Origin of the sequence: Sphingomonas olei, from assembly GCF_045369765.1 — a bacterium.
GTDB lineage: Bacteria > Pseudomonadota > Alphaproteobacteria > Sphingomonadales > Sphingomonadaceae > Sphingomonas > Sphingomonas panaciterrae.
In genome coordinates this window covers 56,615-111,274 of sequence record NZ_JBIQEU010000003.1, presented here as the reverse complement: position 1 = coordinate 111,274, position 54,660 = coordinate 56,615, and the positions used below count along the sequence as shown (strand labels likewise).

Genomic DNA, 54,660 nt, shown 5'->3' with positions numbered 1-54,660 from the left:
GCATCAGCTTGCGGCCCGTGGCCCAGGTGGTCAGCAGCACGAAGACGATGATCGCCACCAGCAGCGGGAACCAGCCGCCGTCGGGCACCTTCGTGAGGTTGGATGAGAAATACAGCCCGTCGATGCACAGGAACACCGCGACGAACGGCACCACCGCCCACAAGGGCCAATGCCAGACGCGCTGGATCAGCACCGCGACCATGCAGGTGGAAATGAACATCGTCCCCGTCACCGCGATGCCATAGGCCGCCGCAAGGTTGGACGATTCGCGAAAGCCCAGGATCAGCAGCAGCACCATCGTCAGCAGCGCCCAGTTGATCGACGGGATGTAGATCTGCCCCGCGGCCGACGCGCTGGTATGTTCGATCCGGATGCGCGGCATCAGGCCCAGCTGCACCGCCTGCTGCACCACCGAATAGGCGCCGGTGATCACTGCCTGGCTGGCGATGACGGTCGCCATGGTGGCCAGGATCACCAGCGGCAGGCGCCATTGCTCGGGCGCCATCAGGAAGAACGGGTTTTTCGCCGCCGTTGGGTCGCTCAGCATCAGCGCGCCCTGCCCCAGGTAATTGAGCATCAGCGCCGGGAACACGAACCACAGCCAGGCATAAGCGATCGGCTTGCGCCCGAAATGCCCCATGTCGGCGTATAGCGCCTCGGCGCCGGTCACCGCCAGCACGACCGAGCCGAGCGCCAGGAACGCCAGCATCCCGTCGGCCGCGGCGAAACGGAACGCCCAGCGCGGATCAAGCGCCAGCAGGATCTCCGGCTGCGCCACCACATGGTACAGGCCAAGTGCGCTAAGCGTGACGAAGTAGATCGTCATGATCGGCCCGAACAGCCGCCCCACCCGCGCGGTGCCGACCGATTGCAGGTAGAACAGCCCGATCAGGATCGTGACCGAAATCGGGATGACGAAGCTGTCGAACCGCTGCTCGACCGTCGCCAGTCCCTCCACCGCCGATAGCACCGAGATCGCCGGCGTGATCATGCAGTCGCCAAAGAACAGTGCGGTGGCGAGCACGCCCAGCACGACCAGCCCCGGCTCCCACCGTTTGCCCGCCCCGCTGCGCCGCTGGATCAGCGCCAGCAGCGCCAGGCTTCCGCCCTCGCCATTGTTGTCGGCGCGCAGGATGATCATCACATATTTGCACGTGACGATCAGCACCAGCGACCAGAAGACGAGGCTGACGACGCCAAAGATATGCAGTTGGTCGACGGCGAGGGGATGGTGCCCGACGAACACCTCCTTCATCGCATACAGCGGGCTCGTCCCGATATCGCCATAGACGACACCGATCGCGCCCAGCGCCAGCTTGCGCAGCGAATCGCTGTGATGGTGGCCATGCGCTTGGGGCACAGCTGCGCCGGAGGCCGGGCTCATCAAAGCGCCGCCGACGCCAGGTTCAAGGGGAAGAAAGCCACCGTCATCCTGTCAAAGCCTCGGCGCGCCTAGCACTTGCCCGCAGCAGCGCAAGCGGGAACGTTACAAGAACATAGGAGTTGCTGCTCCTGAAAGGAAGAGTTTCATGAGCGACTCCAACCCAAAGAGCGAACCCTTCTCCAACGCGGAAAAGGATCCGGACGACTGGACCACTGGCGACGAGCCGATGACTGGCGCGCAGGCAAGTTACCTGAAGACGTTGAGCGAGGAAGCCGGCGAGCCGTTCGAGGAAGAACTTACCAAGGCCGACGCGTCAAAGCGGATCGACTCGCTTCAGGAGAAAACCGGGCGCGGTAAATAAGGGTCATTGCGCAGCCGCAACCCGCACCGCGCCGCACGGGTCAGCGCCCGCCACGCTCCATCGCCGCGATATATTGATCCAGCACCTTGAGCTGGTTGGCGATGGTGGTGCGGTAATCCATGCCTTCGGGCGACAGGATCACCGCGCGCGCCAGCATCCGCCGCGCGGCGGGCAGGTCGCCGGCGCGGACGTAGGCGATGCCGGCAAGATAAGGCGGCGCCGGATGCTCGGGCGCCAGTTGAAACGCCCGCCCGAACGCCAGCTTCGCTGCCGGCGACATCTGGTCGCCATCCAGCATCACCAGGTTGCTGCCCAGCTGAGTCCACAGGATGAAGCTGCGCGGCAACGCCCGCACCCCGCCGAGCACGACCTGCGCGGCGGCGCGCTTGTCGCCCGCGCGCAGCATCGCGTCCGACGCGACGATATAGGCGGTGTCGGCGGTGTAGCGGCCCATCAGCCGCTCGCGCAGCATGATCGCCTCGGGCTCGATCGGCACCGCGTCGACTCGCGGCTTGGCCGGGGCCGCCGCCTGCCCCGGCCGCCCCTGCCAGGCATAGCCCGCCGCGCCCAGGAACAGCGCCGCCCCCGCGAACGACCACAGCAGCCGCGGCAGCCGAAGCAGCACCAGCGCGCCAAAGACCAGCGCACCGACCAGCGCCAGGCCGATGAAGCCGCTCACGGCTCCAGGCTCTTCGTCTCGTGCATCTTCCCGGCCAGCTCAGGCGGCATGTACTTTTCGTCATGCTTGGCGAGTAGGTTGGATGCGACAAACGATCCATCCGGGCGGAAACGCCCCTCCGCCACCACGCCCGATCCCTCGCGGAACAGGTTGGGGACAATTCCGGCGAACTGCACCGGGGTCGTCGCGCGACCATCGCTGACCGTGAACAGGATCGTCACGCCATCGGCGGCGCGCGCCACCGATCCCGCCGCCACCATGCCGCCCAGCCGCACCGCGCGGTCGGAGGCGAGCACCTCCTGCGTCACGTCGGACGGCGCATAAAAGAACGCCGCCTGGTCACGCAGCCCCGACAGCGCGAGCAGCGCCGCCAGCGTGATCGCCAGCAGCGCGGCGCCCGCCAGCCACAATCGCTGATGCTTCGCCTTCACTTGCCGCCCTTCTCCGCCTCGCGCATCGCGCGCCAGCTGACGAGCACGATCACCGCCGTCGCGGACAGCGCGACCGCATAAGCGGCAATGACATAGGGCCAGGCGATCATGCGCGTGCCTTCCGGCGCATCCGCGCCTCTGCCTTGGCGACCGCCAGCAACGTGCGCATCCGCATCAGCACCACCGCGCCGAACAGGAAGGAGAACCCGAACAGCATGATCGGCAGCGGCCACAGGATCGACAGGTCGATCGTCGAATGGGTGAGACCGATGCTCGGCCCCTGGTGCAGCGTGTTCCACCACACCACCGAATAACGGATGATCGGCAGCAGGATGGTGCCCGCCACGCCGAACAGCGCCGCGATCCGCCCGTCCCCGCCACGCTCGCGATCCGCGCGCGCCAGCGCGATATAGCCGAGATAGACGAAGAACAGCAGCAGCATCGACGTCAGCCGCCCGTCCCACTGCCAGTACGTGCCCCAGGTCGGCCGGCCCCAGATCGCGCCGGTCAGCAGGCAGATGGCGGCAAAGGCAGCACCCGGCAGGGCGATCGCGCGCGCCGCCACGTCAGCCAGCGGGTGGCGCCAGACGAGATAGGCGATGCTGGAAATCGCGATGCCGCTCCATCCGCCCATGCCCAGCCAGGCCGACGGCACATGGACGTACATGATGCGGACGGTCTCGCCCTGCAGGTAATCGGGCGGCGTCTGCGTCAGCCCCGCCCAACTGCCGACCGCGATCAGCACGAGACCCAGCCACCCCAGGACGGGGGTCAGCGGGCGGGCGATCTTCAGAAAGCGCGCAGGATTGGCGAGGGCGTGAAGGGCAGGCACGATGGGCTTCCCATATGGGGAAATTGGCGGCGCGTCATCTGCTTGAACGCATCGGCCCGGCGCGCTGATCGCCCCGGGGCCGGCCTGGCGGGCGCCGCGATACACGCCGGCGCCCGGAAAGCGGCGGAGGCAGCCAGGACCGCCTCCACCCGTTACCTCAGGCGCGGCCGATCAGGCGGCGCGCAATACGGTCGGCAACGTCGGCGGCGGGATCGCCGCTGCTGTCGCTCTCGTCCCACACCTCGACCAGGCGGTCCGGGATGCGGGCGATGCGCGCCTTCACCTCGGCCTCGTCACCCTGCCCGAGATATTCCAGGCCGACGTTGATGATGCCGCCAGCGTTGATGACGTAATCGGGCGCAAACAGCACGCCGCGCTCATGCAGGCGGCGGCCGTCCTCGCGCGTGGCGAGCTGGTTGTTCGCACCACCGGCCACCACCTTCACCTTCAGCGCCGCGATCGACTGCTCGGTCAGCACCGCGCCCAGCGCATTGGGGCTGACGAGATCGACGTCGCACGCCAGGATCGATTCGGCCGGCGCGGTCGTCGCACCCAGCTCCGCCGCCAGCGCCGCGGCGCGATCGGCGTTCACGTCAGCCAGCGTCAGCACCGCGCCATCGGCCGCCAGCAGGCGAGCGAGGCCGCCGCCGACCGAACCGACACCCTGGATGGCAACGCGCACGCCCTTCATGTCGGTCGCGCCCAGCCCGCGCTTCGCCGCGGCCTTCACGCCGAGATACACGCCAAGCGCAGTGTACGGCCCGGGGTCGCCGCCCGCCGCCCCGCTCGCCACCGGCAGGCCGGACACGTAGCGCGTTTCTTCGGAAATCACCTTCATCCGCGCTTCGGACATGCCTACGTCCTCGGCGGTCACATAGCGGCCACCCAGCGATTCGGTCGCGCGGCCGAACGCGCGCAGCTGCTCCTCGGTGATCGTCGCACCCGGCTTGTCGGCCAGCACCACGCCCTTGCCGCCACCCAGCGCAAGGCCGGCCATGGCGTTCTTGAAGCTCATGCCGCGCGACAGGCGCAGCGCGTCGGTGATCGCGGCAGCGTCGGTCGCATAATGCCAGAAGCGCACGCCGCCCGCGGCCGGGCCAAGCGCCGTCGAATGCACGGCAATGACCGCGCGCAGACCCGATGCCGGGTCAGTGAACAGATGGACGCCCTCATGGTCGTCGAAATCGGGGAAGCCCCACGCGGTCATTTCAGCCCTCCGGTGGTCGTACGAAAATTGTCGACCGGCGCAATAATGTTGCCACCGCCAAAAGGCGAGGAGGAAATTGCGAGGGGGAAAATGGGGCGATCGACGGGACTTGAACCCGCGACCCTCGGTACCACAAACCGATGCTCTAACCAACTGAGCTACGATCGCCGTCAGAATGGGCGCCCCTACGGCCGGGCGCTGGCGGCGTCAAGGGACTTGGCTCGCCCCGACCTCAAAACTCTCGCTCGGCGGCGTCGGGATGGATCGTTCAGAACCTGCCCTCGATCGCCAGTTCCATGCCCGTGTCGGTCTGGACGAAGCCGGCCGCCTGCAAACGCAGCGCCGCCGCCGGATCGCTCGGTTGCAGCGTCAGTTCGGCACGGTACCGCCCGTCCGGCCACAGCCTGATGGTGCTTCCCTCATTCCCGGCGGCACTGACCAGCGGCAGCATCAACGCCCCGCCGTCGCAGCGCGCATTGCCCGTCAGCGTCGCCGGCACCGGCAATCCGCCGATGTCGCCGGCAAGGGTGGCGCGAACCCGTCCCTCGGCCGATTCGCACTGGTCGCCGCTGAACCGCACACTGACCTGCTCCAGATCCAGCACCGTCACCGGAACCGGGCGAAATGCCGTTCCCACCGGCAGCGTTGCCGTGATGTCGTCCAGGGCAAAGCTGTGCCGGCTGACCGCGATCGACCCGCTGAGCCGCGGCGCCGGCGGCACGGCGACACCATCCAGCACGACCTGCGCACGCCCCAGCAGCAACGGCAGCGGCGACACCCCGGCCGACAGGTCACCCAGCGCGATCTGCCCGAACCGTGCCTCGCGCAAATGGCCGGACCAGATGCTGCCGCTCACCGACCGCGCGGTCAGCCCCTGCTCCGCCAGCCCGAACCAGCCAAGCGCCAGCCGCAGCGGCAGGAACACGATCAACGCCACCACGAACATGGCGAGGAACAGCGCGTTGGGTCCTGTCTTCAGCCGGATACGCCTCATGCCTCGCGCCCCCTCAGCGTCATCGTCGCCGATACCGTGCCGTCGCCATTGCCGGTGATCGTGGTCGCATCGACCAGCAGCCCGTCCGCTTCCAGCGTGGCGATCCAGCCTAGCAGCGCGCCGGGCTTCGCGGTGGCGGTGGCGATGCGAACGGCATTGCCGTCCGGCTCCAGCGTGGTCAGCGTAAAGCCTGCCTCGTCGGCGCGCGTGCGGATCGCATCGGGCAGCGGGCCTTGGATCGGGCTGGGCCGCGCGCGCTGAATCGCCTTCACCTGCGCCACCTCGCGCTGAACCTCGCCCAGCCGAACGACGGCAGTCGCATATCGCTCGCGGCTGAATGCCAGGCCGTCGCGCACCGGGCGGATCACGCCGGCCCACAGGATCGTCACCACCAGCAGCGCCAGCATGACCAGGATCAACCGCCGCTCGCGCAGCGACCGCCCCTGATACCAGCTCATCAGATTGCTCATCGCAGGGCCCTCATGGCAGCGCCACCGTCACATCGCCGCGCAGGCGCTGGCCGTTCGACTCGAACGTGCTCGCGGTCACGACGAACCCGGCCTCGCGCAGCCGGGCAACGATCTGGTTGGCCTGCGCCTCCCCTTCCGCCGCGACGGTCGCGCGCAAGGTACCGTTGGGCTCGAAGGTTAGCGCCACCAATTCGGTGCCCGCGACGCCGCGCACCGCGCTCGACAGCGCCGCCGCGGTCGCGGTGAAGCCGGCGCCGGGTCCGCGCAGCCGCGCCAGCCGTTCCGCCAGCAATCGATCCGCATCGCCCTGATCCGCGCCGCGCGGCAATCCGTCACGCGCGATCGCCTCGGCCCGCGCGTCGGCGGCGTCGGCAGCGGCGGAATATTTGGCGATCCGAACCACGTCGATCGCCAGCGTGGCCAGCAGGATCAGCCCGCCCAGCACCGCCAACCGACGCAGCAGCCGCCAGTCGATCGCCCGCCGCCGACGCTTCGCGAACGGCCCCTGCCGCAGGTCCAGCTCGGGCCGGCCGACCGCCGACACGATGGCGGCATCCAGTGCATCGCGTCCCAACGATTCGGGCGAATCGTCGCCAGTGATCAGCGCGGTCAGCCGCGCTTCATCGGCAAAGCCGCTCGACGGGCCACGCACCACAGATTGGGGGCCGAATTGTGCCCGAACATATCCGCTATCGGGCCGCGGCAGCAGCATCGGTGCCGGAATAACGGCCGACGGATCGATGCCGATTCCGGCCAGCGCGTCGAGCCACGCGCGCATCCGCTCGGCCGCCACCACGCCGATCGGGCGCTCGCGCGGGTCGGTCTCGCCGCCCCCCGCTTCGGCCGCCCCCACCGCCACATGAAGCCGCTCGATCGGCGACGCACTCGCATCGCTGACCAGAATGCGCGCCGCGGCGGCGGCCTGCGCGGCGGAGCGCGCCGGGATATCCGCCCAGTGAAGCGTCACCGCATCGGCCGGCGCCACCGCGATCACCGCCCCCGCGTCTCCCTCGGGCAGCCCCTCACCGCGATCGACGATCGCATCCCGGTCGATCCGAAGCCACTGCCACGGATCATCGGCGCCGGGCGGCAGGAAAAGCAGCGTGGCCGTCATGACAATTCCCCCCATTGCCGCGAAACAAGCCGTGCCGGCAGCCGCGTCGCGTCGATCAACGCCCGCTCCTGCAATTCGCTGTTCGCGACCGTCACGTCGACCCGCAGGTCGAACCATTTCGTCTTCACATCGGCCTGCTGCTGCGCCGCCGGATCGGGCGTAATCCCCTGTTCGGACAAGGGCTTCCAGAAATCGGCTATCTCGCCATAGCCAGCCGCCGGACGGCGCAGCAGCAACGCGCGCGCCTGATCGACGCCCAGCGTGTCCGGCAACAGCATGGCGATCAAGGGCGCCTGCTCCGGCGTCAGCGTGTTCACGTTCAGCCGCGATCGTTCGGCGGTGGGCAGCGTGCACAGCCACGGGCGCAGCTTGGCATAGGCCTCCGCCGTCACGCCGGCCACCGCACGCAACTCGCTGGGGTCGACCATCAGCGTGCCGCCGGTCCGGTACGGCGTCGCCAGCCCACCATAAGCGCTATCCTCCGCCCCCGCGCCGAGCGGCTGGTCATCGCTGTCGATCCAGTCCGCTGCGGCGGCGGCAATTCCGTCGCCGCCCGGCACGTTGAGCAGCCGGGCAAGCCGCGCGAACTGAGTCACCGCGGTCGGATCGGCGACATAAACGCCATCAAGATCGGTCACCAGGCTGTTGAGGTTGAAGCAGTTTCCCCCGTCGGTCACGCGCGCGGTGGCAACCCCGCCCGGCAGCGGGATCGTATAGGGTCGGTCGCTCCAGCCGCCTGCCAACGTGATCCGGCCGGGCTCGCGTTGCAGCATGTCGGTGATCCGCCCCGTGGCCAGCGCCTCTGCGGCAAAGGCCAGCGCGCGCGCCTGATCCAGTGCGACCGCGTTGGCGGTCAGCCGTGTCGACAGCCGCAATCGCTCCAGCGCGGTCGCCGCCATCACCGCGATGATCGCCACCAGCAGCAGGACGGTAAGCAGCGCGGCACCGCGCTCCCCCTCACGTTTGCGGCGCATCGGGTTGCTCACGCGGCCGCGGCGGCGCACCGCTCCCAACTAGGAACATCTGGCGAAACACCGTGCCGTCATCACGCTGGATCGCCAGCTCGAACGCCTGGGGCAGCGGCGCACCCGGCACGCCATCCCAGCGGTCGTTCCAGGCGCCAGCGACCCGATAACGCATCCGTACGCCCCGGACGCCGGTGATCGTCGTCGCTGCCGGCAGCACCGGCGCGCCGTCCACCATCGGCCATGCGATCCGCTCCAGCGCGTCGCCTGCCAGCCGATAGCTGACCTTCTGCAGCGTCGATCGTGGTTGCGCGTCGATATTGCTCCAGCCGGCACGCACCAGGGTCACGCTATTCTCGTTGCCAACAAAGGCGGGAAAGCGCGTGCCCCGCTCGTCACGTGCCGGCCGGTCGATCGCCTGCGCCAGATCGGCCCCCATCAATGACGACAGGCGCGCCAGCGCCCCGACATCGTCCAGCCGCTCGACCGTCGCACCCTGCGCGCGCACGCTGAACGCCAGCAGCCCGACCCCGGCGGAGGCGATCATGCCAAAGATCATCAGCGCCACCATCACCTCGACCAGGGTGAAGCCGTTGGCGCGGCGCCGGGCGGGCCGGGCGGTCACGATATCTGAACCTCGAGCTGCGGCGGCCGGATCATGGTCAATCGACCCAGCGGCCGCCCCTGCGCATCCGCCACCGCGACGTCGATCCTCAGGATACGCGCGTCGCCGGTCGGGCGAACATCGCGCACCCAGCGCCATGCCCGCCCGCCATTTTGCTCCACCCCCGCCGCCCGGCCGAGCGCCGGCGCGCGCGCCGACGTCACCGCATCGATTGCGACATTACGCGCCACCATCTGGGCGACCACCGTATCGCCGAGCAGTGCGGTGGAGCGGATCGTCGCGCCTTCCAGCCGGATCAGTGCCAGCGCAGCCAGGCTGAACACCGCCAGCGCGACCATCACCTCGATCAGCGTGAATCCGGCGCTGCCGCCGCGTCGCGGAGCAGGTTCAGCCATCGACCCGCGCGCCTCCGTCCGACCCCAGCGTCACCGTCACGCGGGTCCGCTCACGCCGCAACGGCACCACCAGTGCGCGGTCGGCCATGCCGGTCGGATCAAATGTCACCCGCGTCCGCTCGGCCACCAGCGCCTCGGTCCCCTCCCCCCATTGCGATACGCGCAGCGGCTTGTCCGCCAATGCCATCCATTGGCCACCGCGCCGCTCGTCAAAGCCGTAGCCGCTGCGATCCACCCAGACGCTGACCGGCCGCCCGCCAATGACGGCGGCATCATGCGCGGCACGCACGCGCGTCGCAAAGCGCGCGCCCTCATCGATCAGGCGGCCGCGCGGGTCGGGCATCGCCAGCACGGCAATGGCGGAGGCAAGGCCGATGATGGTGATGACGATCATCAGTTCGACCAGCGTGAACCCGCGCGACCCCGCATCGCGCCGCCACGCCGGACCGGGGCGCTCGCGGGTCCAGTATCGGGACCGGGCTGATCGCATCATCGGGCCTCGCCGCTCTGGCCAGCCTCTATCGGCCGCTTACTGCCAGGATCCGATATCGGCATTGATCCCCTCGCCGCCTTCCTTCCCGTCGGCGCCGTTGGTCCAGACGTCGAACGCGCCATGCTTGCCCGGCGAGGCGTAGAGATAGGCATTGCCCCACGGGTCATCCGGCAGCTTCTTGATATAGCCGCCCGCCTGATAGGCCGCCGGATTGGCAAGCCCGGCGGGCGCGGACGTCAGCGCCGCCAGCCCCTGCGCCGTGGTCGGGTAATTGCTCTGCTGCAGCCGGTACATTTCCAGCGCCTGCTCGATCGTGGCGATATCGGCCTTCGCCTTCTGCACCCGCGCCGTATCGCCCGAAGGGATCACGTTCAGCGCGACGATCGTCGCCAGCAGGCCGATGATGACGATCACCACCATCAGCTCGACGAGGGTAAAGCCGTTCTTCTTCCGACGCTTGTTGGTCTGTGTTCGCATAATGTCTCTCATTGCCCGGCCAGCGTGTTGAGCTGGAGGATGGGAAGCAGGATCGCTAGCACGATCGTCGCCACCACGCCGCCCATGACGACGATGATGGCCGGTTCCAGCAGCGACATCGCCGTCGCGGTGAAGCGATCGAACTCGCGCTCCAGATAGTCGGCGGCGCGCTCCAGCATTTCGTCGAGCTGCCCCGCCGCCTCGCCCGACGCCGCAAGATAGGTGAGCAGCGGGGGGAATACGCCGGCGCGCCGCATCGCCGCGGACAGGCTGCCGCCGCCACGGATCGCGTCGGTGATCTCATCCGACGCCAGCTTCAGCCGCCGGTTGTGGATCGTGCCGGCGGTGAGCGTGAGCCCCTCGAGCAGCGGCAGACGGCTCGCCACCATCGTCGCCAGAGTACGCGCCATGCGCGCGGCATGAAGATCGCGCAGCAGCCGTCCCAGCAAGGGGATCCGCAGCAACCAGCTGTCGAACGCCAGCCGGATCGGTGGCTGACGCAGCGCGACGACGAATCCGGCGACCGCGGCGCCAAGCACCAGCAGCATCAGCCACCACCAGCGGACCAGCAAGTCCGAGATGCCGATCACGATGCGGGTCAGCAGCGGCAGTTGCTGCCCCACCGTGTCGAACTGCTCCACCACCTGCGGGACGACGAAGATCATCAGCGCAGCCACCACGCCAGTCGCGACAAGCGCGAGAATGACGGGATAGGCGAGCGCGGTCAGCAACTTGCCGCGTATTTCTGCCTGCCGCTCGAGCAGCGTCGACAGCCGTTCCAATATCGCCGGCAACGTGCCGGAGCTTTCGCCCGCCGCGATCATCGCGCGGTACAATGGCGGAAAGCTTCGTGGCTCGCGCGCCATCGCATCGGCCAGCCGCCGCCCCTCGACGACGCCGGCATGGACATTCTCCACGACGGCGCGAACCTTGTCCTGTTCGGTCTGGCGCGTGATCGTCCGCAGCGATTCTTCCAGCGGCGAGACTCGCGACAGCGTCGCCAGCTGCCGCGTGAACAGCGTCAGCTGCTTGGCCGACATCTTCGGCGCGCCAAGTTGCAGGCCGAACAGCGGGCGACCGCGCGCTGCCGGCGCACTGCCCGGCGCGATCCTCACCACGTACAGCCGCCGGCGATCCAGCGTCGCGCGCGCCGCCTCCATGCTCGCTGCGGCAATATGCCCGCGCATTTCCTGGCCGCGCGTGTCGATCGCCAGATAGTCGAAATCAGCCATCCGAACGCGCCATGGATCGGACGCCGGCCAGGGGTCGCTCAGCCATCGGTATCGCGGCGAGATACGCGCACCGCTTCCTCAGCGGTGGTGACGCCCTGCTCCACCATCCGTCGCGCCGCGCTGCTCAGCGTGTCGCTGCGGGCAAAGGCATGCGCCGCAATCGCGCTTTCGTCCGCGCCGTCATTGATCATGCGCCGTACGGTATCGTCGATGCGGATCGCCTCATACACGCCCACTCGGCCCTTGTAGCCGGTCCCGTTGCACTCGGCGCAGCCCTGTGCGGCATAAACCACGGCGTCGCGCGCGATGCCGAGCAGCGGGGCGACCGTTTCCTCCGCCGGCACCGGCCGCCGGCACGCCGGGCACAGCCGCCGCACCAGCCGCTGCGCAATCACCGCGCGCAAGGTGGAGGCGAGCAGGAACGGCTCCACCTTCATGTCGCGCATCCTGGTGATCGCGCCCACCGAATCGTTGGTGTGTACCGTGGACAGCACGAGATGCCCGGTCAGGGAGGCCTGAACCGCGATCTCCGCCGTTTCGCGGTCGCGGATCTCGCCGACCATCACCACGTCCGGGTCCTGCCGCAGGATCGCGCGCAGGCCCGCCGCAAACGTCAGCCCGACCTTCGCGTTGACCTGAGTCTGCCCGACGCCGTCGACCGCATATTCGACCGGGTCCTCGACGGTCAGGATATTGCGGCTGCCATCGTTCAGCAGCCGAAGCGCGGCGTACAGCGTCGTCGTCTTGCCGCTGCCGGTCGGCCCCGTGACCAGCACGATGCCATTGGGCTCGTTGATCGCCCCTTCCAGCAGGTCGTGCATGGCCGGCGACATACCCAGCGCGTCGAGGTCGATCCCGGCATTATCCTTGTCGAGGATACGCAGCACGACCCGCTCGCCCGCGCGGCTCGGCAAGGTGGAAACCCGCACGTCGAGCAGCTTGCCCCCCAGCGTCAGGCCCATTCGCCCGTCCTGCGGCACGCGCCGCTCGGCAATGTCGAGCCGCGCCATCACCTTGATCCGGCTCACCACCACCGGGGCAACATGCGGCGGCATGCGCAGCGTCTCGCGCAGCACGCCGTCGATCCGCATCCGCACGACCAGCCCGGTCTCGTACGGCTCGATATGGATGTCCGACACGCCGTTGCGCGCCGCATCGGCGATCACGCCGTTGATCAGGCGGATCGCCGGCGCATCGTCCGCCGTGTCGAGCAGATCCTCGGCGGTGGGGATGCCGTCGGCCAGCAGGTCGAGCTCGTCGCCCATGCCAACGGCGGCGAGGGCGGTCGCCTGGCCATCCATCGCGTAATTGTCGCCGAGTAGCCGGTCGAAGGCCGCCGGTTCCAGGATCACCACGTCGAACGGCCGCCCCAGCACGCGCCGCACCTCGATCAGCGCGCGCGGGTCCGCGCCTTCGCGCAATGCCACCGCCTCTCCCGACAGCGTCACGCCGAACTTGCGGGCAAAGGCATAGGGCAAGGTGACGAGATCGAGGTCCAGCACCGGCACCCCGCTGGCCTCAAGTGCGATGACGCCGGCCGGCGCACCGGACGCCGGCACCGTCGCCGCCGGGATGGCAGCGGCCGGAGCAGCTCCCTCTCCCTCGGCCGACAGGTCGCGCCCGGTCCTGATCATTTGTCGCGCCGCTTGATGGTGACGGCGGAATTGCGTTGCACCGGCACCTGGATCCTCGGATCCTCGATATTGCCCGGCACCGGCGCGGAGGGGATCGGCGCCGCCGCCCCCATGTAATCGCGCACCAGTTCGTCGATCGACGGCTCGCGCGCGGGATCATGCAGCCCCTGCTGCAACCGCAGATAGCCGTAGCGCTGCTCGGTCACCCGGCGGTTGTCCTCCGGCGTGCGCAGGATCGTGGGGCGGATGAAGACCATCAGGTTCGTCTTCGTGCGCTGCTTGCCCTTTGATCGGAACAGATTTCCCAGCACCGGAATGTCACCCAGCAGCGGCAGCTTTTCCAATGTGCGCCGCTCGTCGTCGCTCAGCAAGCCGCCGATGATCGCGATCTGTCCGTCGTCGACGGTCAGCGTGGTCTCCACCTCGCGCTTGTTGAGGATCAGGTCCGAATTGTCGTTGCTGACCGGGCCGGCGATCGAACTGACCTGCTGGTGCAGAAACAGCTTGATCGAGCCGCTGGAGTTCACCTGCGGCCGCACCTCCAGCTGGATGCCGACATTCTCGCGCTGCACCGTGCGGAACGCATTGTCGAAATTCTGGCTCAGCGCCTCACCCGTTGTGATCGGGATTTCCTGACCGACCAGGATGCGCGCTTCCTGATTGTCCAGCGTGATGAGGCTCGGCGCTTGCAGCAGGTTCGATGTCGTGTCGGATTTCACCGCATTGATGATCGCGCCGAACACCGTGTCGCCGCCCAGCGTACCGCCATAACCGCCAAAGGCGCCGCTCGCCCCCAGCACTGAATTCAGCGCCTGTTGCGCCAGCGCGTCGGCGGCGGGATTGGGCGTGCTCGTCGTGGTGCGCGACCCATCGGCACCGACGACGGTGGTGGTGGTCCCGCCGATCTCGCGCGCAGCGACCGCGCCAGCGATGGTCAACAGGCTGGGCGCGGTGTTGGAGAAGCTCGTCGCCCCGAACGCCCCGCCCGACAGGCTGCCCAGCAGGAACTGGAAGCCGAGCCGGCTGGCCGTCTGATCGGACACTTCCGCCACGATCGCCTCAACCAGCACCTGTTCGCGGCGCGTATCCAGTTGGCGGACCACCTCGCTCAACTGGCGCTGGATATCGGCCGGCGCCGCGATGACGATCGCATTGGCGCCGACGAAGCGTGTCACCACCGCCGGCGCGCGGCCGCCCTGCGCCTGCACCGCCGGCGTGCCGCTGGCCCCGCCCCCCGGCGCCGCCTGGCTCTGCGTTTGCCCGCCGGTGTTCACCGTGGGTTGCCCGCCGGCGTTTCCGCCATTGGTAGAGGCGCCGAAATTCGACTGGCTCAGCTGATTCTGCGGGATCGTATCGGGCGTTTGCCCGACAAGTTGCTGCAGGACGGGCAGCAATTGCCCGGCATCGGCATGTTCGAGGAACACGACCCGGATCTCGGTCCCGCTCTTTGCCTTCTGGTCGAGATCCGCGGCGACCTGCGCCAGCCGGGCGACGGTGGTCGGGTCACCGCGCAGCGCGACCGAGTTGGCGCCCTCAACCGCGACCACACTCGCCGTCGCCGTCTGCCCCTGCGCGGGCGTCCCGATCAGGCCCTGCAGCGCCGTCGCGATATCGCGCGCGCCGGCATTGCGCAGCGCGATCACCCGCGTCGAATTGTTGTCGGTATCGATCCGCCGCAGCACTTCACGCACGCGGCGCACATTGTCGGCGAAATCGGCAATGACGATCGAACTGCCGGCGCGATTGGCGCTGACCGATCCCTGCGCCGACACCAGTGGCCGCACCGTGTCCACCGCGGATTGCGCATCGACCGAACGAAGCCGCACGATCTCCGTCACGAACTGGTTGCGCGCCGCGCCCGCGCTGCCGATCCGCCCCGGATTGGCGGCGGCATTCTCGATCGGCTGGACGCGCAGCGCGCCATTGGCGGTCGGCACCGTCACCAGCCCGTTGGCGCGCAGCGTGGACAGGAACACCTCGAAATATTCCGATCGGCTGAGCGGTCGGTCAGTGACGACGGTCACCTTGCCCTGCACCCGGCTGTCAATGATGAAGGTACGCCCCGTGACCTTGGCGGCATCGGCGATGAACGCGCGAATGTCGGCGTCGCGCACGTTGAGCGTGGTCTGCGCCTGCACCGGCGCGGCAAGCACGGCTGCGGCGAGCACCGGCGCGAGCGCCGATGCCAGGATCCAGTGCTTCATTGTCCGGTCACCTGAACGCTCAACGCCACCGTCTGCCCCCCTCGTTCCACCGTCAGGCCAATCGTGCCCCCACCGGCAAATTGCGCGGACAGCCGCTCGATGTCACCCGGTCCCTGCACCGCCCGCCCGCCAATCTCGGTCACGATATCGCCGTCGCGAAGGCCGGCCGCCCGAAATGCCGCGCCCGATCCCGCCGGCCGGACTACCAGTCCGTTCATCCGGCCGCCTTCGACGCGTGGCACGAAGCCGATCTCGTTCTGGAACTGCTGGACCGTGATCCCTGCCGTCGTCGGTGCGGCGGCCGGCTGCGGCACGCCGGGCACCGGCGCCGGGACAGCGGCAGCCGCTGCGCCGTCAGACTGATCGAGGAACAGATCCTCGCGCGCGCCGCCGCGTTCCAGCGTGACATGGTCGAATGCCACCGCGCGCAGCACCACGCCGGGGATGATCTCCTCGCCGACCGCGACGCTTTGCTGCACCCCGTCGGGGCCCGCCAGAATGGCCGAGCCGCGTCCGGTCGCTTCGTCGATGCGGGTGCCGAACAGCTTCAGCTGCAACGATGTCACCACGGCAGGACCGCTGCTCGCCGCCCCGCTGATGCGGTAGAACGGATCGAAACCGCGCAGCACCTCGCCGGGCGCGATCGGCAATGTCGGCCCCGCCGGCCGCCATTCACCCAGCGGGGTCACCGGCGTCACCACCGTCCACACCAGCCGCGCGCCCTGCACCGCCAGCGCCGCCAGCAGCGCCAGCTCCGCCAGCGAATACACGTTCACCACGGGGATCCGCCGCAGAAGCGCTCGCGCACGAGCGTCGAAACTCAATCGCATGTGCTTGCCAATCCCCGCCCCGGCCGCCGCCCGGCCGCCGCTATGTCCGTGATGTTACAGCGCGATTGCAGCCAAGTGTAATAATTCCGCACTGGCCCCTCTCGCGATCGGCTGGCACACCCTGCGGCGATGCGGAATATTGCTCCCGCCCCCCGGCTCGTCGGCGACCATGATGGCAGCGTCGTCGCACGGCTCACCGCCGTCTCGGGGGTGCAGCGTGTACCTACCCCGCGCGCCAGCCTGTTCCTGCTACGCCACTTTCTGGATGCCGGGACCTGCGCGGCGCTGATTGCGCTGATCGAGGCCGATCGCCGCCCCTCCACCGTCTCCGATGCCAATGGCGATTCGGCTTATCGCACCAGCGAGACCTGCGATCTTGCCGCGGCCCATCCGGTGGTTCACCGCGTGGAGCAGGCGATTGCCGAACTGACCGGGATCGACCCCGCCTATGGCGAACCGCTGCAGGGCCAGCGCTATGCGATCGGGCAGGAGTTCAAGGCGCACACCGACTATTTCGAGCCCGGCGGGATCGACTTTCATCGTTACTGCGCGGTCGCCGGAAACCGCACCTGGACGTGATGGCCTATCTGAACGCGCCCGAGGCCGGCGGCGCGACCCGCTTCAAGGCGCTCGACAAGACGATCCAGCCCGAACCGGGCAAGCTCGTCGCCTGGAACAACCGCCGCGACGACGGCACGCCCAATCCCGCCACCATTCACCACGGGATGAAGGTGCGCGCCGGCGTCAAATACGTCATCACCAAATGGTTTCGTGAGCGCCCGTGGGGCTGACCCTGCGCGCCGCACCGGGCGCGCAGAGCCGTATCATCCGGCCGATCAGAAGGTGACGCTGGCGCCCAGCGTGAACAGCCGGCCCTGCTCGAACCGGTTGATATACACCCGGCGCCCGCCCTCGAACGTCTGATATTCCTGATATTTCGTACCCGACAGGTTGCGCGCCTCGCCCTTGATCTCGACACGCGTGCCAAGGAAGTCGACCGTCTGGCGCGCCACGAAATCGACCCGGATGCCAGGCCGCTCGATGATGTCGGGCTGGAACCCGACGCCGCCCAGCAGCGACGGCCCGCGGTTGGTCACGCGGTCGCTGGCGTAGTTGAACAGCAGCGTCAGCTGCGTTTCATTGTCCTTGTCCTCATAGCCCAGCTGCAGGTTGACGAGATGGTCGGACTGCCCCGTCAGCGGCGCGCCGTCACGGAACTGGAGGTTCGCCGGCGCGAAGCCACCCGGGCATCCGCCAAGCGACACACCCAGCACGCTCGGCACGCATTCGGAATTCGCCGTGATCTTGGACTGGGTGTAGGTGTAGTTGGCAATGAGGACCGCGCGCTTGCCGCCCAGGCTCTCCGAGATGAAATCGAGCGGGAAATACTTCTGCGCCTCGATCTCGCCGCCCCACAATGTCGCCTTGGGCAGATAGGTGAAGCCGGTCTGCAACCGTGCATCCGGCGTCGGATAGAAGCCGACCTGCTCGATCGGATTGTCGATCCTCTTGTAGAAGCCCGCTGCGGTCAGACGCTGGTCACGGTCGAAGAACCATTCGTAGCGCGCTTCCAGATTGTAGAGCTCCGAGTCGCGCAGCAACGGGTTGCCGAAGAACAGGCGGTCCGATTCGAAATCGCGGAACGCCTGCGGCGCCAGCTCACGGAACTGCGGACGCGCGATTGTCTTTGCCGCCGCAAGCCGCAGCTGCATGTCGGCGGCGAAATTCCACGTCAGCGTCGCCGCCGGCAGGAAATAATCGTTGTTGAGCCGCGTGGACGGCGCCGCCAGCGGAGTCACCGTCTGCTTGGCGGTTTCGTAGCGCACGCCGATAATCGCGCGCACTCCGTCGATCGCTTCCGCCTCGGCCTGCACATAGCCGGCATGGATCAGCAGGCTCGCATCATAGCGGGTCGATCCGTTGAGGCCCGCATCGAACCGCAGTTGCACCGCATTGCTCGCCGGTGTTCCCGTGGTCGCCACCGGGCAGCCGTTCAGCACCTCGGGCGACAGCAGATAATCGGGGCGGTACAGGTTGCACGGGAACGGAATCGCCCCGCCAGCGACCGTCTGGTAGGTGTAGGGCAGGCGCGTCGAGGTTCGCTCGTTCTGCGAGTAATAATAGCCCGCCGACAGCGTGAACGGCCGGTCGCCCGGCAGCTTGTAGGCGACGTCCGCCTGCCCCGAATACAGATCCTCGTTCAGCTCGCTGAACACGACTGTGGCAAAGCGGCCGAACGAGTTGCTCGCCTCCCACACGCCGGGGCATTGCAGCTCCGACCCGCCGACCGAATTAGCGCCGGTCACATTGTAGCTGGTGTTGCAATTATAGACGAACTGCCGCTCGTACGGCGAATTGCGCTTCGAATTGGCATAAGCGCCGCGCACGTCGAGCGACAGATCCTCGACCGGCTTGAACTCACCCACCAGCTGGGTCTCGATCAACTGGCGCTCGAACCAGTTGGTGTTCTGCTGGAACAGCGGGTTGCCCGACGAATTGTTGTACACTGTCGCCGCCGAGGCACGCCCCTGCTTCAGCGTGTCGTGGATATAGACATTAGTCCAGCGGATGCGGTTCTCGTCAAACTCATAGCCGAGGCCGAGCATCCCGTTCACCACCGCGCGCATGTCGGTGATGACGGTGTTGAAATCGTTGCGCAGCGTGCCGTCTTCGCTGATCGTGTCCTGCTGCAGCGTGGCGCGGGTGCGCCAGGTGTTGGAGACGCTGCCGGTCGCGATCATGCCGACGCGCCCCGCTCCCAGATCGCCCGTCAGGCCGACGTTGATGTCGGCCGACCAGTTCGCCGGAATGTCGCCGTTGCGCTGGAGCAGCGTGGTGCGCGCATTGGACAGTTGCGCCACCTGCTCGGTCGGGATGATGCCGCTGCCCTGCGCCCCGTTGCGGATGAAATCCGGTACCTTGCGCTCGCCATTGTCATAGCCCAGCCAGTCGGTCTTGGACCCGTAATAGGTATAGCCGAGCTTGCCGGTGGTCTGGGTATCGATCCCGCCCGACGCGCCGATGGTGACGAAATTCTCGTCCGGGATCGCCTTGGTCGTCAGGTTGATGACGCCGCCGCCGAACTCACCCGGATAGTTCACCGAATAGGTCTTCTGGACCAGCGCCGACCCGACGATGGTCGTCGGGAAGATGTCCAGCGGCACGGTGCGGCGCAGCGGCTCGGGGCTGGGCAGCGGCGATCCGTTGAGCAGCGCCGAGGAATAGCGATCGCCCAGGCCGCGTACGAAGACATAGCCGTTGCCGACCACCGATAGGCCGGTGACCCGCGTCAGCGCGCCGGCAATGTCGCCCTCACCCGTCCGCGCGATGTCGGCGCTCGACAGGACGCTGATGACCTGCGCCGTCGAGCGCACCGTATTGGGGATGTTGCGCCCCACCACCACGATGTCACCGCCGGAGGAGGCGTCGATCCCCGGCGCGGAAACCTCCGGAACGCCCTGTTCGGCGCCAGGCTGAACGGCGGTATCTGCCTGCGGCTGGGCGGGATCGACGCCGGTCGACATGGTGCTGGTGGCCGGCGGCCCGGCGGGCGTGCTCGTGGAGGGCGCGACCTGGGCCAGGGCAGCCGGCGCGACCAGCGTGGTCGTGAGAAGAAGCAGGGTGGAATAGGCGGTGCGCTGGCGCAGCATGGTCGGGCCTTCCGGTCAGATGGCAGTGGGCGGGCCCGCGGCCGCGTCGAAACGCTCGCCGGGGCCCGCCTTGGTCATGGATGCCGAAGGGGGCTCAGCGGCCCTGGCACTGGAAATAGACCGAGTTGAAGGTCGGCGGGCCGACATCCTGCAGCTCGGCATTCGCCGGCCGGATCGTGGTCCGGTTCGCGCCCTCGCCCGCACCGGCGACGATGTTGATGCACGCCTGCCCGGCGGCGGATTTCACCACGCCGTTGATGAAGGCGAAGTCCGCACCGCCACGCAGGCGGATCGCGGCCGGCGCCGACGGCGTGGTCTGGATGAAGGTGAAGTTGGCGTAGCGGCCGTAGGTGCGCGGCAGCAGGTCTTCCGAACCGTTCGAATCGATTTCGGTCGCGAAGGAATCGGCGGTCGTGCCCGACGGCTTCTGCGCGGCGATGATGAACTGCATGAATCCGCGCCAGCCGTTGTCGACGTCGAACGCGTCGTCGTCCGACCCGGTCACCGCAAAATATTTGAGGTTGGTCGTGCCGCCGAAGATCTCGATCCCGTCATCGGCCGAATTGTGGCTCTGCACGTGGTCGATCGTCGTGCCGCTGCCCGTGCCGCCCAGCGTCAGCCCCTGCAGCTCGTTGCCCTCGCTGATCGCGATGCCGGTATAGCGGATCTGGACATAGCGCAGCGTGCCCGAATTGCTCGCCTGGTTCGGCCCGCCATAGAAGCGGCCGGTCACGCCCTCGATGGGGTTCTGGCAGCTGGTGCTGGTGCCACCTGCATTGTTCGGGCCGGTGCCCGTGGCGCACACCGCGGTCGGCGCCTGGCCCAGGATGACGAGGCCGCCCCAGAAGCCCTGCGAGGCTTCCGACACCCCGTTATTGGTCAAATTCTGCTGCGCGGTGAAGATGATCGGCGCTTCGGCGGTGCCGACCGCGTTGATCTGCGCGCCGCGGTTGACGAGAATCAGGTCGTTGGAGCTCTCGCTCGAATCCGCCGCCAGCACCACGCCCGGCGCGATCGTCAGCACCACGCCCGAGGCGGCGCCGGTGGAGCCGACATCGGTGCCCACTTCGGTCTGCCCGCGGAAGCGGTAGAAGACCCCCGGGATCTTCGGCAGCGTCAGGCTGGTGGTGATCGTCTGCGGCAGGCGGCATGCCTTGAAGCCGCCGACGGTCACATTGTCATCGATCGTGCCAGTCGGGCAGGCCGTGCCCGCCGCCAGGGTGCCGATGTTCGGCACCGCGGTGCAGGCAGCGGTGGTGCCACCGAAATTTGCCGAGGTCGAATTGCAGGTCCAGCCCTGGAACGACGTGTCGTTCGGGCCATTCAGCGCGCCGACAAAGTTCGTCGCGGTGAAGAACGGGTTGATCTTGGCCGGGTTCGTCGCCGGGGTCAGCGAGGTCGCGCTGACCGGATAGACACCGTTCAGCCCCGCGAAGCCGTTGACGTTGTTGTTCGCGCCCGCGTTGACGATGGCGAGCTGCTCTTCGGCGGTGATGGTGACGCCGCTCTGCGTCGTCGCAAGGGCGAACTGCGCCGCGGTGATCGGGCCGGGGTTCGGCGTGCCGGTCGGCGCGGGGGTCGGGGTCGGGGCCGGCGTGACGATCACGTCGATGTTGCCCGCGCCCGGCGAAGCGACGCCGTCAGCGCCGCCACAAGCGGCCAGCAAAAGGCAGGCGGTACCGGCAAGAAACTGATTGCGGCGGCTGAAGCTCAGCATGTCTCACTCCCGTTGAACAGACGGTCCGTCCCCTGGACCGGAAGCGAGTCGAGCTGATTGCCCGCCGCCCTCCCCAGCGCCGCTAGGCGCGGCGCGTGACAGCCGCGTGGAGGTTCAGGGTCGGATGCGTGACGATACTGTTTCGGATCCGTGACAGCGCACGGCCGGCTTTATTCGTCGATGCCGAAGTTCAGGCTGCGCGAGACGAGCGGGTCCGCGACACCGACCAGCAGATAGGCGATGAACTGCTTCGCCCGCTGCCACAGGCCGGTCGCCGCCATGTAGCGGTCGAGCGTGATCTCCTCCGACTGGGCGATCTCGCCATCAATATATTGCCGGACATGGGCGGCGAACGCCGGGTCATCGATCCGCAGCATCAGCTCGAGGTTGATGAACAGGCTGCGCATGTCGAAATTGGCGCTGCCGATGTGAACCGCATCGTCGATCGCGTACAATTTGGTGTGCAGCTTGGTCGGCAGATATTCGAATACCCGGATGCCCCGCCGCAACAGCCCGCGATAGGTGAAGCGCGCCGCGGCGATCGTCGCATTGTTGTCGGACTTGCGCGCCGTGACGACACGAACCTGCTGTCCCAGCCGCCCGGCCCTGTCGATCCGCCGCAGCAGATTGGGGCTCGGCGTGAAATAGGCCGCGATGATGTCGATCCTGCGTGCCTTGCTCATGTCGCGTCGGATCGCGCGGGCCCAGGGCGACAGGCGCCGCGTCGGTCCGCCGATCAGCCAGCGCACCGGCCCGGCATGTTCGCTCCACTGCGACAACGCACGGTTCACGTGGCGCAGCTTGCCGTCATCGGACCGCACCCAGGCCCGCAGCGCATCGAAATAGCCGGCGATCCGCGCTGCCGCCGCCCCCTCCATCAACAGGCCAAGATCGCGCCACGCCTGGTCGCCGGTGGTGCCGAAATAATCGTCCTCGATGTTGAACCCGCCGATGATGATGCGCGGATTGGCCTCCTCCGCATCGGCCAGCGCCAGCTTCTGGTGGTTGCGCAGCAGGTAGCGTCGGCCCAGCCGCGGTACGAAGCGGCAGACATGGACCCCCGCCTCGTCCAGCGGATCGAAGAAGCGCCGATCGGCGGCCTCGTCGCTGCCGAATCCGTCGACGATCAGGTTCACGTCGACACCGCGGCGCGCCGCCGCGATCAGCGCCGCATTCACCCGCTCTCCCGCCTGATCATCGGCGTAGATATAATAAAGAATGCGCAGCGATCGCGTGGCCCCCGCGATCAGGTCGATCAGCGCGTCGAGCCGCTCCGGACCCTCGACCAGCAGGCGCAATCGGTTTCCGTCTACGGTGAAGGGCGCTGCATGGTTCATCCGCCCTGCCTTGGCCGTCCGGGCCCGCAGCGGCAAGGACGCGCTTTTCTTGACTTCCCCAAGCCCCTCCCCTAGATCGCCGTCCTTCATCCAGCGATAGTTAAGCGAAGGAAGCGTCTATGGCGCGCGTCACGGTCGAGGATTGCGTCGACAAGATCCCGAACCGGTTCGATCTGGTTCTGCTCGCAGCACAGCGTGCGCGGCAGGTGTCCGGTGGCGCCGAGCTGACGATCGATCGCGATCGGGATAAGAACCCGGTGGTCGCGCTGCGCGAGATCGCTGAACAGACGGTCAAGCCCAAGGATCTGAAGGAAGCCGTGGTGCAGAGCCTGCAGCGCGTCCAGATCGACGACGAGGAAGAGGCGGATGCCGTCGGCTCGCTGGCCGCATCGGCAGAGGCGCTCCGCCTCACCGCCGCTGCCCCGCCGCGCAACCAGAACCTGGGTGCCGACTACGACGGCTGACGCCCGCGTCGGCCGGCGCAGCGATCGGCCGCACCAGCGTTGAAAACCAAAAAAGCCGCGGCATCCGTCGTGGCTTTTTTGTTGTCCTCGTTCGCTGCCCGCAGAGTTGATGGCGTGGCCTCCTGTCGCCGAGGTCCGCCAGTAGCTGCTTGAGGATTCAGCGACTTACGCGACGGCGGATAGGTCTATTCCCCTATCGCGGCGCCTTCCTTCTTCGATGATTGTAGCTCTTCCGGCGCGTGGCGCACGAAGCAGGCCGCCAGAATCGCGCATGTCGGGAAGGAGAGACCCATGGCTGAAAGCGAGCAACTCACCTTGATGCGCGAGGAACGCGCGGCGCGGCGGGGCGCCGGGCGGCGTGACTTCTTCAAGCTGGCAGCCGCGGGTGCGGTCGGTCTGGGCGCCGCCGGGCTCGCCGGGCGTGCAGCGGCCCAATCCACCGCGCCCAGCGATACCGATCTCCTCAATTTCGCGCTCAACCTCGAATATCTCGAGGCGCAATTCTACAGCTTCGCCGCGATCGGCACCGGCATTCCACCCAATCTGCTGACCGGAACGCAGACGCAGGGCGCCGCCACCGGCGCGCGCAAGGCCAACCTGCAGGATCCGGTGGTGATCCAATATGCGCGGGAAATCGCCTCGGACGAACTGGCGCATGTCACCACGCTGCGGCGCGTGCTGGGCTCCGCCGTCGTTGCCCAGCCGGCGATTGATCTGTCGCCGCAGATCTTCACCACCGCCGCTACGTTGGCGGGGATCGACCTATCGGCCAGCGGCGGGGTGTTCGATCCCTATGCCAGCGACGATAACTTCCTGCTCGCCGCCTATATTTTCGAGGATGTCGGCGTCACAGCCTACAAGGGTGCGGCGCCGCTGCTCAGCGATATCGACAATATCGACGGGGCGGCCGGCATCCTCGCGGCGGAGGGCTTCCATGCCGGGATCATCCGCGGCGCGCTTTATCGCCGCGGGGTGGAAATCCCCGCCTTGTGGACCGACACCGACAAGATTTCCGCGCTGCGCAATCAGGTCGACGGCAACGTCAACTCGCCCGGACCGCCCCAGCGTGTCGCCAATGACGATTCCGGTGTCTCGCCGGTGCAGACGCAATTCGGCCTCACCGCCAATTTCGTCCCCACCGACAGCAACGGGATCGTCTTCAGCCGCAACGCCGAACAGGTGCACAACATCGCGTACCTGACGCCCAATGCGGCGACATCGGGCGGCTTCTTCCCCAACGGGACCAACAATCCGAACCCGGCGCTGCGCCGCTCGGGCGCGAACTGAGGAGGCGGCGATGAGCGACAAGATGGAATTCCTCGACCTCATGGAGCGTGCCGAGACCCAGCGGCAGGCGCGGCGCAACTTCATCCGCCTGTGCGGCGGAGCAGCAGCGATGACCGGCGGCCTGTCACTGCTGGCGGCGTGCGATGACGACGATGACGATGGCCCCTTCCCACCCCCGCCCCCGCCCGGGCCCGGCCCCTCTCCTACCCCGCCGGCCTTGACCGATCAGGACGTCCTGAACTTCGCGCTGCAGCTCGAATATCTGGAGGGCAATTATTATTCCTATGCGGTCTCCGGACAGGGCATCCCCGCCGCGCTGCAGACCGGCACGGGCGCACAGGGCAATGTCGTGACAGGGACGGGTCCAGGCGCGGCACGCCAGGTGTCCTTCACCGATCCAGTGGTTCAGCAATATGCGCGCGAAATCGCCTTTGACGAGATCGGCCATATCACGTTCCTGCGCGGCGCCCTGGGCAGCGCAGCGACGGCGCAACCCGTCATCAACCTGTCGGGTAGCGCCACGGTCACGGTGGGCAATGCAACGCCGGTCGGTGCCTTCACCGACGTGGCCCGCGCGGTGGGCATAGTCGGGCGAAACGCCATCTTCGATCCCTTCGCCAATGACGAGAACTTCCTGATCGGGTCGTATCTCCTCACCGACGTCGGGGTCAGCGCCTATCGCGGCGCGGCGCGGCTCATCACCAACAAGACCTTCCTGGAGGCATCGGCCGGCATCCTCGCCACCGAATGCTATCACGACGCCACCATCCGGGCGGAGCTGTGGCGGCGCGGGCTGACCGCGCCGACCATCTACAGTGTCATCGCGCAGATCTCCGCCGGGCGCGACGCGCTCGATGGCTCGTTCGATCTCGATCAGGACATCGGCAATGCAGCGGTCGCCAATCTGGTCCCGACCGATCCGGGCGGCCTCGTCCTCGGGCGAACCGGGCGGCAAGTGCTGAACGTCGTCTATCTCAACCCGGCGGCTACGCAGGGCGGCGGCTTCTTCCCCTCGGGTGTGAACGGGACAATCCGTGACAGCGGCGGCCCGTAAGCCTCGTCAGCCTTAGCCAGCGGCGGCCGCATCACCTCCCCCGTGATGCGGCCGCATTTGTTATGGAGCCTGCCGGTTCCGCGGCCGATCAATCCTGATCGGCGTTGCCCTCGTCCCGCTCAGCCATGTCGCCGCGCCGGCCCTTGAAGCCCTGCGCCACGACGAACCACTCCACCGATCCCTTGCGGCTCGACGGCGGCTTGGCGTGTTTCACCGTGGCAAAATTCTTCTTCAGCAGCGCAACCAGCGTCGAATCCGCACCCCCGGCGAAAACCTTGGCGACGAACGTCCCGCCCGGCTTCAGCACGCTGATCGCAAAGTCGCTCGCCGCCTCGACCAGCGCCATCGTGCGCAACGCATCGGTCTGCGGATGGCCGACGGTGTTCGCCGCCATGTCGGACAGCACGATGTCGGGTGCACCGCCCAGTTCGGCGATCAGCCGATCGGGTGCTTCGTCCGCCATGAAGTCCATCTGCAGGATCGTCACGCCGTCCAGCGGGTCGACCGGCAACAGGTCGATGCCGACCACCGCCGCCCCCGGCAGCTTGCGCCGCACCACCTGGCTCCACCCGCCCGGCGCCATGCCCAGATCGACGATCCGCTTGCCGCCACGCAGGAAGCCGAAACGCTCGTCCAGCTCGATCAGCTTGTACGCCGCCCGGCTGCGATACCCTTCGGCCTTGGCGCGCTTGACGTACGGATCGTTCAGCTGCCGCTCCAGCCAGCGCGTCGACTGCGCCGTGCGCCCACGCGCCGTCTTCACGCGCGTGCGAAGTCCGCCCCCACCCCTCATGCCGCAGACGCCATCAGGCGGCGAAGGATGCCCTCGCGAATGCCACGATCCGCCACGCCCAGCCGCTCGGCTGGCCACAGGTCCAGGATCGTCTCCAGGATGGCGCATCCTGCGACGACCAGATCGGCGCGTTCGCGGCCGATGCACGGCAGCTTCGCGCGCTCGGCGATCGGCAGATGCGCCAGCCGCTGGCTGATCGCACGCATCGACGCCGCCGGCGCGATCAGTCCATCGACCTGCGCACGGTCATAACGGTCCAGCCCCAGATGGACGCTGGCCAGCGTCGTCACCGTCCCCGACGTACCCAGCAGCCGCCGTGGTCCCTCGACCTTCGGCAGCCGCGCGGCAAAGGGCGCAAAGCTCTCGCGCACCAGGTTGCACATCCGCTCATAGGCGCTCGCCAGGCCCGCCGCGCCATCACCGTCGCCGCCGCCAGCGCTCTCGGTCAGCGACACGACGCCCCAGGGCGCCGAATGCCAGTCGATCACCGTCGGCACCGTGGTCGATGTGTCGATCAGCACCAGTTCGGTCGATCCGCCGCCAATGTCGAACACCAGCGCCGGGGCGTTACCCGGTTCCAGCAGCACATGGCAGCCCAGCACGGCCAGCCGCGCCTCTTCCTCTGCCGATATCACGTCGAGATGAATGCCCGTTTCCCCATAAGCGCGCTCGATGAACGCGGGTCCGTTAATGGCGCGCCGGCACGCCTCGGTCGCAACCGACCGCGCCAGCGTGACATTGCGCCGTTTCAGCTTGTCGGCGCAGATCCGAAGCGCGCCGATCGTCCGTTCGATTGCCGCGTCCGACAGTCGCCCGCTGGTCGCCAGCCCCTCGCCCAGCCGGACGATTCGCGAAAAGGCGTCCACCACCGCGAAACCATCGCCCTGCGGCCGCGCAATCAACAGCCTGCAATTGTTGGTGCCGAGATCCAGCGCGGCATAATGGCGCGCAAAATGCTGGCGAAAAGGGGCCGATTGGTGACCCTCCAGTGCCGAACGGGCGCGGCGATGATCGCGCCGGTACGGCAGGTCGGCGTGATGATGCGCCACGTGCCGTCGTCTTTCTTTTGTTCTTCCGTCGCGGGTTGGCCCGCCCGGTGCTTGGTAGCGAAGCTAGCGTGCACCGCCCCCCACTGCAACCCGCGCACGCAATCAGGTGCTTGACCTTGCGAAACAGCGGGATTAGAGGCGCCCTCCTGTCGCTGCTTCATCGCTGCGACGCGGCTGTTGCCCGATCCTCTAATGGTAAGAGAGCGGACTCTGACTCCGTCAATCAAGGTTCGAATCCTTGTCGGGCATCCACCTTTTTATCTTCGCCGGCGCACCAAAGGCCGCTGACGTTCCTGCTGGCAAGCCACCACGGCGCCCCCTGTTTTCCTGAATAGCGCGCGGGTTGCCCATGCTGATCCTGTCCTTGCTGCTCCAGGCAGCGGTTGCCACGCCCGGCCTGCCGCCTCAGCCACCCGCAACCATGGTGGTGGAACCGGTCGGCATGCTGATCGCGACCTTCGACACCGATGGCGACGCCCGCGTTACCAAGGCGGAGCTTGAGGCCGGCGTTCGCCGCACCTTCGAGGCGATGGACACCGGTCGCACCGGCTCGCTTGGCTATATCGCCTTTGCCGATTGGGCGGAGCGGTATCTGGGCGATCGCAACGCGCTGCCCAGCCCGTTCGAGACCGATCGCAACGCCGACAACCGGATCACGCTGGACGAACTTCAGGCAACGCTGGCCGGCTATTTCGCGCGCTTCGACCGCGATCGCGACACGGTCGTGACTCGCGCCGAACTGCTCACCATCCGCGCCAACGCCACGCGCTCAACCCCCGATCTGCCGCCCGACGGCAAGAAGAAGAAGCGCTCCCGCCGATGACCGATCGTTTTGCCTTCACCATCGCCGCCACTGACGGTGCTGCCCGCACCGGCAGCATCGCGATGCACCGCGGCACCATCCGCACCCCCGCCTTCATGCCGGTCGGCACCGCCGCCACGGTGAAGGCGATGAAGCCGGCCGATGTCGAGGCTGCGGGCGCGGACATCATCCTGGGCAACACCTATCACCTGATGCTGCGCCCCGGCGCGGAGCGGGTCGCGCGGCTCGGCGGGCTTCACCGCTTCATGGGCTGGGACAAGCCGATCCTGACCGATTCGGGTGGCTATCAGGTGATGAGCCTGTCCGATCTCACCAAGCGGTCCGAGGAAGGCATCACCTTCAAATCGCACCTCGACGGTACCCGCCACCTGCTCAGCCCCGAACGCTCGATCGAGATCCAGCGGCTGCTCGGCTCCAACATCGTCATGGCGTTCGACGAACTGGTGCCGACCACGTCGACGCGCGAGGTGCAGGCCGCGGCAATGGAACGCTCGATGCGCTGGGCACGCCGCAGCCGCGACGCCTTCGACAGCGGCAGCGATCACGCCGCGCAGAACGCGATCTTCGGCATCCAGCAGGGCGCGCTGGACGAGGGGCTTCGCCGCACCTCCGCCGACGCGCTGATCGACATCGGCTTCGACGGCTATGCGATCGGCGGCCTCGCGGTCGGCGAGGGGCAGGAGGCGATGTTCGCCTGCCTCGATTTCGCGCCGGGTCAGCTACCCCCCGATCGCCCGCGCTACCTGATGGGCGTCGGGAAGCCTGACGATATCGTCGGCGCGGTGGAGCGCGGCATCGACATGTTCGATTGCGTGCTGCCGACCCGCTCGGGCCGCACGGGCCAGGCGTTCACCCGCTCGGGTCCTATCAACATCCGCAACGCGCGCTTCAACGAGGATCAGGGTCCGCTCGATCCCGAATGCGGCTGCCCGACCTGCGCCACCTGGAGCCGCGCCTATCTCCATCATCTGGTCCGCGCGGGCGAGATCCTCGGCGCCATGCTGATGACCGAACACAATATCTTCTTCTACGAAACGCTGATGGCCGACTTGCGCTCTGCGATCGCCGAACAGAGGCTCAAAGCCTTTGCCGATGCGTTCCGGTCGCGGTACCAGCGCGGCAAAGGAGAGTAAGCGTGTCTGACGAACCCAACGAAATTCTCGCCGCCGCCGCTGCCGCCAAGCAGCATGAAACCGCCGCCAAGGATGCCAAGGCCGCGCGTCAGAAGCGTGGCTGGGATCTGGGCAAGATCGGGCTTGGCGTCGGCATCGGCTCCGCCGCCATCGCGGCCGCCGTCCTCTTCACCCGCAAGAAGGACTGACGCGACAAGGGCGTGCGCCGGTCGTACCGGCGACACGCCCTCGCTTCTGTTTGCGGCGCCGCAACGGCGCCCGGTCGACCGGCGATCATCCCCGCGGCTCGCGGATCCGATCGCCGCTCCCCTCAGCCCGCCAGATCCTTGAACGCGGCATCCTTGTCCGTCCGGATCTCGCCCGGCAGGCCAAGCACCCGCTCGGCGATGATGTTCTTCAGGATCTCGTCGGTGCCGCCCGCGATGCGCAGGCCCGGCGCGTTCATCACCGCGCCTTGGAATAGCCCCTTCAGCGGCAGCAGCGCGGGATCGTTGATGATCCCATACTGATCCTCCGCCTCGACCGCGGCATTGCCCAGGTCCTGAAGCACGTTGGCGGCGATGATCTTGCCGATCGAGCTTTCCGGCCCCGGCGTCTGCCCGCGGCTCAGCGCGGTCATCGTGCGCATCCGGGTGTTCTTGAGCCCCTCGGACTGGACGTACCAGTCGGCCAGCCGCTGGCGGAACGCGCTGTCCTTGATCAGCGGGCCGTCCGCCGCGTCCAGATCCTTGGCCAGCGCCAGTATCTCCTTCGGGCTCGCTCCGCTCGCCCCGCCGACCGCGAGCCGCTCGTTCATCAGCGTGACCAGCGCGACCTTCCAGCCGTCGTCCACCGCACCCAGCCGCTGCGCGTCGGGGATGCGCACGTCGGTGAAATACACCTCGTTGAAGTTCGAGCCGCCCGACATCTGGTGGATCGGCCGGATCTCGACACCCGGCGATTTCAGGTCGAGCCAGAACATCGTCAGGCCCTTGTGCTTGGGCACGTCCGGGTTGGTGCGCACCAGGACGATGCCATAGTCCGAATAATGCGCGCCGGACGTCCACACCTTCTGGCCGTTCACCACCCAATCGTCGCCGTCACGCACCGCGCGGGTACGGATCGCCGCCACGTCGGAGCCACCGGCGGGTTCGGAGAACAATTGCGACCAGATCTCCTCGCCGCGCAGCGCCGGCCCGACGAAGCGCTTCTTGGTGTCGGCATCGGCGAACGCCATCACCGTCGGCACGCACATGCCAAGGCCGATGGTGAAATAGCCGTACTGAACGGGGAATTTGGCCTCTTCCTGGCCGAAGATCACCGACTGGATCGGCGTGCCGCCGGCCCCGCCCCATTCCTTGGGCCAGGTGATCTGCGCATAGCCCGCCTCGGCCTTGCGCCGCTGCCACGCCTTGCCCGCCGCCATGTCGTCGGCGTGGTTCATCGCCTTGTGCTCGGCGACGTTCTTTTCCAGCCAGGCGCGCGCCTTGGCGCGATAGTCGGCTTCTTCCGGGGTATCGTTGAAGTCCATCTCGCTATCCTCTCACGCGCTCAGGCGGCGTTCTTCATTTCAAGCTGGCTCACCAGCCGCTCGCGCCACGTCGCGGGCGCACCCGCCACGAGGCTGAGCTGCCGCGAGCGACGGTAATAAAGCTGCGGGTCCGCTTCCCAGGTGAAGCCGATGCCGCCATGCGTCTGGATATTCTCCTTGGACGCGAACCAGAACGCCTCGCTCGCCGCAACGCGCGCGGTCGCCGCCGCCAGCGGCAGCTCGCCCGCATCGGTATTGAGCGCCCAGGCGCCATAATAAGCGTTCGACCGCGCGATCTCGTTCTTCACATAGATGTCGGCCAGCTTGTGCTTGATCGCCTGATAGCCGCCGATCACGCGCCCGAACGCCTGACGATCGAGCGCATAGGCCTTAGCCATCTCCAGGCACTTGTCCGCGCCCCCGACCTGCTCGAACGCCAGCAGGATCGCCGCGCGGTCGAACACCGCCTGCATCGCCGCGATGCCATCCTGATCTCCCAGCCGCTCGGCCGGGGCGCCCGAAAAGGTGAGCTTCGCGGCCGACCGCGTCGGGTCCAGCGTCGTCAGTACCTCGGCCGATACGCCCTCGCCCTTCTCGACCAGGTACAGCCCGTCCTTCGCCAGCACCACAATCAGGTCAGCGACATCGCCATCGGTCACCGGGATCTTCTCGCCGGTCAGCTTGCCGCCCGACACGCTGGTCTTGATCGACCGCGCCGTCACCGGCCCCTTGCCCTCGGCCGTCGCAAAGGCGCCGATCACTTCGCCAGCGGCGATCTTCGGCAGCCACTTGGCCTTCTGCTCCTGCGAGCCGAACTTCATCAGCGCCTCGGCGACGAAATACACCGTGGAGGCGAACGGGATCGGCGCGCACGCACGGCCAAGCTCCTCGGCCAGCGCGCACAGCTCGACATGGCCAAGGCCCAGCCCGCCGAACTCCTCGGGGATCGCCGCGCCCAGCCAGCCCTGCTCGGCGACGCCCTTCCACAGCGCCTCGTCATAGGCCCGGTCGTCATTATCGAGCACGCCGCGAACCACCTTCGCGTCGCACTTCGCGGCGAGGAACTTGCGCGCCTCGTCCTTCAGCATCTTCTGGTCGTCGGAATAATCGAAGTTCATCTAAACTCTCCCGCCCGCGCCGTTCGTGCTTCGGCCATGCCCAGCACGAACGGGAAGCTGCCATCCTGTTGGTTACTTCGGCTGCATCCGGATCGCGCCGTCCAGCCGCACGTCCTCACCGTTGAAATAGCCGTTGCGCAGCATCTCGACCGCCAGCGCGGCATATTCTTCCGCCATGCCCAGCCGTTTGGGGAACGGCACCATCGCCGACAGCGCCGCCTTCACCTGCGGCTTCGCGCGCGCCAGCAGCGGCGTGTCGAAAATGCCCGGCAGGATCGTGTTGCAGCGGATGCCCTCGGCCGACAGGTCGCGCGCGACGTTCAGCGTCATGCCGATCACGCCCGCCTTGGCGGAGGCATAGGCCACCTGCCCGATCTGCCCTTCCTCGCCCGCGACGCTGGCGGTGTTGACGATCGCGCCGCGATCCCCGTCCTCGGTCGGGTCCAGCGTCATCATCCCGGCAACCGATCCGACGATGCAGCGGAACGATCCGACCAGGTTCAATTCCAGCGTCTTCTGGAAATTCTCGATCGGATAAGGGACGATCGATCCGTCCTCCTTCGACCGCGCCACCGTCTTGTTCGGCCCACCGAAGCCGCCGCCGGCGCAATTCACCAGCGCACGCTCCTGGCCGTTCGCCGCGCGCGCCTTGGCAAAGCCGGCGTCCACCGATGCCTGGTCCATCACATCGACTTCGCAGAACACCGCGCCGATCTCCTCCGCGACGCCCGGACCGATCTCGGCATTCTTGTCGAACAGCGCGACCTTCACGCCCTGCGCGCGCAGCGCCTTGGCGGTGGCCAGCCCCAGTCCCGAGGCCCCCCCGGTGATGACGGCAGCAATATCCGGTCCGAGCTTCACGCCCCTCTCCCCTAAACTCCTGGCGGCGGCCCCATTGGCCGTCCGCGATTGCAGGATAACTTTAGTTATGTAGAGTGCGCCGTCAACAAGCATCGCAACAAGCATGAGTGGGAGAGGCATCGTGGAATATGAGATGATCTCGGTCGAGCGCCGGGGCGAAGTCGACTGGGTGACGATGAACCGCCCGCACGTCCTGAACGCGCTCAACGATCGCCATGTCGAGGAACTGAACCATTATTTCGGCGCGCTCCACAAGGATCGCGACTGCCGCGTCGTCGTGCTGAAGGGCGCCGGCCGCGCGTATTGCGCCGGCCTCGATCTGCAGGAGGGCGGCCGTTCCGAATTCGACACGATCGATCGCCTCGCGCACCAGCGCTCGATCGCCGAGATCGTGATGAAGATGCGCTATTGCCCGCAACCGATCATCAGCCTCGTCCACGGCCCCGCGTGCGGCGGCGGCTTCGCCATGGCGCTCGCGTCGGACATCCGCATCGCCGGCGAATCCGTCCGCATGAACGCCGCCTTCATCCGCATCGGCCTTTCCGCCTGCGACATCGGCGTCAGCTACTTCCTCCCCCGCCTGGTCGGCGCGAGTGTCGCGGCCGAATTCATGCTCACCGGCAATTTCATCACCGCCGATCGCGCGCTTGCCACCGGCCTCGTCAGCCGCGTCGTGCCCGACGATCAGATGGAGGAAGCTGCCGCACCACTGATCGAACAGATGCTCACCACCTCCCCGATGGGCCTTCGTCTCACCAAGGAGTGCCTGCGCATGTCGATCGACGCGCCCAGCCTCGAGGCGGCGGTGGCGATGGAGGACCGCAACCAGATCCTCTGTGCGACATCCCCCGATTTCGGCGAGGGCATCAAGGCCTTCTTCGAGAAGCGCCGCCCGGATTATACCAAGAAGAAGGAGCAGGCTGCATGAGCGCCAATAACGAGCGGGGATTGGAAGGACGCGTTGCACTGGTAACCGGCGGGGGCCGCGGCATCGGGCGCGAGATCGCGCTGCGACTGGCGCGGGACGGCGCCGACGTCGCAGTGAACTACCGCCGCGATGCCGAGGCCGCCGAGGAAGTCGTGCGCGAGATCGAGGGCCTCGGCCGCCGCGCCAAGGCTTATGCCGGCTCGGTCGACCGGTTCGAGGATTGCGAAAAGCTGGTCGACGCGGTCGTCGCCGACTTTGGCGGCATCGACATTCTCGTCAACAACGCCGGCATCGCCAGCCGCGGCCAGAGCGTCGCCGATACCGACCCGGCCGAGTTCGAACGCGTCATGCGCACGCACTGCTTCGCGCCGCACTACATGTCGAAGCTGGTCCTCCCCTCGATGCGCGAACGCGCCAAGGAGAAGGGTCGCGGCGACATCATCATGATCTCCAGCGTCGCGACGCTCTACCACGCCCCCAACGGCGCGCCCTATTCGATGGGCAAGGCCGCGGCCGAAGCGCTCGCGCTGGTGCTGTCGAAGGAGGAGCGCGGCAACAACATCCGCACCAACATCGTCGCCCCGGGCCTCACCGTCACTGACATGGGCGAACGGCTGGCGAAGGCGACCCGCGGCGTCGCGGACATCCACGATCTCGCCGCGCAATCGCCCTTCGGCCGCGTCTCCACCCCGGCGGATGTCGCCGCGGCGGTCGCCTATTTCGTCTCGGCCGATGGCGAATATGCCAACGGGCAGAAGATCAACCTCCACGGCGGCGGCTGATCGGACACGCCATGCCGGGCCCCGCCCGGCATGGCCGTCATTCGGCGCGCAGGCGCCGCTCTTCCTCATAGATATAGTCGCGCGTCACCGGCACGGAGAATCGCCCGCGCGTCAGCTGCACCTGGTAATTGCACAGGCCGCCATGCCGGAACGCCGCCGCTGCCCCGGCGAGGTAGAAAATCCACATGCGGAAGAACTTCTCGTCGTACAGCGCGACGATCTCGTCCTTCGCCGCCACCGTGCGATCGTACCAATGGTCCAGCGTCCAGGAATAGTGGACGCGCAGCACCTCGATATCGGTCGGGAACAGCCGCATCCCCTCATAACCGCGAACGATCTCGCTCAGCGCCGGGTTGTAGCCGCCGGGGAAGATGTATTTCAGCGTAAACTGGTCGGTCACGCCCGGGCCGCCCAGCCGCCCGATCGTGTGCATCAGCATCACGCCATCCTCGGTCAGCAGCTCGCGGCACTTCCCGAAGAAGGCGCGATAATGTTTCACGCCGACATGCTCGAACATGCCGACCGACACGATCCGGTCGAACTGCCCGGTCACGTGGCGATAATCGATCAGCTCGAACCGCACCTTGTCGGCGACGCCCGCTTCCTCGGCGCGGCGGCGCGCGACCTTCAGCTGTTCCTCGGACAGCGTCACCCCCAGCACCTCGGCGCCGGTCTTCTGGTGCAGGTACAGCGCCATCCCGCCCCAGCCGCAGCCGATGTCGAGCACGCGCATCCCCGGCTTCAGCGCCAGCTTGGCGGCGATATGCGCCTTCTTGTCGGCCTGCGCCTGCTCCAGGCTGTTCGCCGGGTCGGTGAAATAGGCACAGCTGTACTGCCGGTCGGCGTCGAGGAAGAGGTCGTAGAGGCGATCCGACAGGTCGTAATGATGCGCCACGTTGCGCTTGGACGCGCGCTCCATGTTGATCCGGCCGAAGCGATGCGCCGCCGCCGCGACGGCGCGGCGCAGCGGGCTCGCCGCCAGCGCCGACCGCCCGTCCTCCCACGGATCGTTGGACGTCAGCAGCTCGACCAGCGCGCGAATGTCGCCCTGCTCGATCACCAGCCGGCCATCCATGAACGCCTCCGCCGCGCCCAGCCCGGGGTCGGACACGATCGAGCGGCCGACATTCTTGTCGGTGAAGCGGATCACCACATCGGGGAAGCCGGCTTCGGACGTGCCGAAGGTCTTGGTCGCGACATCGGGACGATGGAGGGTCAGGGTACCGCGTGTCACCGCGCGCGAGAGAAACAGATCGATCAGCGCCATGGGCCACCTGCTAGCCGCCTCGTCCGATCGTTACCAGTACGTACCTACCCGTCAGATCCCGGCATACCAGTCATAGTCGACATTATCCTCCCAATAGCCGCCCCTGCCCTTGCCGATCCCGGCCAGGCTGGCGACCGCGGTGGCACGCATCAGATATTTGGCGTGCTTGTAGCCCAGTTGCCGCTCGACCCTGAGGCGGCACGGCGCCCCGTTCATCACCGGCAGGAAGCGGTCGTTCAGCGCCCAGGCCAGGATCGTCTGCGGGTGAAACGCGTCCACCAGATCGATCGACTCATAATAAGGCGCCCCGCCATACATGTCGGCGCAGGTGAACACGATGTAGCACGCGCCGTCGCGCATCCCCGCCGCCTTCAGCACATCGCCCAGCTTCGGCCCCTGCCATTTGGCAATCGCGCTCCACCCCTCGACGCAATCGTGCCGCGTGATCTGCGCGCGCTGCGGAAAGGCGGCAAGGTCGGTCAGCGCCAGCGACAGCGGCCGTGCCACCAGCCCACCGACCTGCAATCGCCAGTCGGCGAACCGGCCCTCGCGCAGCGCATTATATTCGGGCGTTCCCGGGTCACGTGTGCCGTTGGGCCGGAAGAAGGGCGATCTTTGCTCGGGCGTGAATTCGGGCGCCAATGCGTTGCGGTCGACCAGCGCGCGCTGCAGTCCGCGCTGCATGTCCTCTCCCATGAACAGGATGCGGCGCGCGGTGGGATGCTCGAGCACCCTGTCGCACCCCGCCAGCATCGCCGCGCCCCCAGCCACGCCGCCGGCGATCAGGCCGCGTCGTCCGACGATCATGGCCGCGGCTCCTCTGGCACGCGCCACCAGCCGGTGATCATCGCGCGCACCTCGTTCACCGGCCCGGCAAGGATCACCAGCGCCAGATGGCCGACGATGAACACGCTCAGCCCCACCATGCACAGGAAATGGATCGACCGCGCCGATTGCCGCCCGCCGAACAGGTCGAGCATCCAGGGGAAGCCGGCGTTCATCATCGGCGACAGCGCAATCCCGCTAAGAATCACCAGCGGCAACAGCACGAACACGACCGTCACGTACGACAGCTTCTGGAAGATATTGTACGCGGTCGGATCGGCCGGATCATGGAAACGCAGCGCCAGATGCTCGCGCACGTCCGCGGCCAGGTTGTGCGGCGACAAGTCGCGCCGCCGCACCCGCAGGTCCCGGGCGAAATGCCGGTTCAGCAGGCTGACGATCATATAGGCCAGCAGGCCAAAGCCCAGCACCAGCGCAAAGAACAGATGCCAGCGCCGCGACAGCGCCAGATTGTAGTTCGCCGGGATCGTCAGCCAGGCGGGAAAGCGCGGCAGCTCCAGCCACGCCGCATCGAAGTTCGCGCCATAGCGCCCCCAGTACAATCGCGGATGCGCGTTGGAGATGCCCAGCCCCGATCCGATCAGCACGAAAATCGCAACCGCATTGATCCAATGCCACAATCGGGTGGCGAGACGGTGGCGGAAAACGGCGCGCATCGGCCGCAGGCTACCATCATTCCGCGCGGCGTCCATCCGTGGCCGATTGTCGCCGGAAGGCGGCCGCGCCGCCGCCGAAATCAGCCGTAGGCGCGCCAGAAAAACACGATGGTCGTCGCGCCCGACAGCAGCAGCGTCCACCACCGGATCACTGCCGCGGGCAGCATCTTGCCGATCACCGCCCCAGCCCAGCCGCCGACCAGCGCCCCGATCAGCATCGGCACCGCGGATCCCCAGTGGATCATCCCAGCCGCGACAAAAACGATCGCCGCCGCGGCATTGGCCACCGCCAGCATCAGCGTGCGCGGCGCGAACATCGCCCGCGGGTCCATCCCGGCGAGCAGGCCATAGGTCGCTGTCATCATCAGCCCGACGCCGCCGCCGAAATAGCCGCCATAAATGCCCAGCAGCGCCTGCGCCGCGATCAGCGTGCGCCCGCCAATTGTCACTCGCTGCGCGAGCCACACGGACGCGCGCTTGCCGATCGCCAGCACGACAAAGGCGTAAAGCACCAGCCACGGCACGATCACGTCGAACGTGGTCGCCGGCGTCAGCACCAGCAACATGCTGCCGACCAGCCCCGCGACGAACGTCACCCAGCCAAGCACGCGCAGGTCGACGCCGCCCAGCGGCGTGCGCTCATGCCGGAACGACCAGCTGCTCATCGCCGCGCCCGGCAGGACAGCAAAATTGGAGGTCGAATTGGCGATGTTCGCCGGCAGCCCGATGGCAAGCAGCGCCGGCATGGTCGCGAACGATCCGCCGCCGGCGAGCGCATTCATGGCGCCGCCCAGGAATCCGGCACCGGTGACAAGGGCAATAATGGCAAGATCAGGCACGCGCGGCTCTTTGCCGCGCATGCCCTGCTTGTCGAGGGGCCGTGTTGCCGCGACGGACCGCGCGGCCCCCCGCGAATCAGATTCGGCTGGTACCCGTATAGGCGAACAGCAGGTCGGCATCCTCCGACGCATGGAGCAGCTCGGGACCCGTCACCATCACGCACTCGCCCGCGCGCCAGGCAACGCCGCCAACCACACCCTCGCCGCGGATCGGCACCAGCCAGCCGCTCTTGTCCTCAGGAAGGCCGATCTCGCGCTTGCCGCCGCCCCAGCGTTCCAGCACGAACTTGGGCCCTTCGACCAGGATCGTTCGCCCCGGCGCAACCTCGCCCGGCCGCGGCGGCGCGACATAGGGCTGCAGGTCGGCGACCGCGATGCCGTCATCCAGATGCAATTCACGCGGTCGGCCATAATCGTACAGGCGATAGGTCGTGTCGGAATTCTGCTGCACCTCGATCAGCGTCAGTCCAGCGCCGATCGCGTGGACCACGCCGGAATGCGAATAATAGAAGTCGCCCGCCTTCACCGGCTTCCAGTCGAGCTTGTCCTCGATCGACCCGTCCAGCGCGCTCTGCCGCAGTTCGTCCGCGGTCATCGGCTGCTTCGGCCCGATCGCGATCGTCGAATCGGGCTCGGCATCCAGGATCAGCCAGCATTCGTCCTTGCCGCGCGGCAGGCCGCGCTTCTGCGCCTCCTCGTCCGACGGGTGATCCTGCACCGACAGCTTCTCGCTGGTGAACAGATATTTGATCAGCAGTTCCGGCTCTTCGGGATGCGGCGACTGGAACCACACCTCACCGATCGGTTCACCGCCGGGGGCCGGATCGGGAAATCCCGGGTACAGCCTATGCCGCCCCCACGGCTTCTCGACCCGCTTGGTGGCCAGCAAGGTTGCAGTCATATGAGGTCCCATAATGATAAGGCTTAGTCCTATCCGCCGAACGCCGCCGCCCTCAATGCGTTTCATTCACGACGTTTCAGCATTGTTCGCGTGCGCGGCCCTGCGCTAAAGGCCACAACGATGCGTAAACTCCCGTCCCGTCCGCTCGTCGCCCTGCTCCTTGCGGCGATGGCACTGCCGATCGCAGGTTGTGCGCGTAATCGCGCCGGCGGCGATCTCCCGTACGTCGCGCGCGACGTGGGCACCTTGTACACCGCGGCCCGGCAGAAGCTGGACCAGGGCCAGTACAAATTGGCGGCGGCGCTGTTCGACGAGGTGGAGCGCCAGCACCCTTATTCGGTCTGGGCGCGCCGGGCGCAGCTGATGGGCGCGTTCAGCAACTATCTGGCGAAAAATTACACGGAGGCGATCCAGGGCGCTCAGCGCTTCCTGTCGGTCCACCCGGGCAATCGCGACGCCCCGTACGCTTATTACCTCATCGCGATCAGCTATTATGAGCAGATCAACGACGTCACGCGCGATCAGAAGATCACCGCGCAGGCGCAGGATGCGCTGGGCGAGCTCACCCGCCGCTATCCCAACAGCCGCCATGCGGCCGATGCCCGGCTGAAGATGGACCTCGTGCGTGATCACCTCGCCGGCAAGGAAATGGAGATCGGCCGTTTCTACGAACGGCGTGGCCAGTGGCTGGCGGCGACGCTGCGCTTCCGCAAGGTAATTGACGATTATCAGACCACAACCCACACGCCGGAGGCGCTGATGCGCCTGACCGAGACCTATCTGGCGCTCGGCGTGCGCGAGGAGGCAAAGCGCGCCGCGGCGGTGCTCGGCGCCAACTATCCCGAAACCTGGTGGTACAAGCGCGCCTACGATCTGCTGGGCGAGAACCCGACCACGCCGATTCGTCCGCTCGCCCCGGGCGAGCAGATCATTCCCCAGGCGACCGTCCCCGCGCCCGAGGCGCCGATCCGCAAGGAGGTGGAGGTGCTGCCGGTCGAGGAAACGCCCACGCCGCGTGCCGAGGCGCCGGGCGCCCCGACGCCGGCGACCACCAGCGGCGGTGCCGGCGCGACGCCGGGTGGCAACGCCCCGTCCACCGCGACGCCGACCGGCGTGCAGCCGGGCACGCCCCCCGCTCCAGCGGACGTCCCGCCGCCGCAGGACCAGTGAGCGCAGCACCGCTGATGCACCGCCCGGCCGTTCGGGCGTTGGGCCCTTCATGCTGACGGCGCTCTCGATTCGCGATGTGGTTCTGATCGAGGCGCTTGACCTCGATTTCGGCCCCGGGCTTGGCGTGCTCACCGGTGAAACCGGCGCGGGCAAGTCGATCCTGCTCGACGCGCTCGGCCTGGCGCTCGGCGCACGCGGCGACAGCGGACTCGTGCGGCACGGCGCGGCGCAGGCCAGCGTCACCGCCACCTTCGATCCGCCCGCCGGCATCGCCGCGCTGCTCGACGACAACGGGCTTGAGGCGGAGGATAGCGAACCGCTGATCATCCGCCGGGTGGTGAAGGCGGACGGCGGCAGCCGCGGGTTCGTCAACAATCAGCCCGCCTCGGCTGCGCTCCTGCGCGAACTCGGCAGCCGGCTAGTCGAGATCCACGGCCAGCACGACGATCGCGGCCTGCTCAACCCGCGCGGCCACCGTGCGCTTCTCGATACCTTCGCGCGACTCGACACCGCAGGCGTCGCTGCCGCCTGGCACGACTGGCGCGCCGCCGAAGCGTCGCTGGCGTCGGCGCGGGACGAAATCGAGACTGCCGCCCGCGATCGCGAGTGGCTCGACCACGCCGTCACCGAACTCGATTCGCTCGCGCCCGAGCCCGGCGAGGAGGAAACGCTCGCCGAGCGCCGGCGCATCATGCAACGGTCGGAAAAGATCGCCGAGGATCTGAACGCGCTCGTCGACGCGCTCGACGGCTCGGACGGCGCACTGGCCAGGATGCGCCAGGCAGCGCGCATCCTCGACCGAATCGCCCCCGACCATCCGGCGCTGACCGAGGCGCTGGCCGCGCTCGACCGTGCGATGGTCGAAACGGGCAACGCCGGCGATCAGGTGAGCGAGGCGAGCCGCGCGCTGGCGTTCGACCCCCGCGACCTCGAACAGGACGAGGCGCGGCTGTTCGACCTGCGCGGCATGGCCCGCAAGCACCGCGTACAGCCCGATGATCTCGCCGCTTTGGCCGATGAATTGCGCGAGCGCCGCGACCGGCTCGAGGCGGGTGAGGAAGGCATCGCCGCACTGGAGCAGCGCGCGCGGGCGGCGCGCGACCTCTATCTCGCCGCCGCCGCGTCCCTGTCCACGGCACGCGCGGCCGCCGCCGAGCGGCTCGACGTCGCGGTCGCTGGCGAGCTTCCCCCGCTCAAGCTCGATGCCGCGCGTTTCCGCACCACCATCGCGCCGCTGCCCGAGGATCTCTGGGGCCCGGCCGGCCAGGATCGGGTCGAGTTCGAGATCGCGACCAATCCCGGCGCGCCCTTCGGCGCACTGATCAAGATCGCGTCCGGCGGCGAACTGTCGCGCTTCATCCTCGCGCTGAAGGTCGCGCTCGCGGAAGAAGGCGGCGCGGCAACGATGATCTTTGACGAAATCGATCGCGGCGTCGGTGGCGCGGTCGCCTCGGCGATCGGGGAGCGGCTGCATCGCCTCGCCACGCAGGCGCAGCTGCTGGTGGTCACCCACTCGCCACAGGTCGCCGCCCGCGGTGCCGCGCATCTGCTGATCGCGAAGCGCAATGACGGCATCGTCACGCGTACCGGCGTGCGTCAGCTCGACAATTCGGAACGGCGCGAGGAAATCGCCCGGATGCTGTCCGGCGCGACCATCACAGACGAGGCCCGGGCGCAGGCCGACCGCCTCATCGAAACAGCCTGATCGGAAACGCCTAAGGTCGGCACCGGGGCTCATCACCCCGGCACCATTCTCGCTCGCTGCTCAGACCCGCATCGGCATCAGCACGTACAGCGCCGGCGCCTTGTCATTCTCGCGGATCAGCGTCGGCGCCGCCGCATCGGCCAGGTGCACCTCGACCACGTCGCCATCGATCTGGCCCAGGATGTCCATCAGATACCGGCTGTTGAAGCCGATCTCGAACGGTGCGGCGACATATTCGCCGGGCACTTCCTCGGCTGCGGTGCCATTCTCCGGGCTCGTCACCGACAGCGTGATCTTGTCGCGATCCAGCGCCATCTTCACCGCGCGGGTCTTCTCGGTGGCGATGGTCGACACGCGATCCACGCCCTCCATGAACGCCGACGGGTCGAGCTTCAGGATCTTGTCGTTGCCGGTCGGGATGACGCGGCTGTAATCCGGGAAGGTACCATCGATCAGCTTGGACGTCAGGATCGCCTGACCCAGGTCGAACCGGATCTTGGTGCCGCTCAGCGACACGCCGACCGAACCGTCCACTTCGTCGAGCAGCTTGCGCAACTCCGCCACGCACTTCCGCGGCACGATCACATCCGGCATGTTCTCCGCGCCCTCGGGCCGCGGCAACGTGACGCGCGCCAGGCGATGGCCATCGGTCGCGGCAGCCTTCAGCACCGGCTGCGATCCGCCATCCTCCGACACGTGGAGGAAGATGCCGTTCAGATAATAACGCGTTTCCTCGGTCGAGATCGCAAATCGCGTCTTGTCGATGATCTGCTTCAGCGCCTCAGCCGGCATCTCGAACTGGGTCGGCAGCTCGCCCTCGGCGATCACCGGAAAATCGTCCCGCGGCAGCGTCGCGAGCGAGAATCGCGCCCGCCCGGCGACGATCGTCATCCGGCCGTCGGCGGCGCTCAACGACACCTGCGCGCCCTCGGGCAGCTTGCGCGCAATGTCGAACAGCGTGTGCGCCGACACGGTGGTCGCGCCCGGCTGTTCCACGGATGCCGCGACACTCTCGTTGATCTGCAGGTCGAGGTCGGTCGCCATCAGGCGCAGCGCACCCTCGACCGTCGCTTCGATCAGCACGTTAGACAGAATCGGAATGGTGTTGCGGCGTTCCACCACGGACTGGACATGGCTCAGCCCCTTCAGGAGCGTTGCGCGTTCGATCGTCGCCTTCATCACTTGATCCCCCGGCCCGCCGGATTCGACCAGGGGCAACTCGCCCGTTTCCTAGCCAAACAGAAAGGGCCGGAGCAAGCGCCCCGGCCCTCTTTTCGGTGGATTGTTCACATCCACCGCCTGTCGGGCGCGGCCAGCGGCCGCGCCCGTCCGCATCAGAAGCGGAAGCCGAGGCCGGCCGCCACCTGGTGACGGTCGGTGTCAACGCCGAACGTGCCGGTCGTCGCGCCGTTCGGGTAACGCAGCTTCGCCTCGCCGTAGTTCGAGTAGCGATACTCGAGCTTGGCGTAGGTGTTCGGCGAGAGCGACTGCTCGACACCGGCACCCAGACGGAAACCGTCGAGGTTGAAGTTGCGGCCGGTCACCGTCGTGGTGTCGTCGCGGGTCAGGTCGAGGCGGGCGTTGGTGTAGCCGACCTTGCCGTAGATCAGCGTGGTCGGGGCGGCGATCACGCCGATACGGCCACCGATGTACAGGTCACGGCCAGCCTTCACGCGGCCATAGCCGAAATCGTTCGGGTTGCGCGGATCGTTGGTCACCTTGCCGGTCGAACCGGTGATTTCGGCCTCGGCGCCAACCACCAGGTTGTTGAACGCCACGTCATAGCCGATGTCGCCACCGTACAGGAAACCGTCGCTGCCCTGATCGCCACGGATCAGAGAATCCTGCGTGTCGCCGGGGCGCAGCGCGTCATAGCCCAGGATCACGCCGGCGCGCGGGCCGGTGAACGGGCCGGCGTCCTGCGCAGCAGCCGGAACAGCAACGGCAGCGGTGGTGGCGGCGAGCGTCGCCAGGATAAGCTTACGCATAAACAACTCCATTTGCGTTTCCGTCCCACAAGCGTGGGCGGGTGACGGTCAAATGATGAATTTCGCGGGCCGTTGCATGAACCTCAGATAAACAAGGATTTTCGTTGTTTTTGCGCCACAGGGGCTTGAACAACGATCCTGCCGACCTATCCGCGACAAGCCGTTTGTTTCGTTGGAACCTCGCTCGGACACGCGACGTCTTGACGACCGGTTTGACTGTTTTCGCGCGCGCCCAATCGGCAAAAATCGTTGCTTTCGCGTCCGGTCCGACCAAAAGCAGCGCCATGGCAATCGATCCCACCCAGCGGCGTGGCCGCGATTTCGTCGCCCGTCACGGCGAAACCGTCTTCAACGCCGCGCGCCGGCTGCAGGGGGATGCCCCGCACACCCCCCTCACCCGCGCCGGCTTCGCTCAGGCGGAGGAGATGGGCCGCGCGCTGCGTGCGCATCTCGGCGCCAGGCCGAAGCTGACCATGTGGGCCTCCTCGACGGGTCGCGCGCTGCAGACGCTGGCGATCATTGCCGAGCATCTCGAACTCGACTGGCACGATGCGCGCCACGACGACCGGCTGATCGAAATCGGCATGGGCGCATGGGGTGGCCGTTATTACGCCGATGTCGTCGATGAAGTCGGCCCGGTAATCGACGAACGTGGGCTGCTGCGCTGCGCCCCCGACGGCGAGCGCTATGAGGCGATTGCGACGCGGGTCGGCGGCTGGCTCGCCGATACCGCTGACGACGATGGCGATCGGCTGGTCATCATGCATGGAATCTCCAGCCGCGTGATGCGCGGGGTGATGACGGGTGCGCCGATCGATCCGTGCGGCGCGCCGGTGCTGCCCGGCCACCCACAGGGCACGGTGACGATGATCGAGCGCGGCCGCGAGACGGTGGTGCATCTGGGCACCGGCCACGCCCCGGCCTGATCCTGGCCGCGTGGTCCTGTGAGCATGATCCTCGTCGCCGCGCTCCTGCTCGCCGGGGAGCCGACGGCGATCGGCGTGTACGACGCGTGGGGCGCGTTTCGCGCCGGGTCGCCGCCGCGCTGTTATGCGATCACCTCTCCCGTGCGCGCAGGCAACGGCGCTTTCGCCAGCATCGCCGCGCGCTTCGGCACCAGCCGCCGCCCCGCGCTCTACGTCCGCCTGTCGCGCCCGCGCGATGCGGCAGCGCCGGTCACGCTGGCGATCGGTGAGCGGCGCTTCGTGCTGACCGGCAACGATCGCGCCGTGTGGTCGCCCGACGCCGCCACCGACCGCGCGATCGTCGCGGCGATGCGCGGCGCGCGCAGCATGAGCGTCTCGACGCTCAACCGCGCCGGTCGCCCCTTTGCCGACAGTTATGCGCTGGGCGGTGCCGCCACCGCCATCGACGCCGCGACGCTGGGCTGCGCCGGCTAGGCGCCGCTGTCCGGCGGCCGTGCTGGAAATTCCCCCTGTCCTGCGCTATATGCGCGCGATGCAGACAGTGTCGGCCGCGCCCATGCCCATCCCGGGGCACTTCGATCCCGTGCCCGTTGCCCGTGCGGTCACCCCGCGCCCCGATGGCCGCATTGACCTCGTCGGGCTGTCCAAGGACGAATTGCGCGAAACGCTCGCCGCCGCCGGGCTTGAGCCGCGTCAGGCAAAGCTGCGCGCCAAGCAGATCTGGCACTGGATCTACAATCGCGGCGCGACAGAATTTACCGCGATGACCGACATCGCGAAGGCGCAGCATCCGTGGCTGACCGAACGGTTCGTGATCGGTCGCCCGCAGGTGGTCGAGGCGCAGGTATCGTCGGACGGCACGCGCAAATGGCTGCTGCGTTCGGACGACGGCCAGGATTTCGAAATGGTCTTCATCCCCGATGCGGACCGCGGGACGCTGTGCGTGTCCAGCCAGGTCGGCTGCACGCTCAACTGCACCTTCTGCCACACCGGCACGATGAAGCTCGTGCGCAATCTTACCGCCGGCGAGATCGTCGGTCAGGTCATGCTGGCGCGCGATGGCCTTGGCGAATGGCCCAGCCAGCCGGAAGGCCGCATGCTCACCAACATCGTGATGATGGGCATGGGGGAGCCGCTCTACAATTTCGACAATGTGCGCGACGCGCTCTCGGTGGTGATGGACGGCGACGGCCTTGCCCTGTCTAAGCGTCGTATCACCCTTTCCACCTCGGGCGTCGTGCCGATGATGGCGCGCGCGGGGGCGGAGATTGGCGTCAACCTCGCCGTGTCGCTCCACGCCGTGACGAAACCGGTGCGGGACGAGATCGTGCCGCTCAACCGCAAATACGGCATCGAGGAACTGCTCCAGGCGTGCGCCGATTATCCCGGCGCCAACAATGCCCGCCGCATCACGTTCGAATATGTGATGCTGAAGGACAAGAACGATTCGGACGATGACGCGCGTGAACTGGTGCGCCTGCTGCGCCACTATCGCCTGCCGGCGAAGGTCAATCTGATCCCGTTCAATCCGTGGCCGGGCACCGCCTATGAATGTTCGACGCCGGAGCGGATTCGCGCCTTCTCGAACATCATCTTCGAAGCGGGCATTTCCGCGCCGGTGCGCACCCCGCGCGGCCGCGACATTGACGCCGCCTGCGGCCAGCTGAAGACCGCGGCCGAGCGCAAGAGCCGCGCCCAGCTGGATCGCGAAGCAGCGGCCGAAGCTGCCGCCGCCTGATCCCATCGGCACAAACGCCATGAAGGGGAGGGCATTGCCCTCCCCTTCTTGCGTTCAGTCGCGGCGGTCGCCCCGCGGGCTGAGCTGCCCCGGCGAGATGAAACCGATCGGCTGGATCGAGGCCGCGTCCTGCTTCAGCCTGGATGCGATCTGCTGGTAATCGCGCTCCATCTCGTCAGTCACGCTGGCACGCGATTCGCCCAGCGCCGCCTCGAAGTCACCCATGTACACTTCGCGCGCACCCAGCGACCGCCGCAGCGCGATCAGGCCCGCGCGACGCACCACGTCGCCAAGGTCGGCGCCGGTGAACCGCTCCGTCCGCCGCGCCACCACGTCGAGGTCCACGTCATGCGCCAGCGGCATCTTGGCGGTCTGGATGCCCAGGATGCGCCGCCGCCCGGCCTCGTCCGGCACGCCGACATAGATCAGCTCGTCGAACCGCCCCGGCCGCAGCAGCGCGGGATCGACCAGGTTGGGCCGGTTGGTCGCGCCGATCACCACCACGGACTGCAATTCCTCCAGCCCGTCCATCTCGGCAAGGATGGTGTTCACCACCCGCTCGGTCACTTGCGGCTCGCCCAGCCCGCCGCCACGCGCGGGCACCAGGCTGTCGAGTTCGTCGATGAAGATCACCGTCGGCGCCACTTGCCGCGCGCGCTGGAACAGGCGGGCGATCTGCTGCTCGCTCTCGCCATACCATTTGCTCAGAAGGTCGCTCGATTTGGTGGCGATGAAGTTCGCCTCCGCCTCGCGTGCGACTGCCTTCGCCAGCAGCGTCTTGCCGGTGCCCGGCGGGCCATAGAGCAGGAAGCCCTTGGCCGGCCGGATGCCGAGGCGCCGGAACGCATCCGGATCCTTCAACGGCAGCTCGACGCCTTCCTTCAGGCGCATCTGCGCATCGTCCAGCCCGCCGACATCGTCCCAGCGCACCGTCGGGGCCTGCACCATCACTTCGCGCATCGCGCTCGGCTGAACGCGCTTGAGCGCCTCCATGAAGTCCTCGCGGGTCACCGCCAGCGTGTCGAGCACCTCGGGCGGGATGGTCCGCTCCTCCAGGTTCAGCCGCGGCATGATCCGCCGCACCGCCTCGATCGCCGCCTCGCGGGTCAGCGCGGCAAGGTCCGCGCCGACGAAGCCGAAGGTGGTGCGCGCCAGCTCGCCCAGGTCCACCTTGTCGCCCAGCGGCATGCCGCGAGTGTGGATGCCCAGGATCTCGCGTCGCCCGCGCTCGTCAGGCACGCCGACCACGATCTCGCGGTCGAACCGCCCCGGCCGCCGCAGCGCCTCGTCCAGCGCCTCGGGCCGGTTGGTGGCCGCGATCACCACCAGGTTCGCGCGCGCCTCCAGCCCGTCCATCAGCGTCAGCAGCTGCGCGACGACGCGCTTCTCCGCCTCGCCGGATACCTGCCCGCGCTTCGGCGCAATCGAATCGATCTCGTCGATGAACACGATCGAGGGCGCGGATTTGGACGCTTCCTCGAACACCTGCCGCAGCCGGCCCTCGCTCTCGCCATAGGCGGAGCCCATGATTTCGGGGCCGTTGATCAGGAAGAATTGCGCGTCGCTCTCGTTGGCGACGGCGCGCGCCAGCCGCGTCTTGCCGGTGCCGGGCGGGCCGTGCAGCAGCACGCCCTTGGGCGGATCGACGCCCAGCCGCTGGAACAGCTCCGGGTAACGCAGCGGCAGCTCCACCATCTCGCGCAGCTGGTCGATCGTCGCCGCCATGCCGCCGATATCGTCATAGGTGACGTCGGCACGCCGCGCCTCGTTCGGCTCCTCATATTCGGGCCGAAGCTCGACCTCGGTATTCTCGTCGATGTGGACGATGCCTTTGGGCGCCGCGGAGACGACGACCAGGCGGATCTCCTGCAGCGCATAGGCCGGCGCGTTGACGAACTGCTGCATGCCCGGCGGCATGTTCGCCACGCGCTGATGCCCTGCGGTCGCCACCACGTCGCCCTGCGCCAGCGGCCTGCCGATGAAGGTGCGCTTCAGCGCCACCGTCGATCCCTGCAGCCGCAAATTCTGCGCCGCCGGCGCGAACACCACCCGCGTCGCGGGGTTCGATTCGGCCTTGCGCACTTCCACGAAATCGCCCGAGCCGACGCCGGCATTGGCGCGCTGCAGGCCGTCGATCCGGACGATCGCCAGCCCCTCGTCCTCGGAATAGGGCCCAACCGCCCGCGCCGGAGTCGTTTTCTTGCCGACGATCTCGATCACATCGCCTTCCGTCAGGCCCAGCGATGCCATGAACGCACGCGGCAGGTGGGCGATGCCCCGGCCGCTGTCCTCCGGTCTCGAATTCGCGACCTGCAGCTTTTGCGCCTGTGTCTCGACGTCCGCCAATGCACTTCTCCTCCGGGCTAGGCGACGATAGATATGGAAGCGCGCCCGCGTTTTTAGAGGGGTGCCACCCGTGATCGTAACGCTTCGGGTCCGACGACGTGCCCGCGCGCGCGCGACAGGCAAAAAAAAGGGCCGGTCCGAAGACCAGCCCATGAAAGTTTTTAGGAGAGGATGCCTGAAAGGCCCGCCCTAATTGCCGTCGGGGTGTCTTTTGTGCAAGTGCGAAGAAACGAATGATGAATGCAAAACCTGCAATCGTCACTCGTGCCGCTTGTTCCGGCACCGGGCCGGTCTCATGATGGCCGGATATAGGGGAATGATCAGTCCATGCGCCGTTTGCCGCCGCTGACTGCGATCGAGGCCTTTGTGGCCGTGGCACGGCTGGGCTCGATCAAGGCCGCCGCGCAGGAACTGGCGCTGTCCAATCCTGCCTTGAGCCGCCGGATCCAGACGCTCGAACGCTTCCTTGGCCGCCCCCTGTTCGACCGGCGGCATCAGGCGATGGTGTTGAACGGCGATGGCGAACGGCTGCTGGCGCAGATCGCGCCGCTGCTCGATCAATTGTCCGACGCGGTCGAATCGATGACCAGCGCGGTCGACGTGCTGCGCCTGCGCCTCGGCGTCCTCCCGCTGTTCGCCTCGCAGCGGCTGTTCCCGCGGCTGGGCGAGTTGCGCAGCGCGCACCCGGAAATCCATCTCGACATCGATACCGGCGCCCACGGCATCGCCCGGCTCGGCGAGGGGCTCGATGCGGTCATTGCGCTCGCCCGCGATATCGACCCCAGCCTCTATGCCCGCCGGCTCGACCGCAACAGCGTCTATGTCATCGGCAGCCGCACCTTGGTGGATCGCGCCGACCCGATCGTCCGGCCGCAGCAACTCGCGACGCTGACCGCGCTCGTCCATCGCGAGATGCCCGACACCTTCACCGCCTGGCGCCAGGCGGCGGGGCTCCACGATATCGAGCCGCTGGCGGTCGACCATTTCGATTCGGGCGCGCTGATGCTGGAGGCGGCGGCACAGGGGCTCGGCGTCGCCTTCATGCACGAAAGCCATTTCCAGGACGCGGCCGACCCGCGCCTCGTCCGGCTGTTCGATATCGAGGTGGTGAGCCCGTACAGCTATTGGTTCGTCTGCCGCCCGCGGGCGCTGCAGCTCAAACAGGTGCGGATCTTCCGCGACTGGCTCGTGACGACGCTCGCGGCCGAGAACGTCTGACTGTCAGCGGGTATCGGCAGAACACCGGACGGCGCGGGCGGATCTCTCCGCCCGCACCCCGGCGGAACGGTCACGCAGCCACCCGGCGGCGTGACCCGTCGCTTACTCGGCGCGTGCCTTGACGATCTTGCCCGGCTCGCGCGGCGGCTCGCCCTTGGGCAGTGCGTCGATCAGCTCCATGCCGTTCGTCACTTCGCCCCACACGGTGTACTGGCCGTCGAGGAAGCGCGCGTCGTCGAAGCAGATGAAGAACTGCGAATTGGCGCTGTTCGGATCGTTGGTCCGCGCCATCGAGCAGACGCCGCGCACGTGCGGCTCCTTCGAAAACTCCTGCTTCAGGTTCGGCTTGTCCGACCCGTGCATGCCGGTGCCCGTCGGATCACCGCCCTGCGCCATGAAGCCCGGGATCACGCGGTGGAACACGACGCCGTCGTAAAAGCCCTCGTTGGCCAGTTCGGCGATGCGCTTGACGTGCTCGGGCGCCAGATCCGGGCGCAGCTTGATCGTCACGTCGCCGCCATCCAGCGTCAGCGTCAGGGTGTTGTAGGTATCGGCCATCGCAAGCCTCCTTCGGGTTATCCGGAAAGCCGGCGCCCTACCCGTCGGCCCTCCCGAACGCAAACCCGCAGGCGGTTGGCACGCGACTTTCCGCCCGCTAGGAGCCGCACGGATCAACCCGCCGGAGGAGGCCAGCGATGAGCGAAACCGAACTCCGTCATGCCGATCGCGCGGGCGAGGATGAAGGCCAGCTCGACGCGGATGATCGGCTGAAGCCCGATTTTGTCGATGCGGTGCTCGATGCGGTCGAGCGCGGCGATACCGAGGAAGCGCAGCGCCTCGTCGAACCGCTCCACCCCGCCGACATTGCCGACCTGTTCGAGCTGACGCCGGAGGACCGCCGCGCCGCTCTGGCCTCGGCGGTCGCCGACCTGCTCGATGGCGACGTGTTCGCCGAGATGAACGATTACGTCCGCGAACAGCTGATCGACGCGCTCGACGCGCGGCAGGTCGCGGACATCGCGTCCGAACTCGACACAGATGACGCGGTCGCGATCATCGAGGATCTCGACGCCGACGACCAGCGCGAGGTGCTCCGCGCGATGGAGCCCGACGATCGCGCGGCGATCGAGGAGGCGCTGAGCTACCCGGAGGAATCCGCCGGCCGTCTGATGCAGCGCGAACTGATCGCGGTGCCGGAACATTGGACGGTCGGCGACACGCTCGATTTCCTGCGCGGTGACGAGGAACTCACCACCGACTTCTGGGAAATCTTCGTCGTCGATCCGCAGCACAAGCCGGTCGGCACCTGCGCGCTCTCGTGGATCCTGCGCACGCCGCGCGCGATCGCCATCTCGGACGTCATGGCGCGCGAACAGACGCTGATCCCGGTCGACATGGATCAGGAAGAGGTCGCGCTCCGCTTCCAGAAATACGCGCTGATTTCCGCCGCGGTGGTCGACAATTCCGGCCGCCTGGTCGGCATGATCACCGTCGACGATATCGTCCACATCATTCAGGAAGAGGCCGGCGAGGACGCGCTCTTGCTCTCGGGCGCTGGCGAAGGCGACATCAACGAGCCGGTGTTCGACAGCTACAAGGCGCGCGTCCGCTGGCTGATCGCCAACCTGTTCACCGCGCTCCTCGCCTCATTCATCATCTCCCGCTTTGAGGGGACGATCGAACGCATGGTCGCGCTCGCCACGCTGATGCCGATCGTCGCTGGCGTCGGCGGCAATGCCGGCACGCAGACGCTGGCCGTCACCGTGCGCGCCATGGCCACCAACCAGCTGACGCAATCCAACACCGCGCGCGCGATCGGCCGCGAGATCCGCGTCGCCCTGCTCAACGGCGCGACCATCGCGCTGGTGATCGGCACCGGCGTCGCGCTCATCTTCGCCAACGTCCTCCTAGGTGGCGTGATCGCCGCAGCGATGATGACCAACATCCTCGTCGCCGGGCTCGCCGGCGTCCTCGTACCGGTGGTGCTGGAACGGCTGCGCGCCGATCCCGCGGTCGCCTCCTCGGTGTTCGTCACCATGACCACCGATTCGATCGGCTTCCTCGCCTTCCTCGGCCTCGCCAGCGCCTCTGGCCTGGTGGGCTGACACTCCCCACATGGCAGCCTCCCCTGCTGCCGGAGAGCCATGCCGCTTCACATCACGAAAGTCGCTTTCGGCCACACGGCCGTCGAGCATCTCGCCGATCGGCTGCGTGAGCGCGGCGAGGAAGGCCCGCTGTTCCTGACCACGCGCTATCTGCCCAAACGGCATGAGGAGATCGCCGGCCAGGGCTCACTGTTCTGGATCATCAAGCACCAGCTCGTCGCCCGTTCGCCGATCCTCGGCTTCGGCGAGGCGGAGGGCGGCCGCGTCGCGATCCACATCGATCCGGTGCTTCGCATGGTCGCCGCCCGGCCCAAGCGCGCGCACCAGGGCTGGCGCTATCTTGAGGATGCCGATGCGCCCGCCGACCTTGGCGGCGACGGCAGCGGCATGGCCACGTTGCCCCCCGCCCTGCTCGGCAAGCTGGCGGAGCTTGGCCTCGTCTAAGCGGGCGCGCCGATCAGATCAGCGCGCGCACCGTTTCCATGAACCGCACCAGGCTGATCGGCTTCGACACATAGGCTTCCGCCCCCGCCGCCCGGATTCGATCCTCGTCGTCGCGCCCGGCATAGGCGGTGACCGCCATCACCGGGATGCGCCGCAATTCCTCGTCCGCCTTCAACTCCAGGATCAGCTCATAGCCGGTCACATAGGGCATCTGGATGTCCATGATGATGAGGTCGGGCAGGCAGGCCCGCGCCTGCGCCACCGCCTCGCGCCCGTCGCGCACCGGCTCGGCCTCGAATTCATGCGCCCGCAACAGGTCGCAGAACAGCTTGAGGTTGAGTTCGTTGTCCTCGACAACGAGCACCTTCTTTGCCACGCGCGTTAGATCCCCCGATTGGTGAACGACAATAGGCAATGAAAATAGCCGATTCAAACGGAGAACCTGCCGACGCGCTCGCGCTGCAGGCGCTGGCATGGACATTGTCCGATTCCGACCGCGCGGGACGCCTGCTGGCGCTCACCGGGCTTCACCCCCATGATCTGCGCGAACGCATTGGCGAGCCCTCCGTCCTCGCCGCCTGCCTCCTGTTTCTGGAGGCGCATGAACCCGATCTCATCGCCTGCGCGTCTGTGCTGGATTGCAAACCCGAGGCGCTGGTGCGCGCCCGCCACGAACTGGAGAGGCTATGACCCGACCGCTGCTGATTTCCGATTGCGACGAGGTGCTGATCCACATGGTGCGCCATTTCGGCGACTGGCTGGATGAGGCGCACGATATCGAATTCACGCCCTCGAGCTGGGAACTGGGACGCAACATGCGCCGGCGCAGCGGTGGCGACGCCCCCAGCCGGGAGGAGATGCGCGGCTTCCTCGATGGCTTCTTCCCGGCCGAGATGCACCGCCAGACGCTGGTCCCCCACGCGCGCGACGCGCTGGCGCGGATCGCCGAGGTTGCTGACATCGTCATCCTCACTAACCTGCAGGACAGCTGCCGCACCCACCGCATGGATCAGCTTGCCGCCTTCGGCATCGCGCACCGCGTGGAATGCAACCAGGGGCCAAAGGGCGGCCCGGTCGCCGCGCTCGTCGCAGAGCATGGCAATCCGGTAACGGTGTTCGTCGATGATCTGCCGATGCACCATGAATCGGTCGCCGAACATGCGCCGCAGGTCCATCGCCTGCACATGGTGGCCGAGCCTGCGCTTGCCCCCGGCGTGCCCGCCGCCCCGGCCGCGCACGCGCGGATCGATGCCTGGCCGGATGCGCTTCCCTGGATCATCGATCGTCTCGCCAGCGGTCAGCACGCGCCCACCCCGCTGCGCACCGCCGCCGCGCACGGTTGACCGCGAACGGCGGCTGGTGTTCTACCCCGGACCATGACTGACCGTATCGATCGCAAGCTCGAAGAGCTCGGGCTCACCCTCCCCACGGCGGCTGCGCCCGTCGCCACTTATGTCCCGACGGTCGAGGCCGGCGGCCTGCTCCATGTCTCGGGCCAGCTGCCGTTCCGCGATGGCAAGGTCGTGACCGGCCGCCTCGGCGACGATCTCGATGTCGCCGCCGGTTCGGACGCTGCCGTGCTTTGCGCGCTGATGGTCGTGGCGCAGGTCAAGGCCGCGCTCGGCGACCTGTCGCGCGTCGCGCGCATCGTGAAGCTCGGCGTGTTCGTGAACTCAGC

Annotated in this window: 56 protein-coding genes, 2 tRNA genes and 1 pseudogene (2 of these 59 only partly in view); 22 read left to right on the top strand and 37 right to left on the bottom strand. The window is 67.6% G+C overall.

Annotated features, from left to right (window positions below; genetic code table 11):
• A protein-coding gene (locus ACH0BU_RS05020; protein ID WP_296218886.1) for a potassium transporter Kup crosses the window boundary here: on the bottom strand, positions 1 to 1,384 show its 5' portion. 524 nt of this gene lie to the left of the window's left edge; the window shows 1,384 of its 1,908 coding nt (coding positions 1-1,384); the start codon lies at positions 1,382 to 1,384; the stop codon falls past the left edge of the window.
• Between the two features lie 145 nt (positions 1,385 to 1,529).
• Between ACH0BU_RS05020 and ACH0BU_RS05015 the strand changes: the two genes are divergently transcribed.
• Positions 1,530 to 1,745, top strand: a complete 216-nt coding sequence (locus ACH0BU_RS05015; RefSeq protein ID WP_296218887.1) for a DUF3072 domain-containing protein — start codon at positions 1,530 to 1,532, stop codon at positions 1,743 to 1,745.
• A 40-nt stretch (positions 1,746 to 1,785) separates the two neighbouring features.
• Here the strand turns inward: ACH0BU_RS05015 and ACH0BU_RS05010 are convergent, their stop codons facing one another.
• From ACH0BU_RS05010 to ACH0BU_RS04930, 17 genes are all read right to left on the bottom strand, one after another.
• Positions 1,786 to 2,424, bottom strand: coding sequence for a tetratricopeptide repeat protein (locus tag ACH0BU_RS05010; protein WP_500263838.1), 639 nt, complete (start codon positions 2,422 to 2,424; stop codon positions 1,786 to 1,788).
• Positions 2,421 to 2,855 (bottom strand): cytochrome c maturation protein CcmE, encoded by a 435-nt coding sequence (ccmE, locus tag ACH0BU_RS05005; RefSeq protein WP_125944843.1) that lies wholly within the window; start codon positions 2,853 to 2,855, stop codon positions 2,421 to 2,423. Before ccmE ends, ACH0BU_RS05010 begins: the two co-directional genes overlap by 4 nt.
• A 106-nt stretch (positions 2,856 to 2,961) precedes the next feature.
• Positions 2,962 to 3,687, bottom strand: coding sequence for a heme ABC transporter permease CcmC (ccmC, locus tag ACH0BU_RS05000; RefSeq protein ID WP_296218889.1), 726 nt, complete (start codon positions 3,685 to 3,687; stop codon positions 2,962 to 2,964).
• 157 nt (positions 3,688 to 3,844) lie between these two features.
• Complete coding sequence (locus tag ACH0BU_RS04995; protein WP_136452285.1) at positions 3,845 to 4,894, bottom strand: Glu/Leu/Phe/Val dehydrogenase family protein; 1,050 nt, start codon at positions 4,892 to 4,894, stop codon at positions 3,845 to 3,847.
• A gap of 91 nt (positions 4,895 to 4,985) precedes the next feature.
• Positions 4,986 to 5,062, bottom strand: a tRNA-His gene (locus tag ACH0BU_RS04990).
• 100 nt (positions 5,063 to 5,162) lie between these two features.
• Positions 5,163 to 5,888, bottom strand: coding sequence for a type II secretion system protein N (gene gspN, locus ACH0BU_RS04985; RefSeq protein WP_125944846.1), 726 nt, complete (start codon positions 5,886 to 5,888; stop codon positions 5,163 to 5,165).
• Complete coding sequence (locus tag ACH0BU_RS04980; protein ID WP_500263837.1) at positions 5,885 to 6,358, bottom strand: type II secretion system protein M; 474 nt, start codon at positions 6,356 to 6,358, stop codon at positions 5,885 to 5,887. Before ACH0BU_RS04980 ends, gspN begins: the two co-directional genes overlap by 4 nt.
• A 10-nt stretch (positions 6,359 to 6,368) precedes the next feature.
• Positions 6,369 to 7,472, bottom strand: a complete 1,104-nt coding sequence (gene gspL / locus ACH0BU_RS04975) for a type II secretion system protein GspL (protein ID WP_125944848.1) — start codon at positions 7,470 to 7,472, stop codon at positions 6,369 to 6,371.
• On the bottom strand, positions 7,469 to 8,446 hold the full coding sequence (gspK, locus tag ACH0BU_RS04970; protein WP_046412003.1) for a type II secretion system minor pseudopilin GspK: 978 nt from the start codon (positions 8,444 to 8,446) through the stop codon (positions 7,469 to 7,471). The genes gspL and gspK overlap by 4 nt, the downstream gene beginning before the upstream one ends.
• Positions 8,430 to 9,062 carry a type II secretion system minor pseudopilin GspJ gene (gspJ, locus tag ACH0BU_RS04965; protein WP_296218891.1) on the bottom strand — a complete coding sequence of 211 codons (633 nt, stop codon included), beginning with the start codon at positions 9,060 to 9,062 and terminating at the stop codon, positions 8,430 to 8,432. Before gspJ ends, gspK begins: the two co-directional genes overlap by 17 nt.
• Positions 9,059 to 9,457 (bottom strand): type II secretion system minor pseudopilin GspI, encoded by a 399-nt coding sequence (gene gspI, locus ACH0BU_RS04960; RefSeq protein ID WP_296218892.1) that lies wholly within the window; start codon positions 9,455 to 9,457, stop codon positions 9,059 to 9,061. The genes gspJ and gspI overlap by 4 nt, the downstream gene beginning before the upstream one ends.
• A complete protein-coding gene (locus ACH0BU_RS04955) occupies positions 9,450 to 9,950 on the bottom strand; it encodes a GspH/FimT family pseudopilin (protein ID WP_314470073.1) in 501 nt (166 codons plus the stop codon). Before ACH0BU_RS04955 ends, gspI begins: the two co-directional genes overlap by 8 nt.
• 36 nt (positions 9,951 to 9,986) lie before the next feature.
• A complete protein-coding gene (gspG, locus tag ACH0BU_RS04950; protein ID WP_046411500.1) occupies positions 9,987 to 10,427 on the bottom strand; it encodes a type II secretion system major pseudopilin GspG in 441 nt (146 codons plus the stop codon).
• Between the two features lie 8 nt (positions 10,428 to 10,435).
• Positions 10,436 to 11,659 carry a type II secretion system inner membrane protein GspF gene (gene gspF / locus ACH0BU_RS04945; RefSeq protein WP_125944852.1) on the bottom strand — a complete coding sequence of 408 codons (1,224 nt, stop codon included), beginning with the start codon at positions 11,657 to 11,659 and terminating at the stop codon, positions 10,436 to 10,438.
• A 38-nt stretch (positions 11,660 to 11,697) separates the two neighbouring features.
• Positions 11,698 to 13,293, bottom strand: a complete 1,596-nt coding sequence (locus tag ACH0BU_RS04940) for a GspE/PulE family protein (protein ID WP_296218893.1) — start codon at positions 13,291 to 13,293, stop codon at positions 11,698 to 11,700.
• Positions 13,290 to 15,497 carry a type II secretion system secretin GspD gene (gene gspD, locus ACH0BU_RS04935; RefSeq protein WP_145119911.1) on the bottom strand — a complete coding sequence of 736 codons (2,208 nt, stop codon included), beginning with the start codon at positions 15,495 to 15,497 and terminating at the stop codon, positions 13,290 to 13,292. The genes ACH0BU_RS04940 and gspD overlap by 4 nt, the downstream gene beginning before the upstream one ends.
• Positions 15,494 to 16,327, bottom strand: coding sequence for a type II secretion system protein N (locus tag ACH0BU_RS04930; protein WP_296218894.1), 834 nt, complete (start codon positions 16,325 to 16,327; stop codon positions 15,494 to 15,496). The genes gspD and ACH0BU_RS04930 overlap by 4 nt, the downstream gene beginning before the upstream one ends.
• 129 nt (positions 16,328 to 16,456) lie before the next feature.
• Here ACH0BU_RS04930 and ACH0BU_RS04925 point away from each other — a divergent pair.
• Positions 16,457 to 17,118 (top strand): annotated as a pseudogene (locus tag ACH0BU_RS04925) (prolyl hydroxylase family protein).
• Between the two features lie 45 nt (positions 17,119 to 17,163).
• Here ACH0BU_RS04925 and ACH0BU_RS04920 read toward each other — a convergent pair.
• The 3 genes from ACH0BU_RS04920 to ACH0BU_RS04910 form a co-directional block, all read right to left on the bottom strand.
• On the bottom strand, positions 17,164 to 19,977 hold the full coding sequence (locus ACH0BU_RS04920; RefSeq protein ID WP_500263836.1) for a TonB-dependent receptor domain-containing protein: 2,814 nt from the start codon (positions 19,975 to 19,977) through the stop codon (positions 17,164 to 17,166).
• A 94-nt stretch (positions 19,978 to 20,071) separates the two neighbouring features.
• Entirely contained in the window at positions 20,072 to 21,694 is a 1,623-nt protein-coding gene (locus ACH0BU_RS04915) for a beta-helix domain-containing protein (RefSeq protein WP_296218896.1), read from the bottom strand.
• Between the two features lie 170 nt (positions 21,695 to 21,864).
• Complete coding sequence (locus ACH0BU_RS04910) at positions 21,865 to 23,031, bottom strand: phospholipase D-like domain-containing protein (protein WP_296218897.1); 1,167 nt, start codon at positions 23,029 to 23,031, stop codon at positions 21,865 to 21,867.
• A gap of 119 nt (positions 23,032 to 23,150) precedes the next feature.
• On the opposite strand from ACH0BU_RS04910, the gene rpoZ reads away from it, so the two are divergent.
• From rpoZ to ACH0BU_RS04895, 3 genes are all read left to right on the top strand, one after another.
• Positions 23,151 to 23,495 carry a DNA-directed RNA polymerase subunit omega gene (rpoZ, locus tag ACH0BU_RS04905; protein ID WP_046411514.1) on the top strand — a complete coding sequence of 115 codons (345 nt, stop codon included), beginning with the start codon at positions 23,151 to 23,153 and terminating at the stop codon, positions 23,493 to 23,495.
• A gap of 291 nt (positions 23,496 to 23,786) precedes the next feature.
• On the top strand, positions 23,787 to 24,782 hold the full coding sequence (locus ACH0BU_RS04900) for a ferritin-like domain-containing protein (RefSeq protein ID WP_046411516.1): 996 nt from the start codon (positions 23,787 to 23,789) through the stop codon (positions 24,780 to 24,782).
• A gap of 10 nt (positions 24,783 to 24,792) precedes the next feature.
• Entirely contained in the window at positions 24,793 to 25,836 is a 1,044-nt protein-coding gene (locus tag ACH0BU_RS04895) for a ferritin-like domain-containing protein (RefSeq protein ID WP_500263835.1), read from the top strand.
• A gap of 88 nt (positions 25,837 to 25,924) precedes the next feature.
• On the opposite strand, the gene ACH0BU_RS04890 is transcribed toward ACH0BU_RS04895, so the two are convergent.
• Complete coding sequence (locus tag ACH0BU_RS04890) at positions 25,925 to 26,629, bottom strand: RlmE family RNA methyltransferase (protein ID WP_296222877.1); 705 nt, start codon at positions 26,627 to 26,629, stop codon at positions 25,925 to 25,927.
• Positions 26,626 to 27,618, bottom strand: a complete 993-nt coding sequence (locus ACH0BU_RS04885; protein WP_241212681.1) for a Ppx/GppA phosphatase family protein — start codon at positions 27,616 to 27,618, stop codon at positions 26,626 to 26,628. Before ACH0BU_RS04885 ends, ACH0BU_RS04890 begins: the two co-directional genes overlap by 4 nt.
• A 238-nt stretch (positions 27,619 to 27,856) precedes the next feature.
• Here ACH0BU_RS04885 and ACH0BU_RS04880 point away from each other — a divergent pair.
• The 4 genes from ACH0BU_RS04880 (at position 27,857) to ACH0BU_RS04865 (ending at position 29,822) form a co-directional block, all read left to right on the top strand.
• Positions 27,857 to 27,930 (top strand) — tRNA-Gln (locus ACH0BU_RS04880).
• Positions 27,931 to 28,027: 97 nt separating this feature from the next.
• Entirely contained in the window at positions 28,028 to 28,501 is a 474-nt protein-coding gene (locus tag ACH0BU_RS04875; protein WP_296219900.1) for an EF-hand domain-containing protein, read from the top strand.
• A complete protein-coding gene (tgt, locus tag ACH0BU_RS04870; RefSeq protein WP_296219902.1) occupies positions 28,498 to 29,634 on the top strand; it encodes a tRNA guanosine(34) transglycosylase Tgt in 1,137 nt (378 codons plus the stop codon). Before ACH0BU_RS04875 ends, tgt begins: the two co-directional genes overlap by 4 nt.
• Positions 29,635 to 29,636: 2 nt before the next feature.
• Positions 29,637 to 29,822 (top strand): hypothetical protein, encoded by a 186-nt coding sequence (locus ACH0BU_RS04865; protein WP_046411525.1) that lies wholly within the window; start codon positions 29,637 to 29,639, stop codon positions 29,820 to 29,822.
• 122 nt (positions 29,823 to 29,944) lie between these two features.
• Here the strand turns inward: ACH0BU_RS04865 and ACH0BU_RS04860 are convergent, their stop codons facing one another.
• From ACH0BU_RS04860 to ACH0BU_RS04850, 3 genes are all read right to left on the bottom strand, one after another.
• Complete coding sequence (locus tag ACH0BU_RS04860) at positions 29,945 to 31,144, bottom strand: acyl-CoA dehydrogenase family protein (RefSeq protein ID WP_046411527.1); 1,200 nt, start codon at positions 31,142 to 31,144, stop codon at positions 29,945 to 29,947.
• A 20-nt stretch (positions 31,145 to 31,164) separates the two neighbouring features.
• On the bottom strand, positions 31,165 to 32,262 hold the full coding sequence (locus ACH0BU_RS04855; protein ID WP_296219906.1) for an acyl-CoA dehydrogenase family protein: 1,098 nt from the start codon (positions 32,260 to 32,262) through the stop codon (positions 31,165 to 31,167).
• Positions 32,263 to 32,334: 72 nt separating this feature from the next.
• A complete protein-coding gene (locus ACH0BU_RS04850) occupies positions 32,335 to 33,123 on the bottom strand; it encodes an SDR family NAD(P)-dependent oxidoreductase (RefSeq protein WP_125946088.1) in 789 nt (262 codons plus the stop codon).
• 133 nt (positions 33,124 to 33,256) lie between these two features.
• Here ACH0BU_RS04850 and ACH0BU_RS04845 point away from each other — a divergent pair, with 133 nt between their 5' ends.
• A complete protein-coding gene (locus ACH0BU_RS04845) occupies positions 33,257 to 34,051 on the top strand; it encodes an enoyl-CoA hydratase/isomerase family protein (protein ID WP_231023644.1) in 795 nt (264 codons plus the stop codon).
• The gene (locus tag ACH0BU_RS04840) at positions 34,048 to 34,833 is read left to right on the top strand and encodes an SDR family NAD(P)-dependent oxidoreductase (protein ID WP_046411533.1); all 786 of its coding nucleotides are present in this window, start codon (positions 34,048 to 34,050) and stop codon (positions 34,831 to 34,833) included. The genes ACH0BU_RS04845 and ACH0BU_RS04840 overlap by 4 nt, the downstream gene beginning before the upstream one ends.
• 37 nt (positions 34,834 to 34,870) lie before the next feature.
• On the opposite strand, the gene ACH0BU_RS04835 is transcribed toward ACH0BU_RS04840, so the two are convergent.
• The 5 genes from ACH0BU_RS04835 to ACH0BU_RS04815 all read right to left on the bottom strand — a co-directional run bounded on the left by ACH0BU_RS04835 (position 34,871) and on the right by ACH0BU_RS04815 (position 39,342).
• Entirely contained in the window at positions 34,871 to 36,100 is a 1,230-nt protein-coding gene (locus ACH0BU_RS04835) for a class I SAM-dependent methyltransferase (protein ID WP_500263834.1), read from the bottom strand.
• Positions 36,101 to 36,151: 51 nt separating this feature from the next.
• Entirely contained in the window at positions 36,152 to 36,907 is a 756-nt protein-coding gene (locus ACH0BU_RS04830) for a molybdopterin-dependent oxidoreductase (protein ID WP_314470048.1), read from the bottom strand.
• The gene (locus tag ACH0BU_RS04825) at positions 36,904 to 37,602 is read right to left on the bottom strand and encodes a cytochrome b/b6 domain-containing protein (protein ID WP_296219912.1); all 699 of its coding nucleotides are present in this window, start codon (positions 37,600 to 37,602) and stop codon (positions 36,904 to 36,906) included. Before ACH0BU_RS04825 ends, ACH0BU_RS04830 begins: the two co-directional genes overlap by 4 nt.
• Before the next feature lie 80 nt (positions 37,603 to 37,682).
• Complete coding sequence (locus tag ACH0BU_RS04820) at positions 37,683 to 38,441, bottom strand: sulfite exporter TauE/SafE family protein (RefSeq protein WP_231622025.1); 759 nt, start codon at positions 38,439 to 38,441, stop codon at positions 37,683 to 37,685.
• A gap of 76 nt (positions 38,442 to 38,517) precedes the next feature.
• Positions 38,518 to 39,342 (bottom strand): class I mannose-6-phosphate isomerase, encoded by an 825-nt coding sequence (locus ACH0BU_RS04815; RefSeq protein ID WP_136452262.1) that lies wholly within the window; start codon positions 39,340 to 39,342, stop codon positions 38,518 to 38,520.
• A gap of 120 nt (positions 39,343 to 39,462) precedes the next feature.
• Here ACH0BU_RS04815 and ACH0BU_RS04810 point away from each other — a divergent pair, with 120 nt between their 5' ends.
• Together ACH0BU_RS04810 and recN are read left to right on the top strand one after the other, a co-directional pair.
• Entirely contained in the window at positions 39,463 to 40,512 is a 1,050-nt protein-coding gene (locus tag ACH0BU_RS04810; RefSeq protein WP_500263833.1) for an outer membrane protein assembly factor BamD, read from the top strand.
• 49 nt (positions 40,513 to 40,561) lie between these two features.
• The gene (gene recN, locus ACH0BU_RS04805; RefSeq protein ID WP_046411542.1) at positions 40,562 to 42,217 is read left to right on the top strand and encodes a DNA repair protein RecN; all 1,656 of its coding nucleotides are present in this window, start codon (positions 40,562 to 40,564) and stop codon (positions 42,215 to 42,217) included.
• Positions 42,218 to 42,277: 60 nt separating this feature from the next.
• Here recN and dnaN read toward each other — a convergent pair whose 3' ends face one another.
• The 3 genes from dnaN to ACH0BU_RS04790 all read right to left on the bottom strand — a co-directional run bounded on the left by dnaN (position 42,278) and on the right by ACH0BU_RS04790 (position 44,491).
• Complete coding sequence (gene dnaN / locus ACH0BU_RS04800; RefSeq protein WP_125946095.1) at positions 42,278 to 43,396, bottom strand: DNA polymerase III subunit beta; 1,119 nt, start codon at positions 43,394 to 43,396, stop codon at positions 42,278 to 42,280.
• Positions 43,397 to 43,551: 155 nt separating this feature from the next.
• Positions 43,552 to 44,205, bottom strand: coding sequence for an outer membrane protein (locus ACH0BU_RS04795; RefSeq protein WP_046411544.1), 654 nt, complete (start codon positions 44,203 to 44,205; stop codon positions 43,552 to 43,554).
• Positions 44,198 to 44,491: a hypothetical protein gene (locus ACH0BU_RS04790; protein ID WP_296219922.1), complete on the bottom strand. Its 294-nt coding sequence runs from the start codon at positions 44,489 to 44,491 to the stop codon at positions 44,198 to 44,200. The genes ACH0BU_RS04795 and ACH0BU_RS04790 overlap by 8 nt, the downstream gene beginning before the upstream one ends.
• Between ACH0BU_RS04790 and ACH0BU_RS04785 the strand changes: the two genes are divergently transcribed.
• From ACH0BU_RS04785 to rlmN, 3 genes are read left to right on the top strand one after another with little or no spacing between them, the layout of a single operon-like run.
• The gene (locus ACH0BU_RS04785; protein ID WP_046411545.1) at positions 44,490 to 45,131 is read left to right on the top strand and encodes a histidine phosphatase family protein; all 642 of its coding nucleotides are present in this window, start codon (positions 44,490 to 44,492) and stop codon (positions 45,129 to 45,131) included. The two genes, ACH0BU_RS04790 and ACH0BU_RS04785, sit on opposite strands and share 2 nt — an antisense overlap.
• Before the next feature lie 24 nt (positions 45,132 to 45,155).
• Positions 45,156 to 45,605, top strand: a complete 450-nt coding sequence (locus tag ACH0BU_RS04780; RefSeq protein WP_125946096.1) for a hypothetical protein — start codon at positions 45,156 to 45,158, stop codon at positions 45,603 to 45,605.
• A gap of 49 nt (positions 45,606 to 45,654) precedes the next feature.
• A complete protein-coding gene (rlmN, locus tag ACH0BU_RS04775; protein WP_500263864.1) occupies positions 45,655 to 46,869 on the top strand; it encodes a dual-specificity RNA methyltransferase RlmN in 1,215 nt (404 codons plus the stop codon).
• Positions 46,870 to 46,923: 54 nt separating this feature from the next.
• Here the strand turns inward: rlmN and ACH0BU_RS04770 are convergent, their stop codons facing one another.
• Positions 46,924 to 49,215, bottom strand: coding sequence for a CDC48 family AAA ATPase (locus ACH0BU_RS04770; RefSeq protein WP_046411548.1), 2,292 nt, complete (start codon positions 49,213 to 49,215; stop codon positions 46,924 to 46,926).
• Positions 49,216 to 49,542: 327 nt separating this feature from the next.
• Here ACH0BU_RS04770 and ACH0BU_RS04765 point away from each other — a divergent pair, with 327 nt between their 5' ends.
• Positions 49,543 to 50,433 (top strand): LysR substrate-binding domain-containing protein, encoded by an 891-nt coding sequence (locus ACH0BU_RS04765; RefSeq protein WP_046411550.1) that lies wholly within the window; start codon positions 49,543 to 49,545, stop codon positions 50,431 to 50,433.
• 102 nt (positions 50,434 to 50,535) lie between these two features.
• On the opposite strand, the gene ACH0BU_RS04760 is transcribed toward ACH0BU_RS04765, so the two are convergent.
• Positions 50,536 to 50,991: a peptidylprolyl isomerase gene (locus ACH0BU_RS04760; protein WP_046411551.1), complete on the bottom strand. Its 456-nt coding sequence runs from the start codon at positions 50,989 to 50,991 to the stop codon at positions 50,536 to 50,538.
• 137 nt (positions 50,992 to 51,128) lie between these two features.
• Here ACH0BU_RS04760 and mgtE point away from each other — a divergent pair, with 137 nt between their 5' ends.
• The gene (mgtE, locus tag ACH0BU_RS04755) at positions 51,129 to 52,538 is read left to right on the top strand and encodes a magnesium transporter (protein ID WP_046411553.1); all 1,410 of its coding nucleotides are present in this window, start codon (positions 51,129 to 51,131) and stop codon (positions 52,536 to 52,538) included.
• Between the two features lie 39 nt (positions 52,539 to 52,577).
• Positions 52,578 to 52,982 carry a DUF1489 family protein gene (locus tag ACH0BU_RS04750; protein WP_136452259.1) on the top strand — a complete coding sequence of 135 codons (405 nt, stop codon included), beginning with the start codon at positions 52,578 to 52,580 and terminating at the stop codon, positions 52,980 to 52,982.
• Positions 52,983 to 52,995: 13 nt separating this feature from the next.
• Here ACH0BU_RS04750 and ACH0BU_RS04745 read toward each other — a convergent pair whose 3' ends face one another.
• Entirely contained in the window at positions 52,996 to 53,358 is a 363-nt protein-coding gene (locus ACH0BU_RS04745) for a response regulator (protein WP_296220518.1), read from the bottom strand.
• A 38-nt stretch (positions 53,359 to 53,396) separates the two neighbouring features.
• Between ACH0BU_RS04745 and ACH0BU_RS04740 the strand changes: the two genes are divergently transcribed.
• The 3 genes in view from ACH0BU_RS04740 to ACH0BU_RS04730 are tightly spaced (at most 33 nt apart) and all read left to right on the top strand, a layout consistent with a single transcriptional unit that may run on beyond the window.
• Positions 53,397 to 53,672, top strand: a complete 276-nt coding sequence (locus ACH0BU_RS04740) for a DUF3572 family protein (RefSeq protein ID WP_046411558.1) — start codon at positions 53,397 to 53,399, stop codon at positions 53,670 to 53,672.
• Entirely contained in the window at positions 53,669 to 54,325 is a 657-nt protein-coding gene (locus ACH0BU_RS04735; protein WP_046411560.1) for a hypothetical protein, read from the top strand. Before ACH0BU_RS04740 ends, ACH0BU_RS04735 begins: the two co-directional genes overlap by 4 nt.
• A gap of 33 nt (positions 54,326 to 54,358) precedes the next feature.
• A protein-coding gene (locus tag ACH0BU_RS04730; RefSeq protein ID WP_046411562.1) for a RidA family protein crosses the window boundary here: on the top strand, positions 54,359 to 54,660 show its 5' portion. 163 nt of this gene lie beyond the right edge of the window; only the first 302 of its 465 coding nucleotides appear in the window; the start codon lies at positions 54,359 to 54,361; its stop codon lies beyond the right edge, outside the window.

What these genes read in the sequence shown, in the direction of transcription:
- mgtE (WP_046411553.1), top strand. Translation starts at nt 51,129, where the DNA reads ATGAGCGAAACCGAACTCCGTCATGCCGATCGCGCGGGCGAGGATGAA.
- gspK (WP_046412003.1), bottom strand. Translation starts at nt 8,446, where the DNA reads ATGCGCCGCAAACGTGAGGGGGAGCGCGGTGCCGCGCTGCTTACCGTC.
- ACH0BU_RS04845 (WP_231023644.1), top strand. Translation starts at nt 33,257, where the DNA reads ATGATCTCGGTCGAGCGCCGGGGCGAAGTCGACTGGGTGACGATGAAC.
- ACH0BU_RS04895 (WP_500263835.1), top strand. Translation starts at nt 24,793, where the DNA reads ATGAGCGACAAGATGGAATTCCTCGACCTCATGGAGCGTGCCGAGACC.
- recN (WP_046411542.1), top strand. Translation starts at nt 40,562, where the DNA reads ATGCTGACGGCGCTCTCGATTCGCGATGTGGTTCTGATCGAGGCGCTT.
- tgt (WP_296219902.1), top strand. Translation starts at nt 28,498, where the DNA reads ATGACCGATCGTTTTGCCTTCACCATCGCCGCCACTGACGGTGCTGCC.
- gspD (WP_145119911.1), bottom strand. Translation starts at nt 15,497, where the DNA reads ATGAAGCACTGGATCCTGGCATCGGCGCTCGCGCCGGTGCTCGCCGCA.
- ACH0BU_RS04815 (WP_136452262.1), bottom strand. Translation starts at nt 39,342, where the DNA reads ATGACTGCAACCTTGCTGGCCACCAAGCGGGTCGAGAAGCCGTGGGGG.
- ACH0BU_RS04780 (WP_125946096.1), top strand. Translation starts at nt 45,156, where the DNA reads ATGATCCTCGTCGCCGCGCTCCTGCTCGCCGGGGAGCCGACGGCGATC.
- ACH0BU_RS04940 (WP_296218893.1), bottom strand. Translation starts at nt 13,293, where the DNA reads ATGATCAGGACCGGGCGCGACCTGTCGGCCGAGGGAGAGGGAGCTGCT.
- ACH0BU_RS04785 (WP_046411545.1), top strand. Translation starts at nt 44,490, where the DNA reads ATGGCAATCGATCCCACCCAGCGGCGTGGCCGCGATTTCGTCGCCCGT.
- ACH0BU_RS05015 (WP_296218887.1), top strand. Translation starts at nt 1,530, where the DNA reads ATGAGCGACTCCAACCCAAAGAGCGAACCCTTCTCCAACGCGGAAAAG.
- ACH0BU_RS04765 (WP_046411550.1), top strand. Translation starts at nt 49,543, where the DNA reads ATGCGCCGTTTGCCGCCGCTGACTGCGATCGAGGCCTTTGTGGCCGTG.
- ACH0BU_RS04790 (WP_296219922.1), bottom strand. Translation starts at nt 44,491, where the DNA reads ATGGCGCTGCTTTTGGTCGGACCGGACGCGAAAGCAACGATTTTTGCC.
- ACH0BU_RS04900 (WP_046411516.1), top strand. Translation starts at nt 23,787, where the DNA reads ATGGCTGAAAGCGAGCAACTCACCTTGATGCGCGAGGAACGCGCGGCG.
- rlmN (WP_500263864.1), top strand. Translation starts at nt 45,655, where the DNA reads ATGCGCGCGATGCAGACAGTGTCGGCCGCGCCCATGCCCATCCCGGGG.
- gspF (WP_125944852.1), bottom strand. Translation starts at nt 11,659, where the DNA reads ATGGCTGATTTCGACTATCTGGCGATCGACACGCGCGGCCAGGAAATG.
- dnaN (WP_125946095.1), bottom strand. Translation starts at nt 43,396, where the DNA reads ATGAAGGCGACGATCGAACGCGCAACGCTCCTGAAGGGGCTGAGCCAT.
- ACH0BU_RS04835 (WP_500263834.1), bottom strand. Translation starts at nt 36,100, where the DNA reads ATGGCGCTGATCGATCTGTTTCTCTCGCGCGCGGTGACACGCGGTACC.
- ACH0BU_RS04890 (WP_296222877.1), bottom strand. Translation starts at nt 26,629, where the DNA reads ATGAGGGGTGGGGGCGGACTTCGCACGCGCGTGAAGACGGCGCGTGGG.
- ACH0BU_RS04840 (WP_046411533.1), top strand. Translation starts at nt 34,048, where the DNA reads ATGAGCGCCAATAACGAGCGGGGATTGGAAGGACGCGTTGCACTGGTA.
- gspG (WP_046411500.1), bottom strand. Translation starts at nt 10,427, where the DNA reads ATGCGAACACAGACCAACAAGCGTCGGAAGAAGAACGGCTTTACCCTC.
- rpoZ (WP_046411514.1), top strand. Translation starts at nt 23,151, where the DNA reads ATGGCGCGCGTCACGGTCGAGGATTGCGTCGACAAGATCCCGAACCGG.
- ACH0BU_RS04825 (WP_296219912.1), bottom strand. Translation starts at nt 37,602, where the DNA reads ATGCGCGCCGTTTTCCGCCACCGTCTCGCCACCCGATTGTGGCATTGG.
- ACH0BU_RS04995 (WP_136452285.1), bottom strand. Translation starts at nt 4,894, where the DNA reads ATGACCGCGTGGGGCTTCCCCGATTTCGACGACCATGAGGGCGTCCAT.
- ACH0BU_RS04830 (WP_314470048.1), bottom strand. Translation starts at nt 36,907, where the DNA reads ATGATCGTCGGACGACGCGGCCTGATCGCCGGCGGCGTGGCTGGGGGC.
- ACH0BU_RS04740 (WP_046411558.1), top strand. Translation starts at nt 53,397, where the DNA reads ATGAAAATAGCCGATTCAAACGGAGAACCTGCCGACGCGCTCGCGCTG.
- ACH0BU_RS04920 (WP_500263836.1), bottom strand. Translation starts at nt 19,977, where the DNA reads ATGCTGCGCCAGCGCACCGCCTATTCCACCCTGCTTCTTCTCACGACC.
- ACH0BU_RS04930 (WP_296218894.1), bottom strand. Translation starts at nt 16,327, where the DNA reads ATGCGATTGAGTTTCGACGCTCGTGCGCGAGCGCTTCTGCGGCGGATC.
- ACH0BU_RS04910 (WP_296218897.1), bottom strand. Translation starts at nt 23,031, where the DNA reads ATGAACCATGCAGCGCCCTTCACCGTAGACGGAAACCGATTGCGCCTG.
- ACH0BU_RS04860 (WP_046411527.1), bottom strand. Translation starts at nt 31,144, where the DNA reads ATGGACTTCAACGATACCCCGGAAGAAGCCGACTATCGCGCCAAGGCG.
- ACH0BU_RS04915 (WP_296218896.1), bottom strand. Translation starts at nt 21,694, where the DNA reads ATGCTGAGCTTCAGCCGCCGCAATCAGTTTCTTGCCGGTACCGCCTGC.
- ACH0BU_RS04980 (WP_500263837.1), bottom strand. Translation starts at nt 6,358, where the DNA reads ATGAGCAATCTGATGAGCTGGTATCAGGGGCGGTCGCTGCGCGAGCGG.
- gspL (WP_125944848.1), bottom strand. Translation starts at nt 7,472, where the DNA reads ATGACGGCCACGCTGCTTTTCCTGCCGCCCGGCGCCGATGATCCGTGG.
- gspN (WP_125944846.1), bottom strand. Translation starts at nt 5,888, where the DNA reads ATGAGGCGTATCCGGCTGAAGACAGGACCCAACGCGCTGTTCCTCGCC.
- ACH0BU_RS04855 (WP_296219906.1), bottom strand. Translation starts at nt 32,262, where the DNA reads ATGAACTTCGATTATTCCGACGACCAGAAGATGCTGAAGGACGAGGCG.
- ACH0BU_RS04760 (WP_046411551.1), bottom strand. Translation starts at nt 50,991, where the DNA reads ATGGCCGATACCTACAACACCCTGACGCTGACGCTGGATGGCGGCGAC.
- ACH0BU_RS04955 (WP_314470073.1), bottom strand. Translation starts at nt 9,950, where the DNA reads ATGATGCGATCAGCCCGGTCCCGATACTGGACCCGCGAGCGCCCCGGT.
- ACH0BU_RS04810 (WP_500263833.1), top strand. Translation starts at nt 39,463, where the DNA reads ATGCGTAAACTCCCGTCCCGTCCGCTCGTCGCCCTGCTCCTTGCGGCG.
- ACH0BU_RS04795 (WP_046411544.1), bottom strand. Translation starts at nt 44,205, where the DNA reads ATGCGTAAGCTTATCCTGGCGACGCTCGCCGCCACCACCGCTGCCGTT.
- ACH0BU_RS04750 (WP_136452259.1), top strand. Translation starts at nt 52,578, where the DNA reads ATGCCGCTTCACATCACGAAAGTCGCTTTCGGCCACACGGCCGTCGAG.
- gspI (WP_296218892.1), bottom strand. Translation starts at nt 9,457, where the DNA reads ATGGCTGAACCTGCTCCGCGACGCGGCGGCAGCGCCGGATTCACGCTG.
- ACH0BU_RS04875 (WP_296219900.1), top strand. Translation starts at nt 28,028, where the DNA reads ATGCTGATCCTGTCCTTGCTGCTCCAGGCAGCGGTTGCCACGCCCGGC.
- ACH0BU_RS04735 (WP_046411560.1), top strand. Translation starts at nt 53,669, where the DNA reads ATGACCCGACCGCTGCTGATTTCCGATTGCGACGAGGTGCTGATCCAC.